60 protein-coding genes, 1 other RNA gene and 1 other annotated feature (1 of these 62 only partly in view) are annotated in these 56,612 nt (G+C 48.0%); of the genes, 12 read left to right on the forward strand and 49 right to left on the reverse strand.

The genetic code is table 11. From position 1 onward, the window contains the following. Both NSU00_RS09270 and glcD read right to left on the reverse strand, forming a co-directional pair. On the reverse strand, positions 1–574 hold the 5' portion of the coding sequence (locus tag NSU00_RS09270) for a (Fe-S)-binding protein (RefSeq protein WP_029141919.1). Its footprint begins 767 nt before the window's first position; only the first 574 of its 1,341 coding nucleotides appear in the window; it begins with the start codon at positions 572–574; its stop codon lies off the left edge, out of view. Then, positions 571–1,980, reverse strand: coding sequence for a glycolate oxidase subunit GlcD (gene glcD / locus NSU00_RS09275; protein ID WP_340702726.1), 1,410 nt, complete (start codon positions 1,978–1,980; stop codon positions 571–573). Before glcD ends, NSU00_RS09270 begins: the two co-directional genes overlap by 4 nt. 167 nt (positions 1,981–2,147) lie before the next feature. Between glcD and NSU00_RS09280 the strand changes: the two genes are divergently transcribed. Beyond that, positions 2,148–3,233, forward strand: coding sequence for a CdaR family transcriptional regulator (locus NSU00_RS09280; RefSeq protein WP_061566456.1), 1,086 nt, complete (start codon positions 2,148–2,150; stop codon positions 3,231–3,233). Positions 3,234–3,487: 254 nt separating this feature from the next. Here the strand turns inward: NSU00_RS09280 and NSU00_RS09285 are convergent, their stop codons facing one another. Next, positions 3,488–4,912, reverse strand: a complete 1,425-nt coding sequence (locus tag NSU00_RS09285; protein ID WP_340702727.1) for a multicopper oxidase family protein — start codon at positions 4,910–4,912, stop codon at positions 3,488–3,490. 177 nt (positions 4,913–5,089) lie between these two features. Here NSU00_RS09285 and NSU00_RS09290 point away from each other — a divergent pair, with 177 nt between their 5' ends. Next, on the forward strand, positions 5,090–5,530 hold the full coding sequence (locus tag NSU00_RS09290) for an Hsp20/alpha crystallin family protein (RefSeq protein ID WP_013859723.1): 441 nt from the start codon (positions 5,090–5,092) through the stop codon (positions 5,528–5,530). 38 nt (positions 5,531–5,568) lie between these two features. On the opposite strand, the gene NSU00_RS09295 is transcribed toward NSU00_RS09290, so the two are convergent. From NSU00_RS09295 to NSU00_RS09310, 4 genes are all read right to left on the reverse strand, one after another. Beyond that, entirely contained in the window at positions 5,569–5,961 is a 393-nt protein-coding gene (locus NSU00_RS09295; RefSeq protein WP_013859724.1) for a DsrE/DsrF/DrsH-like family protein, read from the reverse strand. Between the two features lie 13 nt (positions 5,962–5,974). Further along, the gene (locus NSU00_RS09300) at positions 5,975–6,208 is read right to left on the reverse strand and encodes a glutaredoxin family protein (protein WP_013859725.1); all 234 of its coding nucleotides are present in this window, start codon (positions 6,206–6,208) and stop codon (positions 5,975–5,977) included. 188 nt (positions 6,209–6,396) lie between these two features. After that, a complete protein-coding gene (locus NSU00_RS09305; protein WP_013859726.1) occupies positions 6,397–6,756 on the reverse strand; it encodes a rhodanese-like domain-containing protein in 360 nt (119 codons plus the stop codon). Between the two features lie 15 nt (positions 6,757–6,771). Beyond that, positions 6,772–8,712 carry a CoA-disulfide reductase gene (locus NSU00_RS09310; RefSeq protein ID WP_061566457.1) on the reverse strand — a complete coding sequence of 647 codons (1,941 nt, stop codon included), beginning with the start codon at positions 8,710–8,712 and terminating at the stop codon, positions 6,772–6,774. Positions 8,713–9,498: 786 nt separating this feature from the next. On the opposite strand from NSU00_RS09310, the gene NSU00_RS09315 reads away from it, so the two are divergent. Continuing rightward, the gene (locus tag NSU00_RS09315) at positions 9,499–10,584 is read left to right on the forward strand and encodes a transposase (RefSeq protein WP_340703922.1); all 1,086 of its coding nucleotides are present in this window, start codon (positions 9,499–9,501) and stop codon (positions 10,582–10,584) included. 196 nt (positions 10,585–10,780) lie between these two features. On the opposite strand, the gene NSU00_RS09320 is transcribed toward NSU00_RS09315, so the two are convergent. Beyond that, positions 10,781–11,035, reverse strand: a complete 255-nt coding sequence (locus NSU00_RS09320) for an SHOCT domain-containing protein (protein ID WP_340703604.1) — start codon at positions 11,033–11,035, stop codon at positions 10,781–10,783. A 1,204-nt stretch (positions 11,036–12,239) separates the two neighbouring features. Further along, positions 12,240–13,460 carry a multicopper oxidase family protein gene (locus NSU00_RS09325; protein ID WP_340702728.1) on the reverse strand — a complete coding sequence of 407 codons (1,221 nt, stop codon included), beginning with the start codon at positions 13,458–13,460 and terminating at the stop codon, positions 12,240–12,242. Positions 13,461–13,630: 170 nt separating this feature from the next. Here NSU00_RS09325 and NSU00_RS09330 point away from each other — a divergent pair, with 170 nt between their 5' ends. Then, positions 13,631–14,068 carry an Hsp20/alpha crystallin family protein gene (locus tag NSU00_RS09330; RefSeq protein ID WP_013859730.1) on the forward strand — a complete coding sequence of 146 codons (438 nt, stop codon included), beginning with the start codon at positions 13,631–13,633 and terminating at the stop codon, positions 14,066–14,068. Between the two features lie 66 nt (positions 14,069–14,134). On the opposite strand, the gene NSU00_RS09335 is transcribed toward NSU00_RS09330, so the two are convergent. After that, a complete protein-coding gene (locus NSU00_RS09335) occupies positions 14,135–14,371 on the reverse strand; it encodes an SHOCT domain-containing protein (RefSeq protein WP_014097940.1) in 237 nt (78 codons plus the stop codon). A gap of 56 nt (positions 14,372–14,427) precedes the next feature. Continuing rightward, the gene (locus NSU00_RS09340) at positions 14,428–15,042 is read right to left on the reverse strand and encodes a TlpA family protein disulfide reductase (protein WP_013859732.1); all 615 of its coding nucleotides are present in this window, start codon (positions 15,040–15,042) and stop codon (positions 14,428–14,430) included. A gap of 92 nt (positions 15,043–15,134) precedes the next feature. Between NSU00_RS09340 and NSU00_RS09345 the strand changes: the two genes are divergently transcribed. Next, the gene (locus NSU00_RS09345) at positions 15,135–15,329 is read left to right on the forward strand and encodes a hypothetical protein (RefSeq protein ID WP_328192083.1); all 195 of its coding nucleotides are present in this window, start codon (positions 15,135–15,137) and stop codon (positions 15,327–15,329) included. Between the two features lie 142 nt (positions 15,330–15,471). Here NSU00_RS09345 and NSU00_RS09350 read toward each other — a convergent pair whose 3' ends face one another. The 5 genes from NSU00_RS09350 to NSU00_RS09370 form a co-directional block, all read right to left on the reverse strand. Beyond that, positions 15,472–16,257, reverse strand: a complete 786-nt coding sequence (locus NSU00_RS09350) for a TPM domain-containing protein (protein ID WP_029141926.1) — start codon at positions 16,255–16,257, stop codon at positions 15,472–15,474. Then, positions 16,257–16,835, reverse strand: a complete 579-nt coding sequence (locus NSU00_RS09355) for a LemA family protein (protein WP_340703605.1) — start codon at positions 16,833–16,835, stop codon at positions 16,257–16,259. The genes NSU00_RS09350 and NSU00_RS09355 overlap by 1 nt, the downstream gene beginning before the upstream one ends. A gap of 137 nt (positions 16,836–16,972) precedes the next feature. Then, the gene (gene crcB / locus NSU00_RS09360) at positions 16,973–17,338 is read right to left on the reverse strand and encodes a fluoride efflux transporter CrcB (RefSeq protein WP_013859735.1); all 366 of its coding nucleotides are present in this window, start codon (positions 17,336–17,338) and stop codon (positions 16,973–16,975) included. Between the two features lie 13 nt (positions 17,339–17,351). Then, the gene (gene crcB, locus NSU00_RS09365; protein ID WP_026683581.1) at positions 17,352–17,765 is read right to left on the reverse strand and encodes a fluoride efflux transporter CrcB; all 414 of its coding nucleotides are present in this window, start codon (positions 17,763–17,765) and stop codon (positions 17,352–17,354) included. 91 nt (positions 17,766–17,856) lie between these two features. Further along, a complete protein-coding gene (locus tag NSU00_RS09370) occupies positions 17,857–18,555 on the reverse strand; it encodes a VIT1/CCC1 transporter family protein (RefSeq protein ID WP_340703606.1) in 699 nt (232 codons plus the stop codon). Positions 18,556–18,757: 202 nt separating this feature from the next. On the opposite strand from NSU00_RS09370, the gene NSU00_RS09375 reads away from it, so the two are divergent. From NSU00_RS09375 to pssA, 3 genes are all read left to right on the forward strand, one after another. Further along, entirely contained in the window at positions 18,758–19,669 is a 912-nt protein-coding gene (locus NSU00_RS09375) for a cation diffusion facilitator family transporter (RefSeq protein ID WP_017553161.1), read from the forward strand. A 397-nt stretch (positions 19,670–20,066) separates the two neighbouring features. Beyond that, positions 20,067–20,207 (forward strand): sporulation histidine kinase inhibitor Sda, encoded by a 141-nt coding sequence (locus tag NSU00_RS09380; RefSeq protein WP_017553160.1) that lies wholly within the window; start codon positions 20,067–20,069, stop codon positions 20,205–20,207. A gap of 92 nt (positions 20,208–20,299) precedes the next feature. After that, positions 20,300–20,839, forward strand: coding sequence for a CDP-diacylglycerol--serine O-phosphatidyltransferase (pssA, locus tag NSU00_RS09385; RefSeq protein WP_237348235.1), 540 nt, complete (start codon positions 20,300–20,302; stop codon positions 20,837–20,839). A 38-nt stretch (positions 20,840–20,877) separates the two neighbouring features. On the opposite strand, the gene sigK is transcribed toward pssA, so the two are convergent. The 6 genes from sigK to mtnN form a co-directional block, all read right to left on the reverse strand. Beyond that, on the reverse strand, positions 20,878–21,603 hold the full coding sequence (gene sigK, locus NSU00_RS09390) for an RNA polymerase sporulation sigma factor SigK (protein WP_013859739.1): 726 nt from the start codon (positions 21,601–21,603) through the stop codon (positions 20,878–20,880). 164 nt (positions 21,604–21,767) lie between these two features. Beyond that, the gene (gene ahpF / locus NSU00_RS09395; RefSeq protein ID WP_013859740.1) at positions 21,768–23,324 is read right to left on the reverse strand and encodes an alkyl hydroperoxide reductase subunit F; all 1,557 of its coding nucleotides are present in this window, start codon (positions 23,322–23,324) and stop codon (positions 21,768–21,770) included. Between the two features lie 13 nt (positions 23,325–23,337). After that, complete coding sequence (gene ahpC / locus NSU00_RS09400) at positions 23,338–23,901, reverse strand: alkyl hydroperoxide reductase subunit C (RefSeq protein WP_013859741.1); 564 nt, start codon at positions 23,899–23,901, stop codon at positions 23,338–23,340. A gap of 524 nt (positions 23,902–24,425) precedes the next feature. Continuing rightward, the gene (locus NSU00_RS09405; RefSeq protein WP_013859742.1) at positions 24,426–24,569 is read right to left on the reverse strand and encodes a YrzI family small protein; all 144 of its coding nucleotides are present in this window, start codon (positions 24,567–24,569) and stop codon (positions 24,426–24,428) included. A gap of 373 nt (positions 24,570–24,942) precedes the next feature. Continuing rightward, positions 24,943–25,221, reverse strand: coding sequence for a YrhC family protein (locus NSU00_RS09410; protein WP_230951705.1), 279 nt, complete (start codon positions 25,219–25,221; stop codon positions 24,943–24,945). Positions 25,222–25,309: 88 nt separating this feature from the next. Next, positions 25,310–26,002, reverse strand: coding sequence for a 5'-methylthioadenosine/S-adenosylhomocysteine nucleosidase (gene mtnN / locus NSU00_RS09415; RefSeq protein WP_340702729.1), 693 nt, complete (start codon positions 26,000–26,002; stop codon positions 25,310–25,312). 116 nt (positions 26,003–26,118) lie between these two features. Between mtnN and NSU00_RS09420 the strand changes: the two genes are divergently transcribed. Further along, on the forward strand, positions 26,119–26,325 hold the full coding sequence (locus tag NSU00_RS09420; protein WP_014097926.1) for a YrzA family protein: 207 nt from the start codon (positions 26,119–26,121) through the stop codon (positions 26,323–26,325). Positions 26,326–26,342: 17 nt separating this feature from the next. On the opposite strand, the gene NSU00_RS09425 is transcribed toward NSU00_RS09420, so the two are convergent. The 12 genes from NSU00_RS09425 to NSU00_RS09480 form a co-directional block, all read right to left on the reverse strand. Further along, positions 26,343–26,957, reverse strand: coding sequence for a DUF1510 family protein (locus tag NSU00_RS09425; RefSeq protein ID WP_340702730.1), 615 nt, complete (start codon positions 26,955–26,957; stop codon positions 26,343–26,345). A gap of 171 nt (positions 26,958–27,128) precedes the next feature. After that, entirely contained in the window at positions 27,129–27,599 is a 471-nt protein-coding gene (gene greA, locus NSU00_RS09430; RefSeq protein WP_013859748.1) for a transcription elongation factor GreA, read from the reverse strand. Between the two features lie 153 nt (positions 27,600–27,752). After that, positions 27,753–28,388 (reverse strand): uridine kinase, encoded by a 636-nt coding sequence (gene udk / locus NSU00_RS09435; protein WP_019720819.1) that lies wholly within the window; start codon positions 28,386–28,388, stop codon positions 27,753–27,755. A 5-nt stretch (positions 28,389–28,393) separates the two neighbouring features. Further along, complete coding sequence (locus tag NSU00_RS09440; RefSeq protein ID WP_340702731.1) at positions 28,394–29,035, reverse strand: O-methyltransferase; 642 nt, start codon at positions 29,033–29,035, stop codon at positions 28,394–28,396. Between the two features lie 101 nt (positions 29,036–29,136). Beyond that, on the reverse strand, positions 29,137–30,237 hold the full coding sequence (mltG, locus tag NSU00_RS09445) for an endolytic transglycosylase MltG (protein ID WP_340702732.1): 1,101 nt from the start codon (positions 30,235–30,237) through the stop codon (positions 29,137–29,139). A gap of 186 nt (positions 30,238–30,423) precedes the next feature. Continuing rightward, entirely contained in the window at positions 30,424–30,729 is a 306-nt protein-coding gene (locus NSU00_RS09450) for a DUF1292 domain-containing protein (protein ID WP_013859752.1), read from the reverse strand. Between the two features lie 12 nt (positions 30,730–30,741). Next, a complete protein-coding gene (gene ruvX, locus NSU00_RS09455) occupies positions 30,742–31,158 on the reverse strand; it encodes a Holliday junction resolvase RuvX (protein WP_013859753.1) in 417 nt (138 codons plus the stop codon). Beyond that, the gene (locus NSU00_RS09460; protein ID WP_019720823.1) at positions 31,155–31,427 is read right to left on the reverse strand and encodes an IreB family regulatory phosphoprotein; all 273 of its coding nucleotides are present in this window, start codon (positions 31,425–31,427) and stop codon (positions 31,155–31,157) included. The genes ruvX and NSU00_RS09460 overlap by 4 nt, the downstream gene beginning before the upstream one ends. Positions 31,428–31,573: 146 nt before the next feature. Then, positions 31,574–34,219, reverse strand: coding sequence for an alanine--tRNA ligase (alaS, locus tag NSU00_RS09465; protein ID WP_340702733.1), 2,646 nt, complete (start codon positions 34,217–34,219; stop codon positions 31,574–31,576). A 417-nt stretch (positions 34,220–34,636) separates the two neighbouring features. Next, complete coding sequence (locus NSU00_RS09470) at positions 34,637–35,728, reverse strand: AI-2E family transporter (protein ID WP_328013652.1); 1,092 nt, start codon at positions 35,726–35,728, stop codon at positions 34,637–34,639. Positions 35,729–35,967: 239 nt separating this feature from the next. After that, positions 35,968–36,099, reverse strand: a complete 132-nt coding sequence (locus NSU00_RS09475; RefSeq protein WP_235962360.1) for a YrzQ family protein — start codon at positions 36,097–36,099, stop codon at positions 35,968–35,970. Positions 36,100–36,116: 17 nt separating this feature from the next. Beyond that, positions 36,117–36,329: a hypothetical protein gene (locus tag NSU00_RS09480; RefSeq protein ID WP_013859758.1), complete on the reverse strand. Its 213-nt coding sequence runs from the start codon at positions 36,327–36,329 to the stop codon at positions 36,117–36,119. A gap of 159 nt (positions 36,330–36,488) precedes the next feature. Between NSU00_RS09480 and NSU00_RS09485 the strand changes: the two genes are divergently transcribed. Beyond that, positions 36,489–36,929 carry a YndM family protein gene (locus NSU00_RS09485; protein WP_258921399.1) on the forward strand — a complete coding sequence of 147 codons (441 nt, stop codon included), beginning with the start codon at positions 36,489–36,491 and terminating at the stop codon, positions 36,927–36,929. 179 nt (positions 36,930–37,108) lie between these two features. On the opposite strand, the gene recD2 is transcribed toward NSU00_RS09485, so the two are convergent. The 6 genes from recD2 to NSU00_RS09515 all read right to left on the reverse strand — a co-directional run bounded on the left by recD2 (position 37,109) and on the right by NSU00_RS09515 (position 44,430). Next, entirely contained in the window at positions 37,109–39,532 is a 2,424-nt protein-coding gene (gene recD2, locus NSU00_RS09490) for an SF1B family DNA helicase RecD2 (protein ID WP_340702734.1), read from the reverse strand. Between the two features lie 10 nt (positions 39,533–39,542). Then, a complete protein-coding gene (locus tag NSU00_RS09495; protein ID WP_013859761.1) occupies positions 39,543–40,211 on the reverse strand; it encodes a tetratricopeptide repeat protein in 669 nt (222 codons plus the stop codon). Positions 40,212–40,587: 376 nt separating this feature from the next. Continuing rightward, on the reverse strand, positions 40,588–41,703 hold the full coding sequence (gene mnmA, locus NSU00_RS09500) for a tRNA 2-thiouridine(34) synthase MnmA (RefSeq protein WP_013859762.1): 1,116 nt from the start codon (positions 41,701–41,703) through the stop codon (positions 40,588–40,590). A 15-nt stretch (positions 41,704–41,718) separates the two neighbouring features. Further along, entirely contained in the window at positions 41,719–42,864 is a 1,146-nt protein-coding gene (locus NSU00_RS09505) for a cysteine desulfurase family protein (protein WP_340702735.1), read from the reverse strand. Positions 42,865–42,884: 20 nt separating this feature from the next. Continuing rightward, the gene (gene cymR / locus NSU00_RS09510) at positions 42,885–43,304 is read right to left on the reverse strand and encodes a cysteine metabolism transcriptional regulator CymR (protein WP_013859764.1); all 420 of its coding nucleotides are present in this window, start codon (positions 43,302–43,304) and stop codon (positions 42,885–42,887) included. Positions 43,305–43,686: 382 nt separating this feature from the next. Continuing rightward, positions 43,687–44,430, reverse strand: coding sequence for an SDR family NAD(P)-dependent oxidoreductase (locus tag NSU00_RS09515; RefSeq protein ID WP_017552631.1), 744 nt, complete (start codon positions 44,428–44,430; stop codon positions 43,687–43,689). A 263-nt stretch (positions 44,431–44,693) separates the two neighbouring features. Here NSU00_RS09515 and NSU00_RS09520 point away from each other — a divergent pair, with 263 nt between their 5' ends. Beyond that, positions 44,694–45,971: a replication-associated recombination protein A gene (locus NSU00_RS09520; protein ID WP_019720831.1), complete on the forward strand. Its 1,278-nt coding sequence runs from the start codon at positions 44,694–44,696 to the stop codon at positions 45,969–45,971. Positions 45,972–46,003: 32 nt separating this feature from the next. Here NSU00_RS09520 and NSU00_RS09525 read toward each other — a convergent pair whose 3' ends face one another. From NSU00_RS09525 to NSU00_RS09550, 6 genes are all read right to left on the reverse strand, one after another. After that, a complete protein-coding gene (locus tag NSU00_RS09525; RefSeq protein WP_017552633.1) occupies positions 46,004–46,771 on the reverse strand; it encodes a tRNA threonylcarbamoyladenosine dehydratase in 768 nt (255 codons plus the stop codon). 73 nt (positions 46,772–46,844) lie between these two features. Beyond that, entirely contained in the window at positions 46,845–47,780 is a 936-nt protein-coding gene (locus tag NSU00_RS09530) for a bile acid:sodium symporter family protein (RefSeq protein WP_050808939.1), read from the reverse strand. A 108-nt stretch (positions 47,781–47,888) separates the two neighbouring features. After that, a non-coding RNA gene (ssrS, locus tag NSU00_RS09535) (6S RNA) lies at positions 47,889–48,073 on the reverse strand. A gap of 162 nt (positions 48,074–48,235) precedes the next feature. Beyond that, a complete protein-coding gene (gene aspS / locus NSU00_RS09540; RefSeq protein ID WP_328191910.1) occupies positions 48,236–50,008 on the reverse strand; it encodes an aspartate--tRNA ligase in 1,773 nt (590 codons plus the stop codon). Then, positions 50,005–51,288, reverse strand: a complete 1,284-nt coding sequence (gene hisS / locus NSU00_RS09545) for a histidine--tRNA ligase (RefSeq protein ID WP_029141953.1) — start codon at positions 51,286–51,288, stop codon at positions 50,005–50,007. The genes aspS and hisS overlap by 4 nt, the downstream gene beginning before the upstream one ends. Before the next feature lie 144 nt (positions 51,289–51,432). Then, positions 51,433–51,655: a binding site (T-box leader), on the reverse strand. 126 nt (positions 51,656–51,781) lie between these two features. Further along, positions 51,782–51,958 carry a hypothetical protein gene (locus NSU00_RS09550; protein WP_328194377.1) on the reverse strand — a complete coding sequence of 59 codons (177 nt, stop codon included), beginning with the start codon at positions 51,956–51,958 and terminating at the stop codon, positions 51,782–51,784. A gap of 137 nt (positions 51,959–52,095) precedes the next feature. On the opposite strand from NSU00_RS09550, the gene NSU00_RS09555 reads away from it, so the two are divergent. Further along, complete coding sequence (locus NSU00_RS09555) at positions 52,096–53,559, forward strand: N-acetylmuramoyl-L-alanine amidase (RefSeq protein ID WP_340702736.1); 1,464 nt, start codon at positions 52,096–52,098, stop codon at positions 53,557–53,559. 28 nt (positions 53,560–53,587) lie between these two features. Here the strand turns inward: NSU00_RS09555 and NSU00_RS09560 are convergent, their stop codons facing one another. Genes NSU00_RS09560 through NSU00_RS09570 form a run of 3 tightly spaced genes read right to left on the reverse strand, consistent with a single transcriptional unit; the run spans position 53,588 to position 56,519 of the window. Beyond that, positions 53,588–55,411 carry a DHA2 family efflux MFS transporter permease subunit gene (locus tag NSU00_RS09560; RefSeq protein WP_340702737.1) on the reverse strand — a complete coding sequence of 608 codons (1,824 nt, stop codon included), beginning with the start codon at positions 55,409–55,411 and terminating at the stop codon, positions 53,588–53,590. A gap of 9 nt (positions 55,412–55,420) precedes the next feature. Continuing rightward, the gene (locus NSU00_RS09565; protein ID WP_061575629.1) at positions 55,421–56,071 is read right to left on the reverse strand and encodes an HlyD family efflux transporter periplasmic adaptor subunit; all 651 of its coding nucleotides are present in this window, start codon (positions 56,069–56,071) and stop codon (positions 55,421–55,423) included. A 7-nt stretch (positions 56,072–56,078) separates the two neighbouring features. Beyond that, positions 56,079–56,519, reverse strand: a complete 441-nt coding sequence (locus tag NSU00_RS09570) for a MarR family winged helix-turn-helix transcriptional regulator (RefSeq protein WP_019720838.1) — start codon at positions 56,517–56,519, stop codon at positions 56,079–56,081. Positions 56,520–56,612: the final 93 nt, after the last annotated feature.

Genomic DNA, 56,612 nt, shown 5'->3' on the forward strand with positions numbered 1-56,612 from the left:
GCATCAAATGTTCCGGGCGCTGTTTCATTTCCTTCCATTTTGGAATTTTTGGCAGCACTTTTTCCATGGACGATAAATTTTTCGGCAGAAGCTTTAAAGCGCCTGTCGCATGCGCCGCTTTTTGCAGGCCGCTCCGCTGGTAAAAACCGATCAGGCCTGTTAAAGCGCGCATCCGATTCTGGTGCGGGAACAATTCTTCAAAGACCGCTTTGCGGAGCACTTTTACCGGCAGGGACTGCTTCTTTTTCTTCGACTGCTGGATAATATCCCGCGCTTCTTCCAAAAGATGCCCGTACTGGACGCCGGGCGGGCATACCGATTCGCAAGCCCGGCAGCCGAGGCACAAGTCCAAAGAGCGCTCCACATCTTCATCCGGTTCGATAATGCCGTCCACAACGGCTTTCATCAATGCAATCCGGCCGCGCGGCGAGTGCGATTCTTTGAACCCCGATTCAATATAGGTCGGGCAAGACGGCAGGCAAAAGCCGCAGCGCATGCAGTTCAGCAGCTGGTCTTCGTCCATCCTTTCCCTGAATTTCTGCTGGATTTCTTTTTGTTGTTCGGCTGTAATCATTTTTCCATCACCACTCGATCCGTTTCTTTGGCAAAGACTTTGCCGGGATTTAAAATATGGTTCGGGTCCAGCGCATTTTTGATCGCATTCATGACGCCAATGCCCGTTTCCCCGAGTTTCCATTCAAGATACGGCGCTTTCGCCCTCCCGACGCCATGTTCGCCGGTAATCGTGCCGCCCAGTTCAATCGCTTTTTGAAAAATTTCCGCAAAGGCTTTTTCAACCCGCTCCATTTCGTCCTGATCCCGGATATCGGCAAGGCAGGTCGGGTGCAGATTCCCGTCCCCCGCATGGCCGAATGTCCCGATATGGAGCCCGTATTTTTCAGCAATTTCATTGATTGCCACCACCATCTTTGCGACTTCGGAACGCGGCACGGTCGCATCTTCCAAAATCGTTGTCGGCTTCAGGCGGGCGAGTGCGCTTAAAGCGCTCCTTCTTGCCGTCATGAGCGCTTCCGCATGTTCCGGGGAAGCTGCCACCTTTACATCGACTGCATGTTGCTTGCGGCAAATTTCCGCGATCTTTTCAATATCGCGTTCCACCACTTCCTGCGGGCCGTCCTGCTCGATCAAAAGCACTGCCTTCACATTGGTCGGTAGGCCGATATGCGCAAAAGCTTCCACCGCCTGCAGTGTCGGCTGGTCCAGAAATTCCAGCGTCGCCGGGATGATCCGGTTCGCAATAATGTCGGAAACCGTTTGCGCGCACGCTTCAATATCCTGGTAAAGCGCCAGCATCGTCTTTTTTGCTTCCGGCATCGGCAAAAGTTTCAGCGTCGCTTCCGTAATGACGGCGAGCGTCCCTTCCGAACCGACCAAAAGCCGCGTCAAATCGTAGCCGGCTACATCTTTCGCCAGTTTTCCGCCGGTGCGGATGATCTCACCGTTTGCGAGCGCGGCTTCAAGCGCCAGCACATAATCGCGCGTCACACCGTATTTCAAGCCGCGCAAGCCACCCGAATTTTCATTTATATTGCCGCCGATCGTCGAGATTTTCATGGAACTTGGGTCCGGCGGGTAAAACAGCCCCTTTTCTTCAACCGCTTTGATCATATCAAGCGTAATGACGCCGGGCTGCACCGTCACCGTCAGATTTTCTTCATCAATTTCCAAAATCTTGTTCATATGCTTAAACAACAGCACGATGCCGCCTTCTATCGGGCATGTGCCGGCACAAAGGTTGGAGCCCGACCCGCGCGGCACAATAGGAATCCGGTGTTTGTTGCAAATTTTTACGATTTTCTGCACTTCTTCTTTATTGCGCGGCGCCACGACCGCATCCGGCATTGACTGAAACTGCGGGCTTGCATCATACGAATACACAAGCCTGCCCGCCTTCGAATCATCGTAATTTTCCGGGCCAACAATTTGCTGCAGTTTTTCTTTTATATCGGCTTGAATCATCAAACCTTCCCCCCGTTCTGCAAATTTTCAATATTTTAACGAGAAAAATATTGTTTTGTGCTTCATTTTATGATAAAGCTAAAAGTGCAAGAATGATATAGATAAAAATACAAAGTTTAGCGGTTACTATTGGTTGATTTTTAAATTTATATACAAAGGTGGTCAACATGCTGTTGTTTCCAAAAATTGCCGGAAAAATCGTGAATGAAGTGCAGTCGGTGATGGATGAGGATATTATTGTTGTGGACGAAAACGGGGTGATCATGGCCTCGACGCAAAAAGACCGGATTGGAAACTTCCATATGGGGGCACAGAAAGTTTTTCAAACGAACAAAAAATTGTATATTGATGAAGAAATGGCGGCGCAAATGGAAGGGGTGCGGATGGGGATAAATATGCCGATCCGGTTCGAAGGGAGGACGATTGGCGTTATCGGCGTCACCGGCAATCCGAAAGAAGTCGAACATTATGCGGAGCTGATCCGCCGGCTGACGGAGCTTATTATTCAGGAAACCGTCCATGCTGAACAAGCACGGTCCAAAACGAGGGGGCTCGAGGCATATTTCTACGAATGGGCGACAGTAAAGGCGTATGACCAGCATTTCGTTGAACGGGGACTGATGCTTGGGATTCCGATGCAGGTGCCTCACATCTGCTGTTTTTTAAAAATGGCGGTGCCGCCATCGGGGGAAACAGAAATATTTGAACGGCTGCAATCCTATATTGAAACGGACCGCGACATGATTGTGCACTGGGGTCCGGGGTTGTTTTTGCTGCTGAAAAGCGTGGAAGCGCCGTTTTCAAAAGAACGGTTTTATGGGCAATTGGAAGATTTTAAGCGGCGATTTGCGCCAAATTGCGCAGTCGGGGTCGGAAAAACAGCCGGTACATATGTGATCCGCCAGTCGTTCAAAGAAGCACAGAAAGCTTTGAAAGTTGCCGGAAAAAATGGCGGTATTGTGTTTTATGAAGACCTGCTCCTTGATCTGCTGATAGAAGAAGTGTCGGAAGAGGCGCGCCAGGAGTATTTGCAAAAAACAATCGCGAAACTGCAGGAACATGCGGGCCTCGCAGAAACATTGCAAGCCTATCTTGCAAACAACCTGTCGCTGAAAGAAACAGCCGCACAGCTCCATGTGCATATTAATACGCTCCATTACAGGCTGAAGCAAATCACCGAAGTCACGGGCATTGATCCGAAAACAGCGGAAGGCATTGCACTGTTTTATTTGGCGGTACATTTGGCGGAGTAGAAGATTTTTCACTGAAAGCGTAACGGAGCTGTCCCAAAAGCCCCATTTAAGTAGGAATTTTGCTCTAACGGTCGTGACACAGCTTCTCAAAGCCGTTTCTCCAGAGATTTTTGCTCTAATGATCCTGACAAAGCTTCTCTGAACCGTTTCCTCGGGAAAATTTTGCTCTAAACAAGAAAACCCTTTGAGAAAAAGTAATTTCTCAAAGGGTTTTCTTGTTTAAAAAGGACTTTTGCGAGAACTCCCTTTCTGGCTTATTTCACTTCAAACTGCCCCATCATGCCAAGGTCTTCATGTTCGAGGATATGGCAGTGATACATATAAATGCCTTTAAACGGGAACCGCATTATCACTTTCACCGTATCTCCCGGATTGACGAGCACTGTATCTTTCCAGCCCTGCTCATTTGCAGGCGGCGTTTTGCCGTTTATGCTCAAAATCTGGAACTGGACACCGTGGACATGGAACGGGTGCACCATTTTTTTCGTCCCCATGGAAGTTGAAGCGTTTTTGATTTCCCAAATTTCGATGGAATGCAGTTTCACTGTTTCATCAATGTGGTTCATATCCATTTGCTTGCCGTTGATGCTGACATTCGGGCCCATGCCGCTCATCACAAATTTGCGGGTTTTGACCGCTTTTGAATCCGGGATTTTCTTAATGGTTGCAAGTTTCCTTGGGACGCTGTAAGATTTTGTGTATTTGCCTTTAACTTTAAAATACATCAGCGTTTCTTTTCCGTTTTTCAACTGGAGCATACCGCCGTCTCTTAGCTTGGAAAAATCAACAAGGATTTCCGCGCGCTCTCCGGCTGAAAGTGTCAGTTTTTTCATTTTCACCGGCGATGCAAGGAACCCGCCGTCAGATGCAATTTGCGTAAATGTTTGGTTGCCGCTTAGGTGCAGATTATACGTCCTGCCGTTTGAGCCGTTTAAAATCCGGAGGCGGACAAGACCGCGTTTGACTGTCAATTGCGGCTGGATTACGCCGTTGACGAGTTCGGTCGTGCCCTGAAAGCCGAATACTTGGTCGTTCATGTCCAATTTATAGGACAATTGCCCGTTTTTCGTAAAACGGCGGTCCTGCAGCACGAGCGGAAAATCGTTTTTTCCGTAGTCTTTCGGGATATCTAGTTTCTCCGAATTTTGATCATCGACATAAATCAGCCCGGCCAGGCCTTTATAAACCTGTTCACCCGTCTTTCCCATCGGGTGCGGATGGTACCAAAGCGTGGCTGCCTGCTGGCTTACGGTAAAGCTGACTTTCCACGTTTTGCCCGGCAAAATCGTATTATGTGGGCCTCCGTCTGCGGAACCCGGTACCAGAAGGCCATGCCAGTGTACCGTTGTCACTTCTTTTAAGTCGTTTTTTACTGTCATATTGACCTTTTCGCCTTTTCTCACCCTGATCACAGGACCTAAATAATTGCCGTTATACCCGTATGTCGTTGACGTTTTTCCAGCTATAAATTCTTTTTTGCCATGCTGTGCGGTTAAAGTGAAATCCGCCATATCCGGATCCGGATTGGTGTCTTTAAGCACCGCCGGAATCGGCAGTGCAGGATGCTGCGCGTCTTTTTGCTCCGCGCTCTTTTTCACGTGCCAACTGTAAAAAACGGCACCCCCGATGATCACGATAGCCAATAGGATAATGGCTGTTATCCATACTCTCTTTTTCATATTACCCCTGCTTTTTGTTATTTTTATGTTCGGTATCATCTTAACGTTTTTTTGTGCAGGAGTTCTATTAATAAGTTTTGACGCTTTTGTGAACAAATTTATTTTGAATAGTATCTTTGTTTTAAACCGATTTCAGCAGGGTATAATGATAGTGTAAGTAGAAGGAGGGATTTTGAGATGTTTGATTTAATGCCATTCAGAAGGAATGAAGATGTTTTCGAACGTATGCTTAAGACCTTCAATGATATGTTTGACACAAATGCTTTAACACCGTTCAACGGTAATGCCAACTCGTTCCGGACAGATATTACTGAAAAAGAAGATGCTTATCTCGTTGAAGCGGAATTGCCTGGCTTTTCCAAAGAAGACATTACGATTGATGTGAACAATAACTATTTAACGATCCGCGCAAAACGCGACCAAATGGAAGAAAGCAAAGACGAAAAAAATAAAGTCATTCGGCAGGAACGCCGCTACGGCGAATTCGTCCGGCAGTTCTATGTCGACAATATTAAAGAAGACGAAATCAGCGCCACCCTTGATAACGGCGTCCTGAAAATCAACATCCCGAAGAAAACGAAAGAAGGTTCATCCGGAAAAAGGATTGAAATTCAATAAAAAAGAGCGGGGACTCGAGGGAGAGTCTCCACTCTTTTTCAAAACGCCAGCGTTACATCCGCATCTTTTGCGTATTCGAGAAAAGTGACAGCGCCGCCGACTTCAGTGCCGTCGATAAAATCTTCTTTCTTCAGGCCCATGACATCCATTGTCATCTGGCAGGCGATGAATTTTACACCCAGGTCTTTTGCTATTTCAACGAGTTCAGGAATAGAAGGGGTGTTGCTTTTCGCAAAACCTTCCGCATAGTTTTCTTTTCCTTCCGGCATCGGCAAATTTTTATGCACTTCTTTATGGATGAGGTTCAATCCTTCAAATGTGAAAAAGATGGCCACCTCCATGTCGGACGCTGCCCCTGCCGTTGCAATGTTAAATACTTTATAGGCATCAAACAATCCGCCGTTGCTTGCAATGATCGCTACTTTTCCCATGTTTCATCTCTCCTCAATTTTGTAATGCCTGCATAATGCCTTCCGGGTCAAAACCGATCACCCATTTGCCGTTGATTTCGGTTTGTGGAACGCCAATCTGCCCGGTTGTTGCGACAAGTTTCCGCATCATCGCAGGGTCCCTTTCCACATTTACTTCTCTGTAAGGAATGTTCTGTCCGTTTAAAAAGTTTTTTAGCATCGCGCAAAACGGGCAATGCGTCGTAGTATAAACTGTTACATTGTTCATCTGTCTTCTCTCCTTTTTGTTTTACAAGGGGTATCTCCGATGCTGTTTCATAAAAAATCAGCGGTTCTCATGCTTTTATCAGCGGTTTTTGGAAAATATCAGCGGAAATTCAATACATATCAGCACTTCTTACCTATTTATCAGTGGACTGCCCGAATTATACAGGGAGGGGTATCTGGCATCCCAAGCTATCTCCACGCTGACATGCCGCCTTTTACATTTGTGATCTGCTTAAATCCCTGTTTCTTTAAAATTTTGCATGCTTTGCTGCTTCTCATCCCGCTTCGGCAGATGACCACCACTTCTTTGTCTTTCGAAAGCTGTGCGGATTTTTCGGCCAGCTGGTGCAAAGGGATGTTTTTAAATTCTTTGATGTGGTTCCCTTTGAAATCTGCAGGCGTTCGCACATCAATAAATTGCTTCCCTTTATCTTTTAATTCATTCTTTAACGTTGCTGTGGTGATCTGCCTGACCCCTTTTGCCGGGATCAGGCGGGGAATCACAAGCAGCACGATCAATACCAGGATGACAATATTTAAGATCGTCATATTGCGCCTCCGCTATTATTTTTTCTGAATCCAGAATTTAATCGTTGGTCCGTCTTGTTCGGTTTTCAAAATTTGATGGCCTGCATTTCTTGACCATGCCGGAAGATCATTGAGCGCGCCTCTGTCTGTTGCATGCAGTTCAAGCACTTCGCCGCTTTTAATTGTTTCGATGCCTTTTTTCAAGCGGATCACCGGCATCGGGCAAACCAGACCGCTCACATCCAGTACTTTATCCGCCTGTACTTCACCTGTAACTTCCGTTTCGCCTCTGTCATTCACAGTCGTTTTGCTGTCATTTTCAATGTTGCTTCCAAACACGCCGGAGTATGTTTTCCATCCACCGTCCACGTTTTTCACGTCAAAACCGTTGTTTTTCAGAATCCTCGTAGCCAAATAGCCGCGCAAACCAACCTGGCAGCTGACATAAACGGTTTTGTCTTTCGGAATTTCATCGAGCCTGTCCCTTAATTCGTTCAGCGGAATATTGATCGATCCTTTGATATGGCCGAATTCGCGTTCTATCGGTTCCCGGACGTCTATCAAAATCCCGTCATCTTCAATGATCTTGTCAATTTCATGCCACTGGACATGTTCGAGTTCCCCGTTCATGAGATTGGTAGCGACATAGCCAGCCATGTTGACCGGGTCTTTCGCAGAAGAATATGGCGGAGCATAGGAAAGTTCCAGGTTCGTCAAATCTTCAACAGTTAAGCCGCCTTTAATGGCCGTCGCAATGACATCGATCCGTTTATCAGCGCCGTCCGTACCGACCGCCTGTGCTCCGAAAATTTTTCCAGTATCTTTGTCAAAAATCAGTTTCAAGGAAATCGGCGTGGCGCCCGGATAATAGCCGGCATGCGAACTCGGATGAATATGGACGACTTCGTATGACACGCCAAGCCGTTTCAGCGTTTTTTCGTTATTGCCGGTTACCGCAACAGAGAGGTCAAATACTTTTGCAATCGAAGTGCCGAGCGTCCCCTCGTATTTTTCCTTTTTGCCCATGATGTTATTGGCGGCAATGCGCCCTTGCCGGTTTGCCGGTCCCGCAAGCGGGATCATTGTCTTGTTTCCGTTGATGTAATCCACAACTTCTACCGCATCACCGACTGCGTAAATATCTTCATTTGAAGTTTGCAAGTATTCGTTAACAACAATGCCGCCGCGCTCGCCCAAAGCAAGGCCCGTATCCTTTGCCAATTGGTTTTCCGGACGGACGCCGATCGCCAAAATCGTCATATCCGTTTCAATTTCTGTCCCGTCTGATAAAATCACTTTTTTTCCTTCATTTGCAAAAGCTTGAAGCCCGTTTTCCAACACAAGGCGGACGCCTTTTTCTTTCAAATGGTTGTGTACAAGGCTCGCCATTTCATAGTCGATTGGCGCCATCACTTGGTTTGCCATCTCTACGATTGTCACTTGAATCCCGCGATGTGCAAGGTTTTCCGACATTTCAAGGCCGATAAAACCGCCGCCAATAATCACTGCACGTTCCGGTTTTTCCTGATCCACAAAGTTTTTGATGCGATCCGTATCCGGGATATTGCGAAGCGTAAAGAGCGTTTTGTTTTCTCCCAGCCCCGGAACAGGCGGCACAATCGGGCGTGCACCCGGGGACAAGAGCAGCTTGTCGTACGTTTCTTCGTACACTTCATTGGTCCGCAAGTTTTGTATGGTGACAGCCTTCTTCTCCGGATCAATTTTTGTTACTTCGCTTAAAGTGCGGATATCTATATTGAACCGTTTCGACATGCCCTCAACCGTCTGCACAAGAAGATTGCTGCGGTCCTTGATCGTTTCGCCGATATAGTACGGCAATCCACAGTTTGCGAAAGAGATGTATTCACCGCGTTCCACAAGAACGATTTGGATGTCTTCACTCAGCCTTCTGAGTCTGGCGGCAGCGGTTGCCCCGCCGGCTACACCTCCTACGATGATCACTTTCTTTACAGCCATGATATTTACCTCCTAATGATCTGTCTAAATACCCATATAGGTATATTGGAAACCAAAAAATAATTTGATTTTTATTTAACTTGGTATTTACAAAACTCATTTTATACCCCTATGGGTATATTGTCAATAAAATTTAACGAAAAAGGAGCCAATTGCAGCTCCTTATTCCGCCAAGTCTTTCTTCATTTTCTTAAGAGCCCTTGCCAAAATGCTATATCCCCTGAAACTGTAAGCAGTCAGACAATTAAAGTCCGTTGATTTATTCCACTAAAGAAAAAAGACGTTTGTAGGAACATTATGACAAATATAAAAAGAAATTGTGAGTTTTTGATTTTAATAGGATAAATTTGCTTATTATAAGTGCCAGAATTTTATCACTTTTTGAGGCTTTGGGCGAGTTTCAATAGATTAGGCTACTCATTCCTGTGGAAAATATTGTAAAACGGAAAAGGATGATTTTTTTTGAAAAAAAAGAGCCATGAAAGCCACTCCTTTGCTAAGATATAAGTTGTTTATTGCAAAATTAAAGTGCAGAGATGTGCAAAATTTCTATGCAAATGGTTATGCAGAGGGGCTTTACATGGAGGGGTAGCCATGATAACCTGTTTGGGTTTGCCAAATCTGTTACAGCTGGCCGCTTGGCAAAAGAATCATGGCTGCAGAGGCTCCATGTCAAGCCCTTAATAGCGAGAATTCAGATTGAATTTTTATGCGGTATAAACGAATTTATATACTGCAATACTCTGCACTTTTTTCTTGCAAAAAACAGAGAGTGTCTATTTGCAAGTGAGATCAAACCCGCTATTTGCCACCATGTGTGGATTTACGGAGAAAATTCCGAGCTATCGTTCCTTTGCTCGTTTTGATCAAATCATGACAACAAATGGTCTTTGGGAAAAAGCCCGGCTATTGGTTGTTGAATATAATAAAGGGGAAGGCGTGGTTGAAACGAATGAGGAAGCAGCCGCCGTGGATACATCGCATATAGAGGCAGAAGCAACCTTGAATAAAACAAGGAAGACGTGTTCTTGTGAGGGTAATTGCGATTGCCCCAAAGTCCTTACGGACGACAATGTAGGGGTAATGCGTAAAAGTAATGCAGTTTCCTATATTGCGCATAAATTATCAATGGTATGCGGGGTGAAATCCGGTTTGCCTTTGACGCGGGAAGTATTTAAAGGAAATACACCCGATGGGAAAACATTAGAACCGACATTGGAGACGTTTAAGGAAGAGCACCCCGAGATGGCTGAGCAGTTGAGCTTTATCTTGGCAGATGGAATCTACCAAACGCCGGAAAATCAAAAAGTGACAAAGGATGTATTACAGGCGAAATTGGTGGCACCGATCAATCCACGGAACCGTAAAGATAAACCAACTACCGCCCGAGGGATTGAAAAAATCAACCGGTACGGCACTCCCATCTGTATCAGTGGACATAAAATGGAACTTAGAGGATCTGATCGGGAAAAGGGGCAATATATTTACACTTGTCCTGTATTTCATCCAAATGCCAAGCAAGAAGGTCTCACCTGCCCGCTAGCGAATCACGCGGAATGTTGTAATGGGGCAGCACAAGGAAGAGTATTTAGGATGGACTTTGATCAAACGCCTCAAGTAGATGTCGAGTTGCCTCAACATGGTCGCACATTTGAAGTGTTATATAGTGCCAGGACGATCATCGAAAGAATCTTTGGCATTTTAAAAGACGGATACAGTCTCCGTCGTGTTCACAAGCGTGGGAAACAGGCAGTTGAAGCTCATGTAGATCGATGCATGATATCTATGCACATCATGGCAAATATGGCGTACCATCAGACAGGAAAGGCCAATTGTGGATGGACACGCAATCGGCTGCAAAGAGCAAATTAAGTTATTCACAGGTGGATATGTGAATAAGTAAAATGAGCGTTTCCTTTCCACAAAGGGTAGTGAAAAAAACCCATTTTGTGAAGGCGGGATACGTATGCCCTTTTTTTGAAGGAAAATGACCGTTTTACTTCTATTGAATTGAAAATCTGGATGAAAAGGCAAAAAAATCGGGATAATTAATTTTCCAGAGCCTCGCTCAAGTGTATATTTTTATTTTGGCAGAGGCTCTAAATTCTTCTTCCGTGATCTCGCCTTTTGCATACCGTTCCCGCAATATTTCCAGGCTACGGTCTTCTTTCGGATGAACCCCGAAATCTTTTTCGCTTACTTTTTTAATGCCAATTACAATCAAATAAATAATTAATATGAAAATCAACTGGACGATCATGCCAATCATCCCGAAAACGCCCATCATGCCGTATCCACCGTACTCATTGTACCACATATGCATAGACAAGCATCCTTTCATTTTTAATTTTCGCTCTCCAAATTATATTTCGATCTTCATACTTAATGTATCACCTTTTTCTAAAAAATTCCTTAAACATGCTTATATTGGCCTGTAATGGCTTCCAACTAATTCTTTGTTTTTCGAGGAATATCCGCAACGTCCAGAACAAGCTGAGAAATGCCGGTTTTCGGTATATCATACTTTGATCACCGTTTGGGGAGTGGGGTATAAGGGGTTGTGGACCCAAAAAGATTTTTTATCTCATAATTAGACAGTGTGGATTACTTCATTTTTTATCATCAATTGTCTCTGTAACAAATTTTTTCTTTACCACTCGTTCCCCGCCTCTATTTTTTAGATATAATATTAGTATAATTTAGTAAAATTGCCATTTTTAAAAAGGAGTTTTATCAATGGAAGACATCATCAACACCTATAAAAATGACCCCGAGTCCGTATACCACACTTGGTTCTTAAATAATGATGATAGATTAAAAGCTTTCCGGTCCATTAGAAAAAGCCTGGCAAAGGTTATAGATGAAATTGAAGAAGGCAAGTTTGGAAATGATTTTAAAGGTTCCAGTTTAGAAACGGTAGTGACGGCGATATCAGAACAGAAACAAATATTTGAAGGCGCCGCCCATGCATTTTTTTGGAAACCAAAACTGCGTATCCCGGATATTTACGAAAATGAGGCAAACAAAAAAGCGTTCGGGCGGTTTTTGAAAGCGTGCCTGAATGCAACAAATGAAAAACAAGTTTTGGATGAAATACGTGAATTGAATGGATACAACATAAAAGGGCTAGGACCGGCTGTTGCAAATATAATCTATTTTTTGCATCCGACTTTATTTCCTCCGTTTAATACAGCCATTGTGAAAGGCTTTAATTTGCTGTTCAGCCAAAAAATTAAACTCGGCTCCTGGCCTGAGTATTTAAAAATGAGGGAGATTATTCTCTTTAAAAATCAGGAATACCGTAACATGCTGTCCAAAGATTTGGGCGCTTTCGCCGGCCTTCTCTTTGAAATCGGATCGAACCGTTTAGTCATCGATGAAAATGCAAAACTTGTATTACAAAATGAACTGGATAAGCAGGTAAAAGCAATTGCACGCCGACATAAAGAAGTAGAGAAAGATATGGCGGAGGAAAACTCCCATTCAGAAATGCAATATGATCTTGCCAAATTAGGGCGGGCTTTAGGCTACAAAGTGTGGATAGCACGCAATGACCATAAAAGAAAATGGAACGGTGTAAGTTTAGGTGAGCTCTCCATCGTATTTAATTTAACCGTCTCATCTATCCGGTCCATGTTCATTTGCCTGCCGTTAATGCTGACGTTCGGGCCCATGCCGGACATGACAAATTTCCGCGTTTTCACCGCTTCTTGCACCGGCATTTTTTCGATCACAGCCAGTTTTTGCGGAACTTTGTAGGTCTGGTCGGCCTTTCCTTTTACTTTAAAATACATGAGCGTTTCTTTCCCATTTTGGAGCCGGAGCGTGCTGCCGTTTTTCATTTTTGAAAAATCAACCAAAATTTCTGCACGTTCCCCGGGAGAAAGCGTTAATTTTTTCATTTGCACAGGCGTCTTGAGAAATCCCCCGTCGGATGCAATTTGCACAAATGTCCTGTTGCCGCTCAGATGAAGATTGTACGTCCTGCCGTTTGCCCCGTTTAAAATCCGGAAACGGACGAGGCCGCGCCTGACCGTTAACTGCGGCTTAACCGCGCCGTTTACCAGTTCGGTTGTGCCCTGGAAGCCGTACATTTCATCTGTCATATTTAATTTGTACACGAGCTGGCCGTTTTTGTTAAAACGGCGGTCCTGCAGCACAAGCGGAAAATCATTTTTGCCATAGTCTTTCGGAATATCAAGGCTTTCCGCATGTTTGTTATCGACATAAATCAGACCGGCCAGGCCTTTGTATACCTGTTCGCCTGTTTTTCCCATCGGGTGGGGATGGTACCAGAGCGTGGCAGCCTGCTGGCTCACCGTAAACTTTGCTTTCCATGTTTTGCCCGGCTGGATGGCAGCATGCGGGCCGCCGTCAGCCGAACCCGGGACAATGAGGCCGTGCCAATGGACCGTCGTTGCTTCCGGCAATTTATTTTTTACGATGATATTCACTTTTTCGCCCGTTTTCAACCGGATGACCGGCCCCAAATAGTCGCCGTTATATCCGTACGTTGCTGTTGTTTTCCTGGAAATAAACGCCTTTTTCCCCTGCTGTGCGGTTAAAGTATACTCCGCCGCGTTGGGATCCGGGTTCGTATCTTTTAAAACGGCTGGAATGGGCAGATCCGGATGCTGTGCCGCTTTATGATTTGTGCTGATTTTCACATAGCCGTTATAAAAGAAAACACCGCCAATACCCACAATGACCACGATTAAAATCAGAGCCCCTAACTTTGTCTTGTTCATCCTACCCCTGCTTTTTCTTTTTTGATGTTCAGTACCATTGTAATGTTTTTTAACACCGGAAATCCATCGTTATAGATTGACAATTTTGTGAACATCTGTTGTGCATAGGCATCTTTGTTTTCAATTTTTTTATAGTGGGGTATAATAATAGTGAAAAGGAGGGATTGAATATGTTTGATTTAATGCCGTTCAGAAGAAACGACGATGTTTTCGAACGTATGATGAAGACTTTCAATGAGATGTTTGATGCGAATGCGTTGGCGCCTTTTGCGAACGCAAACTCGTTCCGTACCGACATTACGGAAAAAGAAGATGCTTATCTTGTGGAGGCCGAACTGCCGGGCTTCTCAAAAGAGGACATTACCATTGATGTCCGCAATAATGAGCTGACCATCCGTGCAAAACGCGACCAAATGGAAGAAAGCAAAGATGAAAAACATAAAGTTATCCGGCAGGAACGCCGCTATGGCGAATTCGTCCGGAAGTTTTACGTGGATAATATTAATGAAGACGAAATCAGCGCCACCCTTGATAATGGCGTCCTGAAAATTCATATTCCGAAGAAAACGAAGGAAGGCCCATCCGGAAAACGGATTCAAATCCAGTAATCATGAAGCGGAGGCTTGTAATGCAAGCCCCCGCTTTTTTGTGTAAAAAAGAAGCCGGATAATCCCTTAATCCATCAAATCCTTCTTCATTTTTTTAAATTCTTCTTCCGTGATTTCCCCTTTTGCATACCGTTCCCGCAAAATGTCGAGGCTTTTGTCTTCCCTTTGATGCGGCCGGAATTCACTCACTTTTTTGATGCCTGCCACTATCAAAAAAATCACGAGCACAAAGATGACAAGCTGGGCAATCATGCCGATTAGGCTGAATACGCCCATCATGCCATAGCCACCGTACATCATCATGGTCAGCACCTTTCCTTTTTATATTCCCTACTACTGTATACTATACCACTTTTTTCTTAAAAAATCTTTGTTCTATCCCGGCTTCCCTTTTTCCCCCTTTTGCACTCTTGCGCAAATCCTGCCATCGTTTTCTCATCCATCGGGCCGATGACTTTACGGATGATGGTCCCTTCTGCATCAATAAAGTAAGTCGTCGGAATGGTAACCGTTTTGTAAAGGGTGCCGACGGAGCCGTCCATGTCAAACAGAATTTGAAAAGCAAGGCCGTTTTTCTTCACAAAGTCAAGCGGCGCATTCTCGTTTGTTTCGGTATTCGTTAAATTCACAGCAAGCACTGCGACATCCGGGTTTTTTTCATAGAAACGCTGCATATCCGGCATCTCCGCTTTACACGGCGGGCACCAGGAAGCCCAAAAATTCAGGATCACCGTTTTCCCTTTAAAATCAGACAGTTTGACCGTTTGCCCCGATAGATTTGTCAGTGCAAAATCCGGCGCCTTTTCCCCTTCTTTTGCTTCTGCACCGCCGGATAGCGGTTGTGCCTTCACCGCGGTTTCCTGCCTCTCCCCTGCTGTTTTATTTTTATCGGGATCGTCCGGTTTTTTTAAGGCCATAAGCAAAATGGCTGAGGCCAGAAGCACGGCGGCAGCCAGAAACACCTTTTTTTTCAACCGCTTCAACTCCTTTCCGGGTATTAAAGTGCTTTCTATCATTTTTATTCTTTTTTACGATGAAATAGAAGCAAACGCTATAATACCATTATTTGCAAAAGGGGCAGGAGACGCTCTATAAAACGAGATGGAACCCAGCCGGTGTTGCGAATGCAAAGAACCGCTCTGCCACAAACCAGTATGCGACGGATATCGGCTGGGCATCCAAACAGGTTGTAACCATCTATAAGCTGTACAGCCTGCTCGATTCCCGCAAGGTCAAACTGGACATTCCGAAATATCAATAGCCATGCAAAGAAAGCAGCAGGGTGCTTTATCCTGCTGCTTTACCCGTTTTCATTTCTCCTATGGCTGCGCCGGGCTTTTGCCAATGCGGGGAGCGGTTTAAAGCGGGCATCCCGGCCGTTCAAAAAAGGAGAACCTTTGGCGTTACCATCCCCGGCTTGCGCCGCCGCCTCCGGAAGAACCGCCGCCGCCTTTGCTGCCTCCCCCGCCGCCGCTTCCGCCGCCACCGCCGCCGCGAAAGAACATCATCAGGATATTCAGCAGAAAATACGTCATGGTTCCGCCGAGAAACTTGAAATCAATGAAAATCAGGATAAGGATCCCAAGCCCGATCAAAATCTGTTTCCAGAACGAATAGGGGGAAGCCTGGGCGGAAGAGGGCCGCTCATACGCCTTTGGATGGGCCTGAAGATTTACATTGTATTCCTTCGCCGTTTCGGCGGCAAGCTTCTTATACGTATTGATAACCGCCGCATCCGGCTTGTTTTCTTTCAAATACGGTATGGCATACTGATCAAGGATCCGCCCTACTTTTCCGTCCGGAAGCGCCCCCTCCAAGCCGTACCCGACTTCAATTCTAATTTTCCTGTCTTTTACTGCCACTACGAGCAATACCCCGTTGTTCATGGTTTTATTGCCGAGCCCGTACTGGCGGAAAGCTTTGTTGGCGTAAGCATCAATGTTTGTGTCTTTCCCGGTCGTGTCCACAGTCAATACCGCGACTTGCGCTTTTGTTTGCTCATCCAGCTGCCTGCCGAGCGAAACGAGTTCCTGTTTCTGGCTGTCTGTCAGCACCCCGGCAAAATCCTGCACATAGATGTCCCCGGCCGGTTCCGGAATGCCCGCTGCAGCACGCGCACCGGGAACGGCCGTGCATACGGCCAACAGAAAGGCGAGAAAAACGGCTGTAATAAGCGCGGCCCTTTTCATCACTGATCACTGCTGTTCCCGAAATCAACTTTCGGGGTTTTCTTTGCACTTTCATCCGCTTTAAAATATTCCTTTTTCTCAAAACCGAACAGGCCGGCAATAAGTGCGCCGGGCATTCTTTTCACCTTTTTGTTATACGTTGCGACGGCGCTATTGTAATCCTGGCGCGCCACAGCAAGGCGATTTTCCGTGCCGGCGAGTTCATCCATCAGCTGCGTGTAATGCTGGTTTGCTTTTAAATCTGGATATTTTTCAACCACCACCAACAGCCGTCCTAACGCGCTATCCAGGCGGTCGTTTGCCGCTGCCTGGTCTCCGGGTGTTTTTGCCCCGGCCAATTGTGCGCGGGCTTTCGAAATGTCATCTATCACCGCTTTTTCATGGGAAGCATAACCCTTGACGGTATTCACAAGGTTCGGGATCAGATCCGTCCGCCTTTGCAGTTGGTTTTGAATTTGCGAATAAGATTGATTTACGTTTTCTTCCGCATTCACCAAGCTGTTATAACTTGTAAAAACGCTGACGATCAGAACCACCAATATGGCGGCCACAATCATCCATGGCATCCACTTCTTCATATACAATCCTCCTCATTTATGCTTATAAATCCAATACCCTGCCAGCAGCATTGAAATGCCAGGCCCGGCAAAAAAAGAAAGTATGTACCGGCCGCCTACCATTAAGATACGGAATGTCTGCCCAAAAGTTTCATGCTTCAGGTAAAATATTTCCCGAGCAGGATGCCTAAAAATGCCAGGGCAATGCCGAACAGATAGCTCAGCACAAGGTACGGAACAAGAATATGATATTTTTTGTCAGCCTGCAGCTGAATATTCTCAAGTTTAAAAGTGGAGAAAGTTGTAAAGGCGCCCAAAAAGCCGGTCCCGAGAAGCAGGCGCCACGAACTCCCGGCACCTGTGCCAAACAGAAGGCCGAGCATAAATGAGCCGGAAAGATTAATGAAAAATGTGGCCAGCGGGAATTTTGCCGGAAACGCCCGGTTGATCCACCGCGAAAGAGAAAACCGGGAAACCGCCCCGAAAAAGGCGCCGATTGCGATAAAAATGCCGTTTAAAACCATGAATCCGCCTCCTTCATGACGCTGTATCTGAACCGCCTCTTCCCTTTAGCCGCGAATGCAGCATCCCGCCTAGTTTAAAGCCGGTCCATGACATGAACAGCCCGCCGGATAAACTGCAGAAAACATATAACAGCGCGGCAAACGCATGCGATTGCTGGATAAGCTGCACCGTCTCCACGCTGAAAGTCGAAAATGTTGTGAAGGAACCGACAAACCCGGTGCCAAGCGCGGTTACAATATACGGATGAATCTTATTGGATTTAAAAAGATGCATCGTAAGCCAGCCAAGCAGAAAGCAGCCGGCCAGATTGATCGCAAGTGTCGGATATGGAAAAACGGCATGCGTGTACATGCCGATCCATATGCCGAAATAATAGCGTGCCAAAGCGCCGAAAATACCGGCAACCCCGACCCAAATATATAGCATACAGCTCCCTCCAGTCCATTGCGGCATGGGATTTGCCCCCTGCGCTGCTTTTTTCGTGAAAAGAGTTCCCGTGCCGTGCCTAAAGGTTCGTTTATTTTGTCAAAAGCCTTGCCAGCCCAAATGCAGCGGCAGCGGCCAAACCGCCAATCACAACGGTCTCAAGCCCGCTCTTCCACACATTGGAACCGGTAAACCGCCCTTTCACCGCCCCGAAAATAAACAGCACAACGAGCGTCACCAGGACGGAAACAAGCAGGGCCTGTGATGCCCTGGTGACAAAAAAGTACGGGGCAAGCGGGATCAGCCCGCCCACAATATATGACAGGGCAATCGTTAACGCGCTTTTTAAGCTGCGCCCCTTTTCCGGCTTCTCAAGCCCCAGCTCGAATTTCATCATAAAATCCACCCATTTATCAGGGTTTTCTGCCATTTTATCGACGATTGCCTCGATTTGTTCCGGTTTCAGATCATATGCCTTAAATACATCCCGGACTTCGTCTTTTTCCCGTTCCGGCACTTCTTCTACTTCCCGGTATTCTCTTTTTAATTCGCTATAATAATGTTCGGCATCCGATTTTGCTGCGAGATATCCGCCAAGCCCCATGGCAATGGAACCGGCTGCAATTTCCGCCGCGCCGGCCGCGAGAACGAGCACCGGCGAATCCACTGCACCGGATAAGCCTGCTGCCAGCGCAAACGGCACGGTCAGCCCGTCCGACATGCCAATCACGATATCACGGACGGTGTCAGATGCCTGGAAATGTTCCTCAACATGTTCATATTCCGGCATTCTTTCTCTTCCTTTCTGTCTTTATAGGTATTATTGTAGCATTTCAAGCCGGAATTGGGCGAAAATGAACATAAAATTTACTTTCTTGTAAAAGTTTCTTTGCAAACTTTTGAGATACGCATATAATGAACTTAACAACTGACGTCCGTCCAAAAGCCAGTTTTCCGGCTTTTGGACAGCATGTGTAAAAGGAGCCAATAAAATGTCACACGGCCATGGACACCAACACCATCATCATGAGCCGGCACAATACGGAAAAGCTTTCGCAGCCGGCATCGGGCTGAATATTCTTTTTGTTGCCGTTGAAGCCATTTACGGCTTCTTTTCCGATTCCCTTTCGCTGTTGGCGGATGCAGGCCACAATCTGAGCGATGTGCTCGGGCTCATTATTGCCTGGGCCGCTGTCTGGCTCGGCAAAAAATTGCCAACAAAAAAGCGCACATACGGCTATAAAAAATCATCCGTGATGGCTGCGCTTTTAAATGCGATTATTCTGCTGATTGCAATCGGCGCGATCTTTCTCGGAGCAATCCAGCGTTTTGCCCATCCGGAACCTGTCGCAGGCAAAACGGTCATGATCGTTGCCGTGATCGGGATCGTTATTAATACCATCACCGCTTTACTGTTTATGTCCGGGCGAAAAACTGACCTCAATATCCGCGGCGCTTTTTTGCATATGGCTGCCGATGCGCTTGTCTCACTCGGCGTTGTCATCGCAGGTGCGATTATCCTGTTCACAGGCTGGGAGTGGGTCGATCCGGTTACAAGCATCATCATTGCGGTTGTGATTTTTGCAGGGACATGGGGCCTGTTGCGGGAAGCGGCCGACCTTTCGCTTGATGCGGTGCCTGCAGGCGTTGATGCCGGTGCGATTAAAACCTATTTAGAACAAATTCCGACCGTGCTCAACGTCCATGATTTGCATATATGGGGAATGAGCACGACAGAAACGATACTGACGGTCCATATTGTCCGCTCCCAAATTGAAGACAACGACCAGCTGCTGGAAAAGCTGGAAAAAGAACTGCATGACAAATTCGGGATCGAGCACGCTACCATCCAGATTGAGAAAGGGACTTATGTTTGCGGGCTAGCGCCGGACAACAAAGTGTAAAAGCAGATAAACAAAACTTGCGGCAATGCAAGATTATAGCCGGGCCCCATGCAGGATCTCTTCCGGGCACAACACAGATTTTCCTCGTGTACCGGCAAAAGAAAAAAGGCTGCCACCGTGCAGCTTTTTTCTTTTGCTCCTTCAAAAGCAAAAACTTTTCGACAGATTTCTACATTTCTCCTTCGTTGTGGATATTCTTATACACATTTTGCACAAAGTAACACCAGTCCTTCGCGCGTTTATAAACAATTTACCCACAAGATATAAACATTCTACTGTGGATAAAAGAACGCTTGTTCCGCAAGACTAAATTTGATAAAGTAAGGGTACAAATACTCTATCTTTATGATACGCGGGCTGCTTTAAAAAAAGAACATGATTTTCGGAGGTGGTACAAATGTATAAGTTATCTGATGAACTATTGATCGAGTCCTATTTTAAAGCAAAAGAACTGAAATTAAGTTCCGAGTTTGTTAAGCTCATTGAAAAAGAGATTGAACGCCGGTCGCTGACGCATAAAATCAAAGCAACCTCCTAGCCACTTTTGCTTGATATGTGGCTTTTTTTGTGTGATAAATCCTATTTTTGTGAATATGTATAAAAATAAAGGCAGTTGGGAGGTTTGCGGGGGTGGATTTTGATCATTGGTATAATGCTATCTTGAATTTTATCAAATCGCAAGCCGCCAATGGATTGACAGTGGCAAACGGATGCTGCGGGGCTGCAGCGCTTTTTTATTGCGACAATCACGAGCCGGCGGTTTCCGCAGCCCTGATCTTTGCCGCTGTATTGTTCGACCGTTATGACGGGAAACTGGCCAGGAAGCTAAAAACGGAATCCGCACTCGGCAAGCAGCTTGATTCCCTTTGCGATTTGCTCTCGTTTGGCGCCGCGCCTGCCATGCTGATCCATACAGCGCTGTTTTGTCTGTACGGCATTCCGGGTATGCTGGCCGCCATGTTTTATATGCTTTGCGGGATGATCCGGCTCGCCCGGTTTAATATCAGCAAGCAAAAAGGCTTTTTTTACGGGCTTCCGATCCCCGTAGCAGGCTTATGTGTAACAGCCGGTTTTTTTGCCGTTCCTTATGTCACCCACTTCTGGTTGTTCGTCTGGATGGTGCTGTTATCGGTCCTGATGGTGGCGCCGTTTAAGTTAAAAAAAATATGAAAAAGGCGCACTGCAAATTTTGCAATGTGCCTTTTTCATTATTCGCCGTTTTGTTCCTTTCTTTTTTCTTTCTCAAGCCGGTAAAATTCGTGGAACATTTTCATGAGGGCCCGCTTTTCAATACGGGAAACGTAGCTTCTTGAAATGCCGAGCTCCTTCGCAATTTCGCGCTGCGTTTTTTCCTTTTTTAAATTCAGGCCGAATCTGCCGATGATCACCTGTTTTTCGCGTTCATCCAATATGTCAAAGAATTGTTTCACTTTTTCCAGCTCCATATTCAGCTGGATCGTGTCAAATACGTCTTCCGCTTCAGACTGGAGAACATCAATTAACGAAATTTCATTTCCTTCCTTATCCTGGCCGATCGGGTCATGCAGCGAAACATCTTTTTTTGTTTTCTTTAAAGCTCTTAAATGCATAAGTATTTCATTTTCTATACACCTGGCCGCATATGTGGCAAGTTTTGTCCCTTTCCCTTCCGAGTAGCTTTCGATTGCCTTGATCAGGCCAATCGTCCCGATCGAGATGAGATCTTCTGTATCTTCACCGGTATTTTCAAATTTTTTGACAATGTGCGCTACAAGCCGCAGGTTATGTTCGATTAAAATATTCCGGGCATCCGCGTCGCCTTCCGCCATCCGCTTCAAATATTTCCGTTCTTCGCTTGCCGAAAGAGGTTGTGGAAAAGCATTGTTTTTCACATAGGAAACCAAAAAAACAAGCTCTTTCATCATATAGCTTACCGCAGTTAAGATCCCCGACATCCTTCCACCTCCATTAGGCTTGAGCCTATATAGTTCAAACATATGAACAAGGAGGCGGAATTGTGTCTGTCCCGAAGAAAAGACGGTCTGGTAAATATTGCACGGCATTTAAAAAAATCAAAAAACCGCATTACAGCGCGCTGTAATGCGGTTGAAAAGATTCCTTAATTGTGTACAGCTTCATCCGTTTTCGTTTCCCGGATGATGTAATCAAAAGCGGCGAGCGCAGCTGTCGCGCCGGACCCCATCGAAATAATGATTTGCTTATAAGCGCTGTCTGTGCAGTCTCCTGCGGCAAACACGCCCGGAACACTGGTCGCGCCGCGCTTATCCACCACAATTTCACCCCGCGGTGTCCGTTCCACTGTATCGCCAAGCCATTCGGTATTCGGGACAAGGCCGATTTGGACAAACACGCCCTCGAGTTCAATATGGTGTTCTTCCCCGGTTGCACGGTCAATATATGTGATTCCGTTCACTTTATCCGTGCCGGTAATTTCTTTCGTTTGCGCATTTTTTACAACCGTCACATTCGGAAGGCTGTAAAGGCGCTCGAGCAGCACACGGTCCGCCTTTAATTCAGGCATAAATTCAATGACGGTTACATGTTTGACCACACCAGCAAGGTCAATGGCCGCTTCAATGCCGGAGTTTCCCCCGCCGATTACGGCAACATGTTTACCGGCAAACAACGGCCCGTCACAGTGCGGGCAGTATGCCACACCTTTGTTTTTGAATTCTGCTTCGCCCGGCACGTTGATGTTGCGCCAGCGTGCACCGGTGGAGATGATCACGGTTTTACTCTTTAATACAGCCCCGTTTTCCAATTCCACCTCAACGAGATCTTTCTTTTCGACCCGTTTTGCACGCTGCAGATTCATAATATCAACATTATACTGTTTGACATGCTCTTCAAGGTTTGCAGCAAGTTGCGGGCCTTCCGTATACTTCGTGCCGATTAGGTTTTCAATGCCGACTGTATCGAGCACCTGCCCGCCAATGCGTTCAGTGACAATCCCTGTCCGGATGCCTTTGCGTGCCGCATAAATGGCTGCACTTGCGCCGGACGGTCCACCGCCGATGACGAGCACATCAAACGGGTCTTTCTTTTCAAACTCGGACGGATCCGCTGTGCTGCCAAGCTTGGCAAGAATTTCTTCCACTTCCATCCGGCCGCTTTCAAAGAATTCGCCGTTCAGATAAATGGAAGGGACGGCCATAATGCCTTTTCCTTCCGCTTCCTCTTTAAATGCAGCCCCGTCAATCATCGTGTGCGTAATATTCGGACTGAGCACACTCATGATGTTCAAGGCTTGTACCACAACAGGACAGTTCTGGCAAGTCAAGCTGACATAGGTTTCAAAATGGTATTCGCCTTTTATGCTTTGAATCTGGTCAATGACCTTCTGATCCACTTTAGGAGGGCGGCCGCTGACCTGCAGCAGGGCCAAAACGAGCGAGGTAAACTCATGCCCGAGCGGCACGCCCGCGAATATAATTCCGGTGTCTTCTCCCGGACGGTTTACACTGAAACTCGGGGTTCTTTCGAGTTTTGTGTTTTCCACTTTTATCCGGGGCGACATGGCGGCCAATTGGTCGACCAGTTCGAGCATATTCCGCGATGTTTCATCGGAACCCGCGCTCACTTTCAGCAGAACGTCGCCCTCCATCATTTGCAGATACTGGGCCAGTTGCGCTTTAATCTCTTCATCCAGTATCATATCGTTCAGCTCCTCAGATTTTGCCTACAAGATCAAGGCTTGGTTTCAGTGTTTCACCCGTTTCTTTCCATTTTGCCGGGCATACTTCGCCTGGATGCTGGCGTACATATTGTGCGGCTTTCACTTTGTCGATCCAAATGCTTGCGTCGCGGCCGATGCCGTCAGCGTTGATTTCAACCCCCTGGATGACGCCGTCCGGATCGATCAGGAAAGTGCCCCTGTCGGCAACGCCTTCTTCTTCGCGCAATACATCGAACATGCGGGTGAGTTTTTGTGTCGGGTCGCCGATCATGGTGTATTCGATTTTGCTGATCGCTTCAGAATGGTCATGCCATGCTTTGTGCACAAAATGGGAGTCTGTTGAAACCGAGTAGACTTCCACGCCGAGTTCTTTTAAAGCGGCATAATGTTCCTGGAGATCTTCCAGTTCAGTAGGGCAGACAAATGTAAAATCAGCAGGATAGAAGCAGACAATGCTCCATTTTCCTTTGAAATTTTCATCCGTTACTTCGACAAATTCGCCGTTGCGGTATGCTTGTGCTTTGAATGGTTCAATTTTTTTGCCAATAAGGGACATCGTGCAATTCCTCCTTAAAATCATTTGTGTGAATGATCACGGTTTGCCGGCCCGGCCAGCAAACAATAATCATTTTAATTCAATACCAATTATTATATGGAATTAATTTCTTGTCAAGCAATTACACCCGGATTTCTATTTTATCGTTTCCGGATTTTAAATGATATAGTCATAAAACCATGATATTTATGTTTTTTATGCTGTTTCCGCCTCTTTTTTGCACGCTTGTAATTGAAAATCAGGGCAGATAATTGAAATTTTTTGCGCCCAAAGACTGCCGCTCTCCCATTTCACTATTGAGAATGCTTTTCAATGAATCAATACCAAAAAAGCCGGTGGCCGCAGCCATCAGCTTTTCCTTTTCCGCCTGTGGAAAACAGCGGTAAAAATCAAAATATGCAAAAACATAGCGCCATCCCCTGATCCGGTTTTGCTAGGTGGAATCTGTCTCCATAAAGATAAAGTCCAAACGTCTCTGATAACGGGCCATCGTCAACCGCTCCTTTCTCAAGATGTTTTTTTGCTTAAAAATGCCTTACTTGGAATGCTTCACGCTTCGCATTCATTTCATCGTACAGCCTGAAAACTTCTTCATCACGCTGCCTTTGTTCTGCTGTCTTTTTCAGCCGTTTAATCGTGACCGTAATAAAGATTAAATTTAATGTCATTTTTTCCACCTCCTTCAGGGCACAAAAAAGCCGCAGGACCGGCATGATCCCGCGGCTTTCCGGAAAAAAACCGCACGGATCAGGCAAATGCATCCTGCGGCTTGTGCGTCAAATTAAAAAATCAGCGCAAATTCAAACCGATACGGAGCGGATGCAGAACATGTTCAGTTGCAACTGCTGAAAATAGGATTGTGTATGCCATGTTCTCCAACCTCCTTTGAATTTGCTTACATAGGAAAGTATATCCAATTCCGGCGGGTTTGTAAACCGCAAATTGGCAAAAAAATAAAAAAAGGCCGAAAACCTTGTATGCCGGACAACCGTGTGCTTCGTTACTGCACCGCCCGGGTTACAAAGGCCCCTGCCTTTTCCATTATGATTTGCGATTATTCCGCTGTAAAAGTTGTGCGCCTTCTTCGCTTTTTAAAAGCCGTTTATGGTAAGCGCGTGAAATCGAGAAAAACAAAACAGATACGGCAACAAACCCGCTTGACGCAACGAGTAAAATTTTTGTCCCCAGTTCGGATTTCCCTTCGATCGGCATCACCGCACCCAAATATAAAAAGCCCGTCACAGCAAGCAGCACGATGCCGTACATTTTAAAATCCACCATTTTCACGTACATCGATTTCGCTTTCTTCAACCGCCTCACCCTTTCTATCAATCTGCTAAACCTACTCTATCACAGATGAAACATAAAAAAGACAAGTAATTACAGGAAAGAAAGGAAAAAAATGGGTCTACAGATGTTCAACAATACCCGTGACAAGATGGGCAGAGTTCACGGCCGCTGTTTCCAAATATTCATCAAAAGAGATCCCGGACTCCTGCCCTGCAATATCGGAAAGGGAGCGGATGATCACAAACGGGATGCCAAATTGCCATGCCACTTGGGCGACGGCAACGGCTTCCATTTCCACCGCCTGCACTTCCGGGAAGTGCTCCTTTACAGCCGCCGTTTTCGCAGGATCATCCATAAACGAGTCCCCGGTAGCAATCAATCCTTTCACAACCTGAATGCCAGGCAATTTCCCTGCGCAGCTTTCCGCAATCCGGACAAGTTTCTCATCCGCCAAAAAAGCGGGCGGCATTTGCGGCACTTGCCCGTATTCATAGCCGAATACTGTCGCGTCGACATCATGGTGGCGCACTTCCGTTGAAATGACGACATCGCCGACGTGAAGGGCGGAGTTTGCGCCGCCTGCTGAACCGGTATTGATTAAGCAATCCGGCGCGTATGTTTGCAGCAAAAGGCCGGTAGAAAGCGCAGCATTCACTTTCCCGATGCCGGATCGGAGCAAGATGACATCTTTCCCTCTCATTTTTCCCGCCGTATATTCATAACCGGCAATCGTTTTAACATGCGGATGCTCGATCTGCCCGCGCAAAATCGACACCTCTTCTTCCATTGCGCCGATGATTCCAATTTTCATATGACTCCCTCTTTCGTCCAAAAGTTCCAATCCCCATTATATAGCAAAAAAGCAGAAGTGGATACGGCTTGCCAAAAAAACAACGTCTGATACGATGAACATGGAGGTGTACGAAAATGGCATTTGAGCTTGACAGGATAGAGGATAAGATTGAATTTTTCGAAGCGGACCGGCTTGAGGCGCTCGAGAAAAAAATCAATGATCAAATCGAAGCCAATAAAACCCTGCTGCTCCGGGTGGCGTCTGTTTCACACCAAATGCAGTTTGACGCGGACGGCAGACCCCATTATTCCGCCGTCGTCCATTTTACGGCACAAAAATAAGCGGCACAGACGGCCGCTTATTTTTTATCGTTCTCGATCAATTCATACATCTTTGTGGGTTTCCAGCCTTTTCCGTCCACCCATGTCAAATAAACACGGTAGGTCGTATCGGCATTTTTCGCGGAAACCGTCCCGATCGCCTCATCGGTCGTTGCCCCATGCTCCAAAAACCAGACCGTCATATTGTCTTCCGGTATGCCTGTTGCATACGACAATGCCTTCAGCTTTTCCTTCCAGTCAAGGGAAGTGGATGAGGCGGAATAGACATGTCCGCCTGTTTGTTCGGTTCCGACCGGTTTCCAGCTGGAATCGGTAATGACTTCTTTCACATTCGGTTCATTGCTTTTTTCCACTTTACGGGTTGATTTTTTGCTGTCTTTGTCCGCCGTTTTTTTGGATGTATGAGATGATGTCGTTTCATGGCCGGACGAAGCAGTCTTTGTTACGGCCGCTTTCTTTTCCTTCGGTGCCGGTTTTGCGTTATCGTTCCCGGCGAAAAAAATGGAGTAAGCCACGATACAAATAAGCGCGATGACAATCACAATCAGGGTATTTAAAATGATGTTTGTTTTCCGCCGTTTTGACTGCTGCATGGCCTGTTTCCGTTCTTCACGGCTGTAAAATTCAGGCAAGGTCATCCCTCCATTTCCTGGCCTTATCATACCACGGTTTTACCGAATCGAAAAGGCGCACAAAGAAAATTCGGCGGGCATGGCCCACCGCAATCTGGATGTGATAAGCGTTTGCAGCAGGCCGTATCCTTTACAACATGCACCTTGGAACACCTGCGCACCCGCTCCGGATTATTGAATCGAGATGATTTTGACTCTCATATCCCCGCCCGGCGTCTGAACCGTGACTTCCTCTCCGACGCTTTTCCCGAGCAGGCTTTTTGCGATCGGGGAATCGTTTGAAATCTTTCCTTCAAACGGATCAGCTTCGGCGCTTCCGACAATCGTGTACGTTTCTTCTTCCCCGTCCGGCAATTCCACAAACGTAACGGATTTTCCGAGCGATACCGTATCTGTCCCGTCATCTTCAATGATTTTCGCGTTGCGGATCATGTTTTCAATCGTCGTAATGCGGCCTTCCACAAAAGCCTGTTCTTCTTTCGCGGAGTCGTACTCGGAATTTTCGGAAAGGTCCCCGAAACTTCTGGCAATTTTAATCCGTTCGACGACTTCTTTCCGTTTGACCGTTTTTAAATATTCCAATTCCTGTTCCAATTTTTCTTTCCCGTCCTGGGTCATCGGGTAAACTTTTTCCTGAGCCAAATCCCTTCACTCCTATATCTCTTAGTTATCAAATGTGTATGCGTTTCAACATACAAGATGACGCTTTCTGCAAGCGGCTGTGTTTTTTCCACCATGTTGTTTAGCGCGCCGAAAAGATTCCGGCGCGCTCACCATGTATTCTAAATAATCGTATTACAAAAAAGACTTTTGTTCAAGGATGGATTGCAATTTTGTCACGACTAAATCAATCGCCACCCGGTTCTGCCCGCCTTCCGGGATAATGACGTCCGCATATCTTTTAGTCGGCTCGATGAACTGGTTGTGCATCGGCCTGACCACCGTAATATACTGCTCGATGACCGACTGGAGCGTCCTGCCGCGCTCTTCGATATCCCGTTCAAGCCGCCGGATGATCCGCAAATCGGCATCGGTATCGACATACAGCTTAATATCCATTAAGTTGCGCAATCTCTCATCTTCCAATACTAAAATGCCTTCCAAAATAATGACATCTTTCGGTTCCACATGGATGGTGCGGCTAGCGCGCGTATGTTTGGAAAAATCGTAAACCGGTTTTTCAATTGCCTCATAAGAAAGCAGTTTATGCAGATGCTCAATGAACAGGTCATTGTCAAATGCAAACGGGTGGTCATAATTTGTTTTCAGCCTTTCTTCAAACGGGAGATGGCTTTGATCTTTGTAGTAAAAGTCCTGTTCAAGCACCAGAATGGAGTGTCCCTTCAAGCTTTCGTAAATCGCCCGGGTTACGCTTGTCTTCCCGGACCCGGAGCCCCCGGCCACGCCGATCACAGCCGGCTTTCGTTCCATTTCCTTCACCTCTTCATACTGACTGCCAATCCATCTCCGACTGGGAAAATCGCGGTGATAAATTGCTCATGCTGCATTAACCATTCGTTGTAGCTTCTGATTTTCCGCACCAGATTGCTGACTTGCTTCTTTGCGATGAAGTCTTGTACCACAAGGCCTTTAAATAGCACATTATCCGTGTATACACATCCCTTTTCCCGCAGAAAAGGCGTAAACGAATCAAAAAATTTCCGGTACTGCCCCTTTGCCGCATCAATAAATATCGCATCGTACGGGCCGAGTTCCCGGGTCTTTTGGATGACGTCGGAAGAAAGTGCATCCCCTTTCAGCAGGCGGATCCGCCGGGATAAAGGGGTGCGGGCAAAATACGCATTTGCCTGGGCAACCCTTTCTTCTTCGCGTTCAATGGTGACGATTTTTACATTCGGAAGCGCATCTGCCATTTTCAGGGCCGAATACCCGATCGCCGTCCCGATTTCAAGCACGCTTTCCGGCTTCTGAATCCTTAACATCTGGCAGAGTGTTTCCATTCCGATCGGATCCATAATCGGAATATGCTCTGATTTTGCAAAAGACGCCATTTCTTCAAAAAGAGGATCTTTCTTTTGCATCAACTGTTCTATATACGCTTCGACCGGGCCGTTCATCGCTGGGCCCTCCGGCATAAACACATTTCCATAACTTCTCCCTGCTTCTCAAAAAAATTCCGCTTATTATCGTAGCACATTTCAAACGGGAAAGCGAATGTTTACCGTTTCGCCTTCGCAATGTACTTTTCCTTTAAAGCATTATGTTCCTTCAATGTCTTGGCAAAATAGACTTTTCCTGTATCCACATTTGCAAGAAAATAGAGATAATCGGTTTTTTCGGGCTTGAGCGCAGCCTTGATCGATTGTTCTCCGGGACTTGCAATCGGGCCCGGCGGCAGGCCTTTATGTTTGTACGTGTTATAAGGGGAATTCACCCGCAAATCTTTATACGTCACTTTTTCTTTATGCCGGTTTAAAGCATACAGTACGGTCGGGTCCGTCTGCAGCGGCATGTTCTTCTTTAATCTGTTGTAAAAGACGCTTGAAATTTTTGCCCTGTCCGCTTTTTCAGTTGCTTCTTCCTCGATAAGTGAAGCCATCGTAAGCAGTTTGTGTGGCGTTAAACGGGCCTGTGTGCTTTGCCCGGCGTAAGCGGAAAAAACCGCATTTGTTTTAGCCACCATCGTTTCCAGTACGGCATCAAGCGGCACATGCTGATCATAAAACGAATAGGTCGCCGGAAAAAAGTAGCCCTCGAGCGGATGCCGGATCTGCTGATTGAAAACTTCTTTTGTCACAAGGCGCGGATATTTTTTCATCAAATGTTGTACAAAAGCAGGGTCATCTGCCCGCTTGAGCACCTCTTCTTTCCGGAAGGAGCTGTGTTTTTCGATGATCTCCGCAATTTCCTCAAGGCCGGCCCCTTCCGGCACGGTAAAGCGGATTGCGGCAATACCGCCTTTTTGCATGCCGCGGACGATCGTGCTTGTATCCATGGACGGTGACATTTGATAAGTGCCTGCCTTTAAACCGGACTGGCGGTGGGATTTCGCATAAATCGCAAAAGCCCAGGCATTTTGGATGATCCCGTTTTTTTGCAAAATATGCCCGATCTCCGTTACCCCGGAGCCGGGCGGAATCGTGACGAGTTTTGTCTTATGGTTGCCGGGCTCCGCCGGTTTCAGCGCCGACACGTAAAAAAAGGCTGCCCCTCCGAAAACAACAACAGCCAGCATGATGATGCATGCGGCTATCCATAATTTCGGTTTCTGCTTCATTTTTTGAAGCAACATTTGAAACGGATTTTCCTTTCCGGCCAAAACAGAATCTTCCTCTCAATAAGAAAAATCTTAAAACAAGTACAGAAAGCCATTTTCGGCTTTTTTCCTGTCCATTATACTACAAATTTCGCCAAGTTTTATTTCATTTTCTTTTCAAAAGGGAATATCCATTCCGGCAGACGGAAAATGCACACGGTTTGTCCCGTGTGCATGTTAAAGATCCGTTTATGCTTCTTCTTCATCGAGAAACGTATTCAGCATTTCCTCGATCATTTCCCACTCTTCATCGGTTTCAATCGGCTGGAGGTCCCCTTCTGTGCCGTCTTCATTTTCCACATAGGCGGAAGCATGGATTTCAATGCTTTCATCTTCGTCTTCTTCCGCGCCAATCGGATAGTACAGAACGTACGATTTTCCGAAATCTTCGGATTCAAACGTAAAAAGCACTTCATACAATTGTTCGTTTCCGTCTTCGTCCACTACGGTAATATGCTGGTGGTCTTCGTGGTCATGTTCATGGTTATGTGTCATTTCTTCACCCCATTAAGTTTGGCTGTCAAGGAATCCTTGCAAAATTACACTTGCCGCCATTTTATCGATTACTTTTTTTCTTTTTTTACGGCTGACATCGGCTTCCAGTAATATTCTTTCCGCCTGCGCCGTGCTTAAACGTTCGTCCCATAAAATAACGGGCAGATTGAGCCGTTTTTTTAATTCTTCAGCATAAACCTTTGAGGCCTCTGCCCGCGGGCCGATCGTGTTGTTCATATTTTTCGGGAAACCGACGACAATTTTTTCGACGCCGTGGATTTGTGCGAGCTCAGCGACCCTGTCGAAACCGAAATTGCCCTTTGCTTCATTGATGGCAATCGTTTCGATGCCTTGGGCAGTCCAGCCCAGGGCATCGCTGACCGCCACACCGACGGTTTTCGAACCGACATCAAGGCCCATAATTTTCAATTTAATCCCCCGCGATGTTGTTTCAAATACGATTTGACCAGTTCTTCGATAATTTCATCCCGCTCCAGTTTGCGAATCATATTCCGGGCATCCTGATGGCGCGGGATATAAGCCGGGTCGCCCGAGAGAAGGTATCCGACAATCTGGTTAATCGGATTATAGCCTTTTTCCTGCAGCGCGCTGTATACATGAAGCAAAGCTTCCTTGACCTCGTGTTCCGTCGGTTCTTCCGGAAAATTAAATCTCATCGTTTCATCGAATGAGCTCATTATCGCAGCACCTCTCTACTAAAGCTTGGCTTTTTTTAGATGTTCCGGTTTACACAAATTTTAAAGGTGCATTTTCCGTTTTCTGCCTGAAAACGATCCGTGTAAACAACCAGCTTTGTTTCATTGTACACTACTTTTTGCGCGAATCAAACGGATTTTACCCATTCTTCTACAATTTGTAATGCGGCATCAATTTGTTCAGGCTGTTTGCCGCCGGCCTGCGCCATGTCCGGACGGCCGCCGCCCCCGCCGCCGCAGCGCGATGCCACTTCTTTTACAAGCTTCCCAGCATGGTACCCTTTTTCGACAAGGTCTTTGGTGACGCCGGCAATGAAGCTGGCTTTCCCGCCTGTTGCCGCAGCGAGGACAATAATCCCGCTTCCGAGTTTTTGTTTTAAATTGTCCGCCATATTGCGCAGCTGGTTCATGTCGCCGGCTTCGACTTTCGCCGCGAGCACATTTATGCCGTCTACCACTTTTACGCGGTCCACAAGCGATCCGGCTTCGATATTGGCGAGTTTTGCAGCCAGGGATTCATTTTCACGCTGTGCTTCTTTCAATTCCTGCTGGAGGGCGTCGATACGGCCCGGCAATTCTGTTGGTTTTGCTTTTAATTTGGCGCTTACCTCTTTTAAAAGGTGGAGCTGTTCCTGCATCAATCCGTAAGCATATTTTCCCGTCACCGCTTCAATCCGCCGGGTGCCGGCACCGATCCCGGATTCGGAGACAATTTTGAACAGGCCGATCTGGGCCGTGTTTGAAACATGGCAGCCGCCGCACAGTTCCAGGCTGTATCCGCCCATTTGAACGACGCGGACGATCTCCCCGTATTTTTCGCCAAACAGCGCCATCGCTCCCATTGCTTTCGCTTCGTCCAGTTTTTTCAAATCGGTTGTAACCGGCAGGCTTGCCCAAATTTTTTCATTGACAATCGTTTCAATTTTTTCGAGTTCTTCTTCTGTCACCTGCCCGAAATGCGAGAAGTCAAAACGGAGGCGCCCCGGTTCGACAAGCGATCCGGCCTGGTTAACATGAATTCCGAGCACATCTTTCAATGCCTGGTGTAACAGATGGGTGGCGGAGTGGTTCTTTTCCGTGTCGCGGCGTTTTGCCCCGTCCACCTGTGCAAATACTTCCTGGCCGGTTTTGATGGTGCCCGATACGACAACGCCCTGATGCAGATTTTGGCCGTTCGGTGCTTTCTGCACATTTGTGACCTCTACTTTCAGCCCTTCTGCTGTCAAAGTGCCGTTATCGGCAATCTGGCCGCCGCTTTCCGCGTAAAAAGGAGTTTTATCCAAAATGAACTGGATTTCATCTCCGCTTACAGCCGACTCTGTGATGTCACCGTCTTTTAAAAGGACAGCGACATGTGCCGTCCCCTCCAGGTGGTCATAACCGATAAATTCGCTTTTCACTGTAATATTGCCGAGCACGCCGCCTTGGACGGACATCGATTCTGCCTGCTGGCGGGCGTTGCGTGCGCGTTCACGCTGCCGCTCCATTTCTTTTTCAAAGCCTTCATGATCGGCACGGAGCCCCTGGTCGTGCGCATACTCTTCTGTCAGTTCAACAGGGAAGCCGTACGTATCGTAAAGCATGAAAATATCTTCACCCGGCAGCTGTTCTAAGCCGTTTTTCTTTGCCGCCCTGATCCGTTCTTCCAAAATGGAAAGCCCTTCGTTCAGCGTTTCCTGGAAACGTTCTTCTTCGGAACGAACCACTTTTTGCACAAAATCGGCATTTTTTTCCACTTCCGGATAATAGGAATTCATAATCCGGCCGACCGTCGGCACAAGCTTGTACATAAAAGCGCCGTGAATATCGAGCTGAATGGCGTATCGAACCGCCCGGCGCAAAAGCCTGCGTAAAACATAGCCGCGGCCTTCGTTTGACGGCAGTGCCCCGTCCGCAACCGCAAAGGCAACGGTGCGGATATGGTCGGCAATTACTTTAAATGCCGTATCCGCCTCTTTATTTCCGGCACGGTATTTTTTGCCGGAAATTTTTTCAACCTCTTCAATAATCGGCATGAACAGGTCGCTGTCATAGTTGGTATCGACCCCTTGCAGCACGCATGCCATCCGTTCGAGGCCCATCCCGGTATCAATGTTTTTCTTCGGCAGCTCCGGATACTCGCTGCGCGGAACCCCTGGTATCGCATTAAACTGGGACAGCACGATATTCCAGATTTCAATATAGCGGTCGTTTTCAATATCTTCCTGAAGGAGCCGGATGCCTAACCGTTCCGGGTCGTATTTTTCGCCGCGGTCGAAGAAAATTTCCGTATCCGGCCCGGATGGCCCTTCGCCGATTTCCCAGAAATTGCCCTCAAGCGGGATAATATGATCCGGGGACACCCCGGCTTTTTTCCAGCATGCAATCGAATCCAGGTCATCGGGATAAACGGTGACATACAATTTTTCTTTTGGCATGCCAAACCATTTGTCGGAAGTCAGGAGCTCCCATGCCCAGGCAATCGCTTCTTCACGGAAATAATCCCCGATTGAAAAGTTGCCGAGCATTTCAAAAAATGTATGGTGGCGCGCCGTTTTTCCGACATTTTCAATATCGTTTGTCCGGATTGCTTTTTGCGCGTTGACAATGCGCGGGTTTTCCGGAATGATCGTTCCGTCGAAATATTTTTTCAAAGTGGCCACACCGCTGTTAATCCAAAGCAGCGACGGGTCATTGACCGGGATCAGCGAAGCGCTCGGTTCGACTTTATGCCCTTTTTCCTTAAAAAAGTCCAAAAACATGCTGCGGATTTCCGCACTTGATCTTTTTTTCATGAGAAAACCTCCTCTGTGATTTATGAAAACCGGAACCCCTGGACGCAAAAAAGCCCCCATCCCGGACAGGGACGAGAGGCTTGCTCGCGGTACCACCCTGATTAAAGGCAAAAAACGCCTTTCTCTTTGGGTGCCGGTAACGGGGCAAAACGGCAGGGTTTGGCTGCACTCCGGATTAGCGTTCTGTTATCCTTCATTTTGGAATTTCTTTCAGCCGCGGAAATTCCTCTCTGGGCCGTGCATCACGGTTTAAAATGGGCGATAACATACTCGATCTTTCTTCGTTTTTTGATATGCAGTTCTGTCAATAGGAACGGCCTGTGCCACGCAATTTCTAAGCCATCCGGACAAATCCCTGTCCGAAAAGCCCGTTTTGCCAACAGGACACGTATGTTCATGGGTAAATTATAAAAAAGTTTACTCCGGTTTGTCAACTTGATTCGTGCGGCCTGAAAAGCGCAAAGTTTTGCGAGCATGGATGATGGCCACTTTCAGCACGGCAAGCGCCGGCACAGCGAGAATCAGTCCTGCGATCCCCGCGATTTCCTCTCCCGCGATCAAGGCGATGATGATAAACAGCGGGTGAAGATGCAAAGATTTCCCGACAATAAAAGGGGAAAGGATATTGCTTTCAATAAATTGCAGGACGAACACAATGATGACGACATAAAGGACAAATTTTAATGAAATGGTCGCCGCAATAACCGAAACGGGAATGGCGCCCAAAACAGGGCCGAAATACGGAATGACATTGGTGACCCCGATGATGATACCGAGTAAAATCGGGTATTTCATGCCAAGGATGGCAAATGCGACAAAAGAAAGAAAGCCGATCAACAGGCAGTCCAAAAGCTGGCCGCGGAGATAGCCACCGATCGACCGGTCGACATCGCGAATAAATTCTGCTGCGGACGGCCGCCATTTTTCCGGCGTCAATGCCAGTGCCGCTTTTTTGACATGTTCAAAATCTTTCAGAAGGTAAAATGAAATAAACGGAATGACGGCAAGCGCAATGGCGTAATTGACAAGTTGCATCAGCATATTGATTGAATTTGAAACATTTGCAGAGAGCCATAATTCAAAGCGTTCAATGCGCTCGTCAATCTGGTCCTGAAGCCCGTCCGGCCAGTGCTTCATCGATGTTTGCAAGTAAACAACGCCGTCCCTGTACTGGTCGGCAAACTGCGGCAGATGTTCCGACAGATCGTTCATTTGGGCGATCACAAGCGGCAGCCCTCTGTAAATGCCGTAAGCGGTGCCGCCAAAAAACAAAATATAGATAATCAGGATAGCAAGCCCTCTCGGCAGCCCATTTTTATAAAGAAATTCAACAAGCGGGTGGAGGATGTAAGCGATAAAACCGCCGATCAAAAGCGGCAGGCATACCGCCAATGTGACGTGCAATACGGGCGCCCAAAAAGGCTTGAGCAAAAGCAGCACATATAAAATAACCAGGATGAATAACAGCCAAAATAATTTATACAGCCATGTACCGCGAAACCGTTGCATAAAAAAACCTCCCTCCTTCAAGTGTTTGCGAAAGAGGGAAGTTTATGAGGATTTTTATCACCGATCCAATGCAGCAACCTTTGGGACAACTGAAATACGGAGGGCGCATACACCTTATGAACGAGCTGCCGGCGAACAGGGGTATCCGCCATTTGGCATGATGCATCCGTGCGTTCCATTTCGGCCGCTGGCGTCTGGCGAGGGAAACGGGGCCGGGGTTTTTTACCGGGTATGCAGATTTAACGGAATGCCTTGCGCACCCGCTTTGCCATATTCCGCATCTGCCGCCTGTCCGCGAAGCCATTCTTCGCCATTTGGGCGGCGACAATCCCCGCACCAAAACCGGCCGCAGCCATCAGCATTTTGTTCATTTTCCCCATTCCCTCCATCAGCTCAGTTTGCGCGCTTCTTCCTCAAACAAATCATCCAAAGAGCTCAATGTGCCGTCTTCTTCCACCTGATGGGTATGGATCGTATTTTTTGCAATCGACAGTTCAATAAAACAGTTCCAGCAGTAATACTGGTTCACGCCGATTTTTCCGATGTCCTTGCTCCGGCAATTCGGGCATTGCATGGTAAGCACCTCGCTTTCAAGCGCCATTTTTGCTTACCAATATGCCCAATTTTTCCAAAAAGCATACGTCAAACCGGCATGTATCGTTTGCCGGGGCGGACGGGCGGCATGCAAGGGAACGGTTCCCAGCGTATGATCGCCCATTCCGGAAAAAATATAGAAAACCAACAACAGGAAGTGACATGTATGCAAAACATTAAACCGCTTTTGATTAAAATCGCCGGGCATTTTATTTTGTTGTATTTGGTGCTCGGCCTCATTTACGGCATGTCTTTTTTCGGTGTGCTGTTTACAGCGCTGCTTCTTGGCGTCATTTCTTATTTTTTGGCTGATCTCGGCCTTCTTCCGCGCACAGCGGATTGGTTTGTGCTGATCTCAGACTTCGGGCTTGCATTTTCTGTCATCTGGGGGATGACCCGGTTTTTCGCCCACAACAATTTGCCGGGGCTTCCGGTTTCGCTCGGTGCTGCCGTCGTCATCAGCGTATTCGAATATTTTTATCACCAATATCTGGCCGACTATGTGCTCCAAAAAGGGGTCCCGCGGCGGAGCAAAGCATCAAGCCTCCGGTATGGTACGGAAACAGCAGAGGAAATCCGCCCAGAAACGGAAAAGAAACAGCAATAAGGGCTTGCCTGGATGTTTTAAATGACACATGAACTGCTATATCTATCTTTAAGTTTAAAAATAATAAAGGATACGCCGGGGATAAAAATGTCCAAATCAGCCAGGCCCGGCCTGCCAGAAAGCTTGATTCCTGAGCCAAATCAAAAAGCAGCGGCCGGCCTCGCTGCTTTTTGATCTGCTTAATCCGCTTGGGGAGCCGTTTGCTTTTCTTCCGCGAAAGTGTACGGGGTAATGCCCGCCATGCCAATCATCGGGTCGACATGGTCCCAATTTTCTTCTGTCAGGGACAGGAGTGTCTTCGTCCCTTCCTCTATTTGTTCCGTTTTTAATGCTTCAGCCAGTTTTTCACACAGTGTCGTCTTCCGTTTTTGGTCATCTTCCCTTTCCACACCCATCCGGAAAGCCGGTTCTTCGCCAAGCAGAATTAAAATTTTTTTGCTTCTTGTGATCGCAGTATACAGCAAGTTTCGGCGCAGCATCCGGTAATAGCTGCGGACAACCGGCAAAATCACTACCGGGAACTCGCTTCCTTGCGATTTATGGATCGAACAGCAATACGCAAGCGTAATCTGGTTGAAATCAGGCTTCGTATACGTCACTTCAATCCCGTCAAAAGAAACGATGAGCATATCTTGTTTTTCCGTATTTTCTTTTGCGGTAAAAAGGGAGACAATCTCGCCGATATCGCCGTTATACACTCCGTGTTCCGGCTGGTTGACAAGCTGCAGCACCTTATCGCCGATCCGGTAAACCGCGTCCCCGTGCTTCAGCTCTTTGCGGGCGCCGTTCTCATTCGGATTAAAAATATTTTGCAACAGGCTGTTCAGACGGTCAATGCCGGCCGGCCCTCTGTACATCGGCGCCAGCACCTGAATGTCTTTTGCCGTATAGCCTTTCCGTTTCGCGCTTTTCACCACTTTTTCCACCGCTTCCGCCACCTGGCCGGAAGAACAGCGGATAAACGAACGGTCTGCCTGCATTTGAAAAATATTTTCCGGAATACGCCCATTTTTGACATGGTGAGCCAGTTCAATAATCGAAGAACCATCTTTCTGCCTGTATATGTCTGTCAGCCTGACAACCGGGATGGCGCCCGATTTCAATAAATCTTTCAGCACCTGGCCTGGACCGACGGACGGCAGCTGGTCTTCATCCCCGACCATGATGACTTGGATTTCATCCGGCAGCGCCTTTAACAGCTGGTTCGCAAGCCATGTATCGACCATCGACATTTCATCAATGATGACGAGCTTGCCTTCTACTTGCCGTTCCTCTGAATCGTCCAGGTCCTCCATGCCGGTCATGCCGAGCAGGCGGTGGATCGTCATCGCCGGCAGACCGGTTGATTCCGCCATTCTTTTCGCGGCCCTCCCTGTCGGCGCCGCGAGGACAATCGGAAATGCCTCATCTTTTTTATAGGTTTGCGGGTCAAGCGAAACGCCGTGCAATTCGCCGTACAGTTCCACAATCCCTTTAATGACCGTTGTTTTCCCTGTGCCGGGTCCGCCCGTTAAAATCATCATCGGGCTCATCAGCGCTTTTTGGATGGCTTCCTTTTGCGACGGGGCATACTCGACGCCGAGCCGTTCTTCAAGGCTGCCCAGGGCAAGCAGGAATTCCGACTCCGGGAACTGTTCCGCATACTCGGTTTGCGACATTATCCGCTCAATATTGGAAACGATTCCTTTTTCCGAAAAATAGAGGGACGGAAGATAGACTTTGTCTTCTTCCATGATCACTTTGCTCTCTTCCTGCAGTTTTACCAGCTCATTTTCAATCAGGCCGACCGGGATTTCAACATTCTGGTACTCTTCCAAAAGGGCCTTGACATCCTGCGCAAGTTCTTCTTTCAGGACGTACACATGGCCATGCTGCATGCTTTCCATTTCCAGCATGTAACAGCAGCCGGCCTGGATACGGTGCGGATGCGTCCCGCTGATGCCGAGCTGCCGGCCGAGTTCATCGGCCCGCCCGAAACCGATGCCTTTGATATCATCGACGAGCCGGTACGGATTTTGTGCGATCATTTCGAGCGCCTCATCCTCGTAAACCTGGTAAATGCGCATCGCAATCTGCGGCCCGAAACCGTATTGCGCAAGCCCGATCATGACACGTTCAAGCCCCTGGTGTTCAACCAACGTATCATGGATCAGCTGTGCTTTTTCCGGCGCCAGTTTTGGTACTTCGTCAAGGGCGGCGGGATTTTCCAATATTTTGCTGATCGCATTTTCACCGAGCACGCCAACGATCCGCTCCGCCGTTTTTTTGCCGATGCCGTTGAATAAATCACTGGAAAGATACTCAACAACACCCTGCTTTGTATTGGGAATGTCCTTCTGAAAGCGGTTTGCCTGGAATTGGGGGCCGAATTTCGGGTGTTCCTGCATTTTTCCAAAAAAGGTGTACGTTTCCTGTTCATGGATGCGCGGAAAATAGCCGGTAATGACCGTTTCCTTTTCTTCCATCCCGGTATTGGTCTCTTCAACCCGCACACGGATGACGGAATACAAATTTTGCTCGTTATGGAAAATGGTCGCGAGATGCTTTCCTTTTATAAAATTTTCCTGGTCCTGGAATAAATCCATCGCATGCTGTTTTTCCAATTTCATCACCTTACAGCGTTTCAATGTCTTTCAGTTTTTCAACCATTTTCAGGCCGTATCCCGAAAGCAGATGACCAGGCTGAATCTCCACCGCTTTTTTGAAATAACGGGCCGCTTTCTCCAGGTCGCCAAGGAATTGCATATAAATCGCGCCTGCATTGTATAAAGCATCCGTATGTTTTGGGTCCTGTTCCAGCACTTTTTGAAATTGTTCCAGCGCTTCATCCGCGAAATTGGATTTGACGAGGGAGAGCGCATACTGGAACCTCGCTTCCGTATCCCCTTCGCCCAGTTCGACGCTCCTTTGCAAATACGGCATGGCAAAGCGCGGATTGCCGAGCATCATAAAACACATGCCGAGCATAAAATACGTATCTTTGTCCTTAAGCCCGAGCCGGATTGCTTTTTCAAAACAGCCGGCAGCCGCTTCATAGTGCCCCTCTTCGTATTGGATTGTGCCAAGGCTGTAAAAGGGGGCGGGAAGTTCTTTCAATTCCAGCGCTTTCCGGTAAAAATTCTGCGCTTTTTCCCGCTCGCCTGCAGCAAGCAGCACATCGCCGAAATGGATATAGCCGACCGGGTCGTCCGGATTGTCTTCGATCGCTTCATTAAACCATTTCAGCGCTTCATCATATTTTTTATCTTGCAAGGCCTTCATACCGCGTTCATGCTTGTTCATTTCGTACACTCCTGATTGATGATACGAGTATTATAACATAAAATGAATCCCTTCACTTTTTTAACGAACCCCGGCATTTTGTGAGGGCTTGCTTTTGCACCTCCCGCGCCCGGCCCGGATGATGGGCTTCTCAGGCTATATGAAGGGCGAGGCGCTTTTTACATCAGCGCGCGAGGCGGTCGTCTTTTCGGGCTGTATAAAGGAGAACAGCCTTTTTCCTGCTTGGTGCAAAAGCCTGTGCCGCGATCATGCCGGACTTTCCGTTTCCATGTTCATCCGGGAGTCAGTTTCCCCTGGCCAAAGGTTTAGAGCGGTGACCTGTTTGCCCATAAATAAAGCCATGCACACATCAATCGTGTGCATGGCTCCTGCAAGATCAGCCGACATACATGAGCTGTTCTTCGTTTTTATAAATTTTATCGATCGTGGCACCGCCGAGGCATTCTTCGCCGTTGTAAAAAACGACAGCCTGGCCGGGGGTGACGGCGCGGACCGGTTCATCGTAAATGACTTTGACTTCATCATCGCCAAGCAATTGGACCGTTACTTTCTGGTCCGGCTGGCGGTAACGGAACTTCGCGGTGCACCTGAATTCTTCAGGCGGCTTCCGGCCCGATACCCAGTTTGCTTTCACGCCGGTCATATAATCGGAGTAGAGGGCCGGATGATGGAATCCCTGTTCCACATAAAGGACATTTTCTTTCAGGTCTTTGCCGACAGCAAACCATGGCTCGCCGGAACCGCCGATCCCGAGGCCGTGGCGCTGGCCGATCGTATAGTACATCAAGCCTTCGTGTTCGCCCATCACTTTTCCGTCAAGCGTTTTCATCAGCCCTTTTTGCGCAGGCAGATAATGGCTTAAAAATTCTTTGAAATTGCGTTCGCCGATAAAGCAGATGCCGGTCGAGTCTTTTTTATTTGCCGTGGCAAGCCCGGCTTCTTTCGCAATTTCGCGGACGCGCGGTTTTTCGAGCTCCCCGATCGGGAACATCACGCGCGAAAGCTGGTGCTGCCCGAGCTGATTGAGGAAATACGTCTGGTCTTTATTTCCATCCGCGCCACGCAGCATTTTATATTCGCCGTCCCGGTAAGCCACGCGTGCGTAATGGCCGGTCGCAAGATAATCGGCACCGAGGTTTAAAGCATGTTCAAGAAAAGCCTTGAACTTGATTTCCTTATTGCACATCACATCCGGGTTCGGCGTCCTTCCCGCGCGGTACTCATCAAGGAAATATGTGAACACTTTATCCCAATACTGTTTTTCAAAATTAACGGCATAGTACGGAATGCCAATCTGGTTGCAAACGCGGATGACGTCATTGTAGTCTTCCGTTGCCGTGCAGACGCCGTTTTCATCGGTATCATCCCAGTTTTTCATAAAAATGCCGATCACGTCATAGCCCTGCTGTTTGAGCAAATAGGCGGCAACAGAAGAGTCAACGCCGCCCGACATGCCAACAACCACTCTTGTATCTTCTGGTGCTTTTTGCATAATGCCTCCTCTTTTCTATTGTTGCTGGAACTTGCGGACGATTTCTGCCGTTTTGCGGGCGGCCGCTTCCACTTGCTCCATCGTATTGGCAATCCCGAAACTGAAACGGATGGAGGTGCGGAGCCGTTCCGAATCGCGCCCGAACATGGCAACAAGGACATGGGATGGCTCAATCGACCCGGCTGTGCAGGCAGAGCCGCTTGAAGCCGCAATCCCGGCAAGGTCCAGATTGACAAGCAGCGATTCCACGTCCGTTTTCGGAAAACTTAAGTTGAGCACATGCGGAAGTGCCGCCTCCGCGTTGCCGTTCAGCTGAAATTCCACCTTTTCCTGCTTTAAAATTTCCATAAATCTTTGTTTAAAAGTGCCGTATTGCTTTGGTTTATCAGCAAGCGCCTGCTGCGCCCATTTGACGGCCTCGGCAAAACCGGCAATGGACGCCGTATTTTCCGTCCCCGGGCGGCGTTTTAATTCCTGTGCGCCGCCGAAGTTGCGATTTTTCAATTTTGTTCCGTTCCGAACGTATAAAAATCCGATCCCTTTTGGCCCGCCAATTTTATGGGCCGAAACGGAAAGCATGTCCACGTTCAGGGCATTTACGTCGAGCTTCACATTTCCGTAAGCCTGGACGGCGTCCGTATGGAAAACGGCCGGATGGTTTTTCAGCAGCCCGCCGATTTCGGCAATTGGCTGGATCGATCCGACTTCATTATTCCCATACATCACGCTGACAAGAATGGTATCATTCCGGAGCGCTTTTTGCACGTCTTCCGCCTTAATCCGCCCTGTTTCATCCGGCTGTAAATACGTGACGTTGTACCCTTTTGTTTCCAAATATTCCAGCGGATGCAAAACAGCGTGATGCTCGATTTCCGTGGAAATAATATGTTTTCCCTTTTCAGCGGCTGCTTCTGCCGTACCGAGAATCGCGTAATTATCCGCTTCGGTTCCGCCGCTTGTAAAAATGATTTCATTAAACTGCGCGCCGATGCTGTCTGCAATCACCTGGCGCGCTTCGTCCAAAATGCGGCGCGCTTCCCTGCCGAATGCATGAATGCTCGACGGATTCCCGAAATGGCCGGTAAGCACTTGCATCATTTTTTCTGCAACTTGCGGAAGGACAGGGGAAGTGGCCGCATGGTCCAAATAAATTTTCTCCACTTTTCGCACCCCATATCAATTTAAATATAATACATGTAGGCATCCGGTTCTGTATCTTCCCGGTATTTGGCCAGATCTTCGATGGTTGTGCTGTCAAGAACGTCCTTGACCGCGTCCCGGATCCGGATCCAGAGCTGGCGTTTCACCGGTTCTTCGTCTTCAATGCCCTCTACCGGCGTAATCGGGCCCTCCAGCACGCGGATCACATCACCGGCTGTGATTTGCGAAGGTTTTTGCGTTAAAACATAGCCGCCGTAAGCGCCGCGGATGCTTTTGACAAACCCGGCATTGCGGAGCGGGGAAATCAGCTGCTCCAGATAATGTTCAGACAAATTCTGGCTCTGGGCGATGGATTTCAGGGAAGTCGGCCCCTTGCCGTACCGCTTTGCCAGTTCAATCATAATGGTCAGCCCGTAGCGGCCCTTCGTTGAGATTTTCATTTCATTCCACCTCTTTCCGATTATTCCCGAAAAAAATTGTTAAGCCAAAAACGGCAGATGAGCGCGTAAAAAAAGAAGCCCATTCATATAAATGAACGAACAGACTGGTCCCAAACTTAACATATTATAGCATATTTATCGGCATAGTGCGAAACAAGAGCGGCCGGCCTGCGGCTTAGGGCACCGGCCCTGTTTGCTTATCTTCCCCATCTGTCGGCAGGCCCTGTTTATCGGATTTCCTTATCTCCCACCGGGCAGGCGGGGGATAAATATCGGCGGGCGACAATCGGTATGGATAAAGACGTCTCGAAGGGGCCCGGTTCTTTCAAAAAACCGGTTTCATCCAAAAAAACACCATCCGGTTTTCCCCGGATGGTGTTTTTTATTGTGCCGTATAGCCCCCGTCCACATGAAGGTCCGTGCCGGTAATAAACGATGCGTCATCGCTTACAAGGAACAAGACGGCTTTCGCCACTTCTTCCGGCTTGCCGAGCCTGCCCATCGGATTGTGGTCAATGGTTTCCTGAATTTGTTCTTTTGTGAAATATTTCAGCGCCGGGGATTCTGTCGTGCCAGGGGAGACACTGTTGACACGGATGCCCTGTTTGGCATACGTGACAGCTTCCGCCCGCGTCAAATTCACAACTGCGGCTTTGGCGGCGGAATAGGCCGCACTGTTGGTAATTCCGACATGGGCCATAAAAGAGCCCATGTTGACAATCGCGCCTTTTCCATTTTTCAGCATATACGGGATCGCATATTTATTGGAGAGCATCACACCGGTTAAGTTAATGTCCAAAACTTTTTGCCAGTAATCCTGGTCGAGTTCATGGACAGGCCCGTGCTTTTCCGGTATTCCGGCACACGCAACCAGAATGTCAAGCTTCCCGTAAGTATCTGTCGCCTTCTCCATCAAATGTTTGACACTGTATTTATCGGAAACATCACAATGGACAAAAAGGGCTTCTCCCCCGGTTTCTTTGATTTTATCGGCAATTTCCATCTTGGATTCCGCTACATCCCCGATGACAATCTTCGCACCTTCGTTTGCAAAAAGCCAGGCCGTTGCTTCCCCGATTCCGGAAGCGCCGCCTGTAATGACAGCCACTTTATTTTTCAGTTTCACCGCGTTCACCTTCCTATGTCAAATCATACAAAAACCATGCACAGCCGGCATTTTCTCCGAGGCCGTCCACGGCGCCTATTTCCAGTCTTACCATCATTATATCAAAAAAGCAACAATGTACAGCCGGGATCAACCGAAAAATATAAAAAGCCCCATCATTCCTATTCCCCTTTAAAACCCGTGCCCGGGAAAACTGATTGCTTTCCGCATGCCCGTGAAATCTGATAAGATAAGGATACGAAAACAGGTTTGGAGCGATTAAAATGAAAGACGAACCGCTTGCCTACCGGATGCGGCCGCGCACGATTGATGAAGTGATCGGGCAGGGGCATCTCGTCGGCAAAAATAAAATCATATACCGGATGGTAAAAGCTCGCCAGCTTTCTTCCATGATTTTGTACGGGCCGCCGGGTGTTGGGAAAACGTCGATTGCCAGTGCCATTGCGGGAAGCACAAAATATGCATTCCGTACATTAAATGCCGTGACGAACAATAAAAAAGATATGGAGATTGTCGCTGCCGAAGCAAAAATGAGCGGCAAAGTCATTTTGCTTCTCGATGAAGTCCACCGGCTCGACAAAGCAAAACAGGATTTTTTGCTGCCGTATCTTGAGTCCGGCATGATCGTCCTGATCGGGGCCACAACGAGCAACCCGTACCATGCCATTAACCCGGCGATCCGAAGCCGCTGCCAGATTTTTGAGCTTTTCCCTTTATCGCTTGATGAGATCAAGACGGCGCTTGCCCGTGCTCTTGATGATGCGGACAGGGGCCTTGGCAAATACAAAGTGAAAATAGAGGAAGCGGCTTTTAACCATTTTGCGCAAGGCTCGAACGGCGATGTGCGCAGCGCGTTAAATGCGCTGGAACTGGCCGTCATTTCAAGCGAACCGGACAATGACGGCGTGATCCACATTACACTTGACATTGCCGAAGAATGCCTGCAGAAGAAAAGCCTTGCCCATGATAAGGACGGCGACGCGCACTATGACGTGCTGAGTGCTTTTCAAAAATCGATCCGCGGCAGCGATGCCAATGCCGCCCTCCATTATTTGGGCCGGCTGATCGAAGCCGGGGATCTGCCGAGCATTGCGCGCAGGCTCCTTGTGATTGCTTACGAAGACATCGGCCTTGCAAGCCCGCAGGCCGGCGCGCGCACCCTTGCCGCCATCGAAGCGGCAGAAAGGCTCGGCTTTCCGGAAGCGCGCATCCCGCTTGCAGCCGCGGTCATCGAATTATGCCTGTCGCCGAAATCGAATTCCGCGATGATGGCAATTGATGCCGCCCTTTCCGACATCCGTGCCGGAAAAAGCGGCGAAGTGCCCGCCCATCTGAAAGACGCCCATTATAAAAGCGCAAAACGGCTAGGGCGGGGCATCGGTTACAAATACCCGCATGATTTTGAAAACGGCTGGGTCAAACAGCAATATCTTCCGGACACCCTAAAATTTGCCCGCTATTATGACCCGAAAAAAACGGGCAAATTTGAGCAGGCACTCGCCCAAGTATATGAAAAAATTGAGTGGAACCGTCAGCCGTAAAAAAAAGAAAGCATCTGGGATGCTTTCTTTTTTCAATGTTCATCTTTTACCCTTTTTACCGGGATGTCTTTCAAAATGTCACGGACAACGAAACTGGCCATAAACAGCCCTGCGGTGGACGGAACAAACGCATTGGATGATGGCGGCATTTTCGCTTTGCGGATTTCGGCTTCCTCATTTCCGACCACTTTGCGGACATCTTCGCGGATGACGATCGGGCTTTCGTCGGAAAACACGACCGGAATGCCTTTTTTGATGCCTTCTTTTCGCAGCTTCAGGCGTACAACGCGGGCAATCGGATCGGTGTGCGTTTCGGAAATGTCTGCGATGCGGAGGCGCGTCGGGTCCATTTTATTGGCCGCCCCCATGCTGGATATAATTTTGATCTTCCGTTTCAGGCATTCTTTCATTACATGCACTTTGTAAATTATCGTATCACTCGCATCCACCACATAATCCGGCTTGTAAGAGAAAAACTGTTCAGCCGTTTCTTCCGTATAGAACATTTTTAAAGAAATCACGTCACAATCCGGATTGATATCGGCAATCCGTTTTTTCATCAAATCGGCTTTCGCCTGCCCGACGGTGGAAAGCAGCGCCGGAATCTGGCGGTTAATATTTGTAATGTCAACATCATCTTTGTCAACCAGGATTAACCTTCCGATTGCCGACCGGGCCAGAGCTTCAACCGCAAACGAGCCCACGCCGCCGACCCCGAGAACAGCAACGGTGCTGTTTTTCAGCTTTTGCAGCCCTTCCTGCCCGATCGCCAATTCATTCCGTGAAAACTGGTGCAGCAATTTTCTCATCTCCAAACATACTCATTTCTTCCCTAGATTATCCAAAAACGGCCCGGAAAGCAATACTTTATGTTCAGCTGCTTGCCGCCGGCTTTTCCGTTTTTTTATCCCTGTATACGCTCGAAAGCAACGTTCCGAAAAAAGATGCCAGCACCTGCTGAAAAAGCATGCCGGAGATGACGGGCAGCACAACCTGGGCCGGGAAAAAGGTGACGGCAATGACAGATCCGGCACTGATATTGCGCATGCCGCCGCTGTAAGTCAATGTCACGATCATGCTGCGGTCAAGATGGAACAAAGCGCCGATCAGCCAGCTTAATAAATAGCCGGAAGCCGAAATAAACAGCACGGTCAAAATAATAAATAGCACATGGGCATCCATTCCCCTGAGGTACGGCGATACGACCCCGCCGTTGATCATGACGACAAGAAACATGCCGATTTTGGAAAACGGGGAAAGCACTGAAGCGGCCTTCCGCTGGGTTTCAAGCTGTGTAAACTGGCTGAACAGGATGCCGAGCAAAGACGGGATGACGATCATCGTAAAAAGGTCCTGCATGAGCGGCCAACCCTCAATATGTACACGCTTGCCGACAAACAAGAGCAAAGTAAGCGGCACAACAACCGGCGACAGCAGGGTATCGATCAAAATGACGGTTAGAACAAGCGGAATATTCCCTTTTTGCATCATAACCCATACAAAACTTGTCACACCGGTCGGAATGGCAGCCGAAAGCAAAAACCCGGTTGTCGTCAGCGGGTGCCCGGAAAAAAGCAAATGCCCCGTTCCGTAAGCAAACAGGGGCATAAAAAGATGCAGCACCCCTAAAGCAAGCAAAACCGGAAATGGATGGCGGACAACCGCCCCGAGCTGCTTAAAGGTTGAGCCGATGCTCCCCGTAAAAGTCATAAAAGCAAACAGCCACGGCACTAAAAATAAAAGGCCCGTCAGCCGGTGCCCGATCACCATCCCGATGATTAAGCTTCCCGGGATAAAAATCGGCATCATTTTGCCAAGGAAACGGTTTGCGCGATCAAAAAACGAGAAACACACAAAAATTCCTTCTTTTCCAAAAAATAAAAAACCCTCTTTTTCTAAAAGAGGGAAAAGAGTGGAATGAGCCCCGGACGTGCCGTTCTTGCAATCCTCTGTTTTGATCCCGCTCTCGAGCAGGTGGGTGCCCTGCACCAGGCTTTATGCGTCCCCGCAAAGGGCATGCACGCCGTCTGGCGACTCCGGACTCCCGATAATGAAGTGTTCGGTCAAAACGATAGGAACATATACGAACACCCCAGGACTCATTCAACTTGTTTATATCATAGCATTTTTTTCACCCGTTTTCAAACGAAAAAAGGCCCGCGGGCGGCCCGCATTTTTCCCGTCCGTACGGGATAGCGGCAGCGGGCGCGTTTTTTCGCCAAGTGGCTGAAAAAATTTCATGCCCTTTTTTCCGGGTTTTTATATCATTTTTTTGCGTTTAATTTCAATTGCAGTTCATCCAGCTGCGCCTCGCTGACCGCGCCCGGTGCATCCGTCAGCAGGCAGCTGGCGCTGGCTGTCTTCGGAAATGCAATCGTGTCGCGCAGGTTGCTGCGGCCGGCAAGGAGCATGACAATCCGGTCAAGGCCGAGTGCGATGCCCCCGTGCGGCGGCGTGCCGTAATCAAACGCATCGAGCAAAAAGCCGAACTGGGACTGTGCCTGCTCTTTTGAAAAGCCGAGCGCCTTGAACATTTTTTCCTGGATATCCCGTTTATAAATCCGGAGCGATCCGCCGCCGAGTTCATATCCGTTCAATACAATATCATAGGCCTGCGCCTTTACGCTTGACGGATCGGTTTCCAGTTTCTCAATATCTTCTTCAAACGGCATCGTGAACGGATGGTGTGCCGCCGTATAACGCCCTGCTTCTTCGTCATATTCCAAAAGCGGCCAGTCCGTCACCCACAGGAAGTTGAATTTCGACTCGTCAATCAGGCCGAGTTCTTTGCCGAGCTTGTTCCTCAGCGCCCCGAGCGCATCGGCAACGACTGATTTTTTATCTGCCACAAACAGCAGCAAATCGCCCGTTTCTGCATTCGTCGCGGCCGCTATTTGCGATTGTTCCGCTTCTGTGAAAAATTTTGCGACCGGGCCCTTTAGCCCTTCGTTTTCCGCTTTCAACCAGGCAAGGCCTTTCGCGCCGTAACGTGCGGCAAATTCGCCGAGCGCGTCGATGTCTTTTCTCGAATATTTGCTTGCCGCCCCTTTTGCATTGATCGCTTTTACCTGCCCGCCCGAGGTGACGGCAGACGCAAATACTTTAAAACCGGCGTTTTTGACGATTTCGGATACATCAACCAGTTCCATGCCGAAGCGGGTATCCGGTTTATCCGATCCGTACCGGTTCATTGCTTCTTCGTAGGTCAGCCTTGGCAGCGGCGTTTCGATGTCAACATTTTTCACTTCTTTCATCAGCCGTTTGATCATTCTTTCCGTCATGGCCAAAATGTCTTCCTGGCTCATGAAACTTGTTTCAATATCAATTTGCGTAAATTCCGGCTGCCTGTCTGCACGCAAGTCTTCATCACGGAAACAGCGGGCAATCTGGTAATAGCGGTCAAAACCGGATATCATCAAAAGCTGCTTAAACAACTGCGGCGACTGCGGCAAGGCGTAAAATTCGCCAGGGTGCACTCGGCTCGGCACGAGATAATCACGGGCGCCTTCCGGGGTGCTTTTTGTTAAAACCGGGGTTTCTACTTCGATAAACCCTTCTTCATCGAGAAAGCCTCTGATCGACTTTGTAATCGCATGGCGCATTTTCATGGTTTCAAACATGACAGGGCGCCGCAAGTCGAGGTAACGGTATTTCAGGCGCACGTCTTCCGCCACATCCGTCTCGTTTTCAATCATAAACGGCGGGGTTTTTGCATTGTTGATGATCGCAAGGCGGTCGGCCTGAATTTCAATTTTGCCCGTTTTTAAGTTCGGATTTACCGTATTTTCGGAACGGGCGACGACTTTTCCCTCTACTTCGAGCACATACTCGTTCCTGACTTTTTCCGCAAGTTTAAAAGCTTCTTCAGAGACCGCTGTATTAAATACAATTTGGACGATGCCGGCGCGGTCGCGCAAATCGATAAAAATGAGGCCGCCCAAGTCGCGCCTTCTCTGTACCCATCCTTTCAGCACCACTTTTTCGCCAATTTGTTGTTCCGTTACATCACCGCAATAGTAAGAACGTCCTTCCATCATGCTTCCCCCCTGTTTGCCATATCTTTAAAGGCTGTAATAAACCCTTCAAGCGGCAGTTCTTTTTGTTCGCCTGTCGCCATATTTCTGACGCTTGCTTTCCCGGCCTGCAGCTCCGCTTCGCCGATGACCGCAACAAACGCGGCTTTCACCCGGTCCGCCGCTTTAAACTGTGCTTTCACTTTGCGGCCCAAATAATCCTGGTCGGCCGAGAATCCGGCCCTTCTTAATGCCTGGAGCAATTTAAAAGCAGCCGGTTTCGTCTCCTCGCCGATCGCGACAACATAGCAGTCCGTCCTGTGGCCGGCAGGAAGTTCGATGCCTTCCGCGTCCAGTGCCGCAAGCAGCCGTTCAATGCTTAGGGCAAACCCGATCCCCGGTGTTTCCGGCCCGCCCATTTCCTGCACGAGGCCGTTGTAACGCCCGCCGCCGCAAAGGGTGGTGATCGCGCCGAATCCTTCCGCATTGCTCATAATTTCAAAGCACGTATGCACATAGTAATCGAGGCCGCGCACAAGCCCGGGGTCAATTTCATAAGGGATGCCGAGCGTTGCGAGAAACTGCAAAACTTTATCAAAATAGGCTTTTGACGCATCGTTTAAATAATCCAAAATAGACGGTGCTGTTTTCATGAGCGGATGGTCATGGTCTTTTTTGCAGTCAAGAATGCGCAGCGGGTTTTGTTCAAGACGTTTTTGGCAGTCCGCGCAAAACTCCCCGATATGCGGTTTGAAATGATCAATCAGCGCTTCACGGTGCCTGAGCCGGCTTTCTTTATCGCCGAGGCTGTTGATCACAAGTTTGACATTTTTTAAACCAAGCTGTTTGTAAATGTCCATTGCGAGCGAAATGACTTCGGCATCGATGGCCGGGTCTTCGCTTCCGAGCGCTTCAACGCCGAACTGGACAAACTGGCGGAAGCGCCCTGCTTGCGGCCGTTCATAACGGAACATCGGGCCGTTGTAATACAATTTGACCGGCTGGACCGCGTTTCCGAACATTTTATGCCCGATAAAGGAACGGACGACAGGCGCTGTGCCCTCCGGCCGCAGTGTCAGGCTGCGCCCGCCCCTGTCATTGAATGTGTACATTTCTTTTTGGACGATATCCGTCGTGTCCCCGACCCCTTTTTGGAAAAGCTCGGTATATTCGAAAATCGGTGTCCGTATTTCCCGGTACTGATAGTTTTCACATATTTTTTTTGCGGTGTTCTCAATATAATTCCATTTTTCCACCTCGCCGGGCAGGATGTCCTGCGTGCCGCGCGGAATTTGAACGGTCATGGCGTACTCCTCCTTCTATTGCTGAAAAATGATGGGGTTCCATTTTTATCCTCCATGTCTAAAAAAATTAATATGAAGACGAGTATCCTCCTTCTCAGCCAATGTTTATGTAAAATAAAAAACCCCCGGTCCCTTGTCTTGTAAACAAGGGACGAGAGTTAAATTCCCGTGGTGCCACCCTAATTGAAGCGTCTGCTTCCACTTTTACAGTTAACGCCTGTAACGCCCGTCCCTACTGGATTTCCGTTCAGGACAGAACCTACAAAGTGTTCGTTCATTAAGCCGTTGCGCAGAAATGTTTTCAGCCCGGGACATTTCCTCTCTTTTCACACGGATCTTAATTACTCTTCTTTGTCATCGGTTTTGCCAATTTTACCATCTATTTTTATTATGTTACGCGTGGCACCGGCTGTTGTCAAGGCTGCCGGCAAAGTTTTTCCCCGGTTTGCGTTCAGCGCCTGAAAATGCCTTTTTTTCGGATCGGATTTTTTCATTATGAGCGCCCCAGCTTCTTTTTTAAAAGTTTCACGTCCCCTTTTGAAAGGCCGGGTTCGATTGCTGATTCAGCGTTGAACATTTCCTGTCCGTCAATTCCCGGATCCTGGAAATTGACGCCGTAAACTTGATTAAATACATTACCTGCTGTCATATTTTTATCCGCTGCTCTCAATGCCGTTCACTCCTTCTCGTTCCATCTTTTCTATTTTTCCCTTTTTTATTTTTTCTTACCCGAAAAAAGGAGTTTTTTTACGGAGCGCGAATAACAAATAGTGCATAATTTTCCAGACAGGGATGAGGGGTGGAGATGTGAAAAAACTTTTTTTCCGGCTGTTTTTCCTGGCACTCTTTTTTCAGATTGCACCCGGCGTGATCCATGCGAGGGCGGAAGAGGCCGGGACGGTGACGGTGACGCATGCGGCTGTCTACATCCGCAGCGGGCCCGGAGTGTCCTACCCGATCACAGGCAAAGCAGCCGAAAACGACACGTACACGGTTCTTCAAAAAGACGGGGATTGGTTTCAAATCCGCCTGCCGTCGGGAAATACGGGCTGGATTGCGGACTGGCTTGTGGAAACAGGCACCTCTTCCGCAAAACAAGCAGAACAAGGAAAAATCACCGCTGACCGCCTGCGCATCAGAAAAGCGCCGGACAAGTCCGCCGCAATCATTGGTACGCTTGAAAAAAACGCCGCTGTCACGGTTGCCAAGACGGAAGGCAGCTGGGTTTATATCGAAAGCGGCAATGTTTCAGGCTGGGCAGACAACCGGTATGTACAGACGGAAACAAACCGGGATGCCGGGAAAACGGTGGAAAACAATGTAAGCGCCGCGATTGTTGCCGCCTCCAGCCTGAATATCCGCCAGTCTCCTTCGCTTCAAAGCGAAACGGTGGCAACGGTGACATACGGGACGAGGCTGCAAATTACCGGAACCGACCACGGCTGGTATGAAGTCGAACTGGACGACGGCACGCACGGATGGGTCGCAGGCTTCTACGTGGCGCGCGAAAGCCAGGCAAAGCGCAGCAGTGAAGCAGAGGTGACCCTCCATTCCGGCACAAGCCTTTACAAAAGGCCCCAATCCAGCTCGGACACGGTGGGAACCGCCAAGGCAGGGGACCGTTTTCCCGTAGTTTCAGAAATGGACGGCTGGTATAAAATCAGGATGGAAAGCGGCATTTCAGCCTATATTCCGGCAAATGTCGCCCAAAAAAGCAATAAGACTGTAAAAAAAGGCATCAAGGGAAAGACGATTGTGCTTGATCCCGGGCACGGCGGAACGGATAACGGCACAACCGGCGCTTACGGCACGCTTGAAAAACTGGCGACGCTGAAAACGGCGAATGCCCTGTACGAAAAGCTGAAAAAAGCAGGCGCCCGCGTCATCCTTACCCGGAACAGCGATACGTACGTATCCTTGCCGGAAAGAACCGCCATCAGCAATACAAACCATGCCGATGCTTTTGTCAGCATTCATTTTGACAGCGCTGAAGATCCTCATACGCGCGGGCATACGACGTACTATTACCACGCGCAGGACTATAATTTCGCAAGGCTTGTCAATAACCAGATCACAAGCCGGCTCGGCACCGTTGACAGGGGCGTAAAATTCGGGGATTTCCATGTCATCCGTGAAAATACACAGCCAGCCATTTTGCTTGAACTCGGTTACTTGAGCAGCCCGGCTGAAGAAAAGCATATCGCGGAGAAATCTTTTCAAACGAAGGCGGTGGCCGGGATTTATAACGGGTTAAAAGCTTATTTTCAGTAAAAAAATGCCGGGGCATCCCCGGCATTTTTTATTTTTTAATGTTTGGCTGCGGCATTGCGCGTTTGATAAAGAACGACAAAATTAACGCAAACGCTGCGATCCCGGTCGCGACGAAAAAGGCATCGTTTATGCCGCTGATCGTCGCATTCACAACCGATTTTTGATATACAATATAGGAGCCAAGCACCTGTCCGTACTGGGAAGGCAGACCGGAAGCATGGGCCAGGCCCTGTCCGATGGCCGCAATTTTTTCAGACACATACGGGTTGAGGTTTGCATAGGCATTGACATAGTTTGCCGTATGGAAATCGGCACGAGTGGACATTACGGTTACGAGAAATGCCGTTCCGAGACTTCCGGCAACCGTACGGGCGGTGTTGGCCGCAGCCGTCCCATGGCTGGTCATATGAATTGGCAGCTGGTTCATCCCTTCTGTCATGATGGTCATCATAATGAAAGACATCCCAAAGCTGCGCAAAACATATAGGAACAACAAGTGGCCGTAGGAGGTCGTCATCGACAGCTTCGTAAATTCGTAAGTCGTCCAGACGGTGATAATCAAACCAAAGACAGCGAGCGGCCTTGCCCCCATCTTGTCAAACAGCCAGCCGGATATCGGCGACATAATCCCCATGATGATCGCCCCCGGCAGCATCAGCAAACCGGAATCAAGCGCTGTAAACCCGCGGATGTTTTGCAAATAAATCGGCAGCAAAATCATCCCGGCAAACATCGCCATATTCACCACCATGCTGACAATCGTCGTTAAAGTAAAGATATCATACTTGAATACACGCAAATCAAGCATCGGTTTTTCCGTCGTTAATTCCCGCCATACGAACAAAACAAGCGAGATAACGGCAATGATCAGGGAAATAACCACTTGTTTGCTGCTCCAGCCGTCATTTCCGGCTTCACTAAATCCGTACAGCAAAAATCCGAAACCGAGCGTGGAGAATATAATACCCGGAAAATCGATTTTCGGGTTTGTCGTTTTCATGACATCTTTCATCCATGCCAAAGTGACAAATATATCAATCACGCCGAACGGAATGACAATCCAGAACAAAATGTGCCAGTCGTAATGGCCGACCAGCCACCCTGACAATGTCGGGCCGATCGCCGGGGCGAAAATCATGGCAACCCCCATCATCCCCATCGCGCTACCGCGTTTTTCCGGCGGGAAGATGGTTAAGAACACCGTCATCATCAGCGGCATGATGATCCCGGCACCGGAAGCCTGGACAATGCGCCCGAGCATCAGGATCGAGAAGTTTGTCGAAATGGCGCAAAAAACCGATCCGGCCGTAAAGAGGGAAACGGCTGTAATCAGCATTTTCCGCGTGCCCCATTTACTGATCATAAATGCCGTAACCGGAACAAGGATCCCGTTTACAAGCATATATCCGGTTGACAGCCATTGCACCGTATTTGCCGTCACATTCAAGTCGTTCATAATATGCGGAATGGCGACATTCAAAAGCGTTTGGTTCAAAATCGCCACAAATGCCCCGAGCATCATGGCAGCAACAATTTTCCCCCTGCCGTGCCCTTCTTCCACTTCCCGAGGAACAGCTCGACTGGGCGCTTCCGCCGGACGTTTTTCGCCGTCCGTTCCGGCGCGGCGCGTTTCCATTTTTTCTGGCCGTGCCGCCAATCCTTCATCTGTTTTTGCCGACACCTGCGTTTCCGCTTTTTCAGGCGGTGCAGGCATTGTTTCCATTTCCGGCACCCGCTTGTCAAGAAGCGGGCTTTCCATCTTTTTCTTCCTTCCCCTGTTCCTTAATATGAGATTCAGGACAAGAAGGACAATGACCGATAAAAGAACATAACCTGCGATAAATTTTCCCATCGGATTCACCTACTTATGAATGCGCACAGTCACGTTCATGCCCGGAACCAGGTCCAGCCCGCCATAGCTGTCAAGTTTAACTTTAACAGGAATGACCTGTGTTTCTTTCGTATAATTGCCGGAGCTTCTGTCCGTCGGCATCAGGGAGAACGTGCTGGCAGTCGCTTTTCCGATTGAATCGACAGTTCCTGTCAGTCTGGTGTTCGGATAGGCATCCACGTACACGTCAACGTCCTGACCGGTTTTCACGTCATTGAGATCCGTTTCTTTTACTTCAGCGGTGACAAACAAGCTGTCCAAATCATAGCTTTGTGCAAGCGTTGTGCCGGCTGCAACATACGTATTCGCAACCGCGGAATTTTTCACGATCGTGCCATCCGCCGGCGCTTTAATATCCATTTTCACCGTATTGGCGCCGTTTTGTACTTCAACTGTGCCGACTTTATCCCCTTTGGTAAAAGCCTTCCCTTCTTTGCCATCCCATGAAACGAGTTTGCCGGTTGCAGGGGAAGCGATGGTGACCGACTGGCCGTCAATATAGGCATTATCGGTTGTGACATAGCTGACCGAGCGGTTGTAAAAATAATATCCGGTAAAACCGCCGCCAACGAGAATAACAAGAATAATAATATTGATCAAAATCATCCGCCTTGCGTTCATAAAAAGTTTACTCCTCCTCAGATGTTAAAATTTCCAGCATTTCGTTGTGAAGCCTTAACAGATTTTCCAACTCCGCTCCATAACGTTCTGTGATCAGGTCCATTTTTTGTTTCAGCACTGTATTGCCGCCCATAAACGCTTTGAGCTTGCTTCTCCCTTTTTCGGTCAAACAGAGGACAACGGCTCTCCGGTCATCCTTGGATGATAACCTGTTAACAAATTCCTGCTGCACAAGCCTGTCGACAATGCCGCTGACCGTGCTGTTCGTTAAATAAAGGCTGTCCGCCAGCTCATTTAATCGCATATTGGGATGAAGCGCGATGGCATTCAGCGCAAACATTTGCATCGCGGTTAAACCGTGCTGTTCCGCGTCTTTCGCGGCCAAACGAAAAATGGCTTTATTCAGCCTGAAAAGCGATTTTAACAAATCATATGAACCGTTCTCCATGTATCCCCCTTCCTTTAACCTTTAAATGATTCTTTGCGAAATAATTCGAATCCGAATTATTAACGCTATCTATCTTTGCATATCCAAAGTACA

Source organism: Weizmannia sp. FSL W8-0401, from assembly GCF_038009125.1.
GTDB classification, from domain to species: domain Bacteria; phylum Bacillota; class Bacilli; order Bacillales; family Bacillaceae_C; genus Weizmannia; species Weizmannia coagulans.

Excerpts from the sequence above, each read along its gene's own strand:
- glcD (WP_340702726.1), bottom strand. The coding sequence starts at position 1,980 with ATGATTCAAGCCGATATAAAAGAAAAACTGCAGCAAATTGTTGGCCCG.
- NSU00_RS09280 (WP_061566456.1), top strand. The coding sequence starts at position 2,148 with ATGCTGTTGTTTCCAAAAATTGCCGGAAAAATCGTGAATGAAGTGCAG.
- NSU00_RS09285 (WP_340702727.1), bottom strand. The coding sequence starts at position 4,912 with ATGAAAAAGAGAGTATGGATAACAGCCATTATCCTATTGGCTATCGTG.
- NSU00_RS09290 (WP_013859723.1), top strand. The coding sequence starts at position 5,090 with ATGTTTGATTTAATGCCATTCAGAAGGAATGAAGATGTTTTCGAACGT.
- NSU00_RS09295 (WP_013859724.1), bottom strand. The coding sequence starts at position 5,961 with ATGGGAAAAGTAGCGATCATTGCAAGCAACGGCGGATTGTTTGATGCC.
- NSU00_RS09300 (WP_013859725.1), bottom strand. The coding sequence starts at position 6,208 with ATGAACAATGTAACAGTTTATACTACGACGCATTGCCCGTTTTGCGCG.
- NSU00_RS09305 (WP_013859726.1), bottom strand. The coding sequence starts at position 6,756 with ATGACGATCTTAAATATTGTCATCCTGGTATTGATCGTGCTGCTTGTG.
- NSU00_RS09310 (WP_061566457.1), bottom strand. The coding sequence starts at position 8,712 with ATGGCTGTAAAGAAAGTGATCATCGTAGGAGGTGTAGCCGGCGGGGCA.
- NSU00_RS09320 (WP_340703604.1), bottom strand. The coding sequence starts at position 11,035 with ATGCATATGTGGTACAATGAGTACGGTGGATACGGCATGATGGGCGTT.
- NSU00_RS09325 (WP_340702728.1), bottom strand. The coding sequence starts at position 13,460 with ATGAACAAGACAAAGTTAGGGGCTCTGATTTTAATCGTGGTCATTGTG.
- NSU00_RS09330 (WP_013859730.1), top strand. The coding sequence starts at position 13,631 with ATGTTTGATTTAATGCCGTTCAGAAGAAACGACGATGTTTTCGAACGT.
- NSU00_RS09335 (WP_014097940.1), bottom strand. The coding sequence starts at position 14,371 with ATGATGATGTACGGTGGCTATGGCATGATGGGCGTATTCAGCCTAATC.
- NSU00_RS09350 (WP_029141926.1), bottom strand. The coding sequence starts at position 16,257 with ATGAAAAGGGCCGCGCTTATTACAGCCGTTTTTCTCGCCTTTCTGTTG.
- NSU00_RS09355 (WP_340703605.1), bottom strand. The coding sequence starts at position 16,835 with ATGAAGAAGTGGATGCCATGGATGATTGTGGCCGCCATATTGGTGGTT.
- crcB (WP_013859735.1), bottom strand. The coding sequence starts at position 17,338 with ATGGTTTTAAACGGCATTTTTATCGCAATCGGCGCCTTTTTCGGGGCG.
- crcB (WP_026683581.1), bottom strand. The coding sequence starts at position 17,765 with ATGCTATATATTTGGGTCGGGGTTGCCGGTATTTTCGGCGCTTTGGCA.
- NSU00_RS09370 (WP_340703606.1), bottom strand. The coding sequence starts at position 18,555 with ATGCCGGAATATGAACATGTTGAGGAACATTTCCAGGCATCTGACACC.
- NSU00_RS09375 (WP_017553161.1), top strand. The coding sequence starts at position 18,758 with ATGTCACACGGCCATGGACACCAACACCATCATCATGAGCCGGCACAA.
- NSU00_RS09380 (WP_017553160.1), top strand. The coding sequence starts at position 20,067 with ATGTATAAGTTATCTGATGAACTATTGATCGAGTCCTATTTTAAAGCA.
- sigK (WP_013859739.1), bottom strand. The coding sequence starts at position 21,603 with ATGTCGGGGATCTTAACTGCGGTAAGCTATATGATGAAAGAGCTTGTT.
- ahpF (WP_013859740.1), bottom strand. The coding sequence starts at position 23,324 with ATGATACTGGATGAAGAGATTAAAGCGCAACTGGCCCAGTATCTGCAA.
- ahpC (WP_013859741.1), bottom strand. The coding sequence starts at position 23,901 with ATGTCCCTTATTGGCAAAAAAATTGAACCATTCAAAGCACAAGCATAC.
- NSU00_RS09405 (WP_013859742.1), bottom strand. The coding sequence starts at position 24,569 with ATGACATTAAATTTAATCTTTATTACGGTCACGATTAAACGGCTGAAA.
- mtnN (WP_340702729.1), bottom strand. The coding sequence starts at position 26,002 with ATGAAAATTGGAATCATCGGCGCAATGGAAGAAGAGGTGTCGATTTTG.
- NSU00_RS09420 (WP_014097926.1), top strand. The coding sequence starts at position 26,119 with ATGGCATTTGAGCTTGACAGGATAGAGGATAAGATTGAATTTTTCGAA.
- udk (WP_019720819.1), bottom strand. The coding sequence starts at position 28,388 with ATGGAACGAAAGCCGGCTGTGATCGGCGTGGCCGGGGGCTCCGGGTCC.
- NSU00_RS09440 (WP_340702731.1), bottom strand. The coding sequence starts at position 29,035 with ATGAACGGCCCGGTCGAAGCGTATATAGAACAGTTGATGCAAAAGAAA.
- NSU00_RS09450 (WP_013859752.1), bottom strand. The coding sequence starts at position 30,729 with ATGACACATAACCATGAACATGACCACGAAGACCACCAGCATATTACC.
- NSU00_RS09460 (WP_019720823.1), bottom strand. The coding sequence starts at position 31,427 with ATGAGCTCATTCGATGAAACGATGAGATTTAATTTTCCGGAAGAACCG.
- alaS (WP_340702733.1), bottom strand. The coding sequence starts at position 34,219 with ATGAAAAAAAGATCAAGTGCGGAAATCCGCAGCATGTTTTTGGACTTT.
- NSU00_RS09470 (WP_328013652.1), bottom strand. The coding sequence starts at position 35,728 with ATGCAACGGTTTCGCGGTACATGGCTGTATAAATTATTTTGGCTGTTA.
- NSU00_RS09475 (WP_235962360.1), bottom strand. The coding sequence starts at position 36,099 with ATGAACAAAATGCTGATGGCTGCGGCCGGTTTTGGTGCGGGGATTGTC.
- NSU00_RS09480 (WP_013859758.1), bottom strand. The coding sequence starts at position 36,329 with ATGGCGCTTGAAAGCGAGGTGCTTACCATGCAATGCCCGAATTGCCGG.
- NSU00_RS09485 (WP_258921399.1), top strand. The coding sequence starts at position 36,489 with ATGCAAAACATTAAACCGCTTTTGATTAAAATCGCCGGGCATTTTATT.
- NSU00_RS09495 (WP_013859761.1), bottom strand. The coding sequence starts at position 40,211 with ATGAACAAGCATGAACGCGGTATGAAGGCCTTGCAAGATAAAAAATAT.
- mnmA (WP_013859762.1), bottom strand. The coding sequence starts at position 41,703 with ATGCAAAAAGCACCAGAAGATACAAGAGTGGTTGTTGGCATGTCGGGC.
- cymR (WP_013859764.1), bottom strand. The coding sequence starts at position 43,304 with ATGAAAATCTCAACGAAGGGCCGCTACGGGCTGACCATTATGATTGAA.
- NSU00_RS09520 (WP_019720831.1), top strand. The coding sequence starts at position 44,694 with ATGAAAGACGAACCGCTTGCCTACCGGATGCGGCCGCGCACGATTGAT.
- NSU00_RS09530 (WP_050808939.1), bottom strand. The coding sequence starts at position 47,780 with ATGATGCCGATTTTTATCCCGGGAAGCTTAATCATCGGGATGGTGATC.
- aspS (WP_328191910.1), bottom strand. The coding sequence starts at position 50,008 with ATGATGGAAGGACGTTCTTACTATTGCGGTGATGTAACGGAACAACAA.
- hisS (WP_029141953.1), bottom strand. The coding sequence starts at position 51,288 with ATGACCGTTCAAATTCCGCGCGGCACGCAGGACATCCTGCCCGGCGAG.
- NSU00_RS09560 (WP_340702737.1), bottom strand. The coding sequence starts at position 55,411 with ATGGGAAAATTTATCGCAGGTTATGTTCTTTTATCGGTCATTGTCCTT.
- NSU00_RS09565 (WP_061575629.1), bottom strand. The coding sequence starts at position 56,071 with ATGAACGCAAGGCGGATGATTTTGATCAATATTATTATTCTTGTTATT.
- NSU00_RS09570 (WP_019720838.1), bottom strand. The coding sequence starts at position 56,519 with ATGGAGAACGGTTCATATGATTTGTTAAAATCGCTTTTCAGGCTGAAT.